This is a genomic window from Empedobacter stercoris, from assembly GCF_025244765.1.
Lineage (GTDB): Bacteria > Bacteroidota > Bacteroidia > Flavobacteriales > Weeksellaceae > Empedobacter > Empedobacter stercoris.
In genome coordinates this window covers 1672472-1730142 of record NZ_CP104209.1, presented here as the reverse complement: position 1 = coordinate 1730142, position 57671 = coordinate 1672472, and the positions used below count along the sequence as shown (strand labels likewise).

The following is a 57671-nucleotide window of genomic DNA, read 5'->3' as shown; positions in this document are numbered from 1 at the left end:
TTGCGTTTTTCATATTCATAACACCATTCCATGTAAATAACATACCGTTACGTGCATTACGCGTAGGCATTACACAGTCGAACATATCAACTCCAAGTGCAATACATTCGATAATATTCCAAGGCGTCCCAACTCCCATTAAATAACGAGGTTTGTCTTGAGGAAGAATTTCTGTTACGATATCTGTCATTTCGTACATAACAGGTTCTGGTTCACCAACAGATAAACCACCAATTGCATTTCCTTCTGCACCGAAATCGGCAATGTATTTTGCAGACTCTTGTCGCAACTCTTTGAAATCGTTTCCTTGTACAATTGGGAAAAGCGTTTGTTTGTGATCGTAATATTCAGGATTATTATTCAACCAAGTTCTACAACGCTCCAACCAACGATGTGTCACATGCATGGCACGTTTTGCATCGTGATATTTGGCAGGAATTCCTGTTAATTCATCAAAAGCCATAAAGATATCTGCACCGATGTAACGCTGGATTTCCATAGATTTTTCAGGTGTAAACATATGATAAGAACCATCAATATGCGATTTGAAACGTACACCTTCTTCGGATTTCTTACGACTTGTCGACAAAGAGTAGACTTGGAATCCTCCTGAATCTGTCAAAATTGGTTTTTGCCAATTCATAAATTGATGCAATCCGCCTGCTTTGTGTAAAATATCAGTTCCTGGTCGTAAATACAAATGATACGTATTTCCAAGAATGATTTGGGCTTTAATATCTTCTTCTAACTCACGTTGGTGAACAGATTTTACTGTACCAACTGTACCAACAGGCATGAAAATAGGTGTTTGAATTTTACCGTGATCGGTTTCTACAACTCCAGCTCTTGCCTTTGAAAATTCGTCTTTTTTATCGATTGAAAATTTCATAGTGTGCAAAGATATTAATTGTTTAGCTTGTTGCGAGTTGGTTTCGAAAAAAATAACAAAAAAATAAGGATAAAGTTTGCTTTACCCTTATGTAGAAATTTTATGAAATGATTATTTTGTAAAACGTAACGACATTTTGCGGTCAGAAGCTCTTTCTTCATCAGAAGCTGTTTCTGCCACTGTTGCAAACTCTTCTCCGTAACCTTCAGCAGAAACAACTTGCGCACCAACACCACGTTTAGCTAATTCAGCTTTTAAGTAATCAGCTCTTTTTTGAGAGATCTCTTTGTTTTTGGTATCATCACCAACTTTATCCGTGTAAGCACCAAGTTTTATTTTTGCGTTAGGATATTTTTTCAAAATAGCTGTAACATTATCTAATTGTACTTCCGAACCCGCTTCTAATTGATCAGTTTTGCCAAAAACAAAATTCACATTATCAAAGTTAAACCATTTATCTTTTAATTGATCTTCTGTTAAATTAGCAAATTCTGGCATTTTGATAAATTTGATAATTTGATCTTCTAAACCATTTGCATATCCTGATAAGGCAATTCCGTCTAAGTCGATTGTTGATAATTCTTTTGTAGTTTCAATACTGTCTGTACTAAAAATCGCACTATCCGTGATTACTTCTGTATCTGTTGTTACATTTTTATCTTCGTCTTTGCAATACTTCAACAAGAAAAATGCAGCTAAACCTAAAATAATTAGAGGGATTATCCATTTCCAAAATCCGCCACCGCTATTATTTTCGTTATGATTATGAGAAGAATGTATCGGTTCAACAAAAGGTTTTTCTTCTGGTTTAACCGTATCTTTAACTTCAGCAAAAGCATCTTTAATTTTTTCTTTGGCAGGCTCTACTGTTTCTGTAGCGGTTTCAGAAATATTGGGTTTATCGGTAAAGAAAGATCCTAAACCTAATGCACCAAGTCCTAATCCTGCAGGGATTAAACCTACTATTTTATCTTTCATTCCAGCTAATTGTGAGAAGAAATCACGTTCTGTCAAATTATTAAACTCAGCTTCTTTTCCTATTGAGCCGAATGTTGTTAAAGCGGTTAAGTCCAATAATTTTGATGAAGAAGCTGTTGAAATACCTGCAAACTCTGCCACTTTCGCAATAATAGGTTGTGTATTATTTCCTAAAAGAGTAGCGATTATACTAATTAAGTTATCTGGTGTTTCTTGTGTTGTTGAGATATTGGATAATCCTCGCGAAGCACCAAAAGATTTGATTGCATGAAATAATCCGTTGGTAGAACTACCTTTATCCACTAAGCTTCCTAACAAAATAGGCAAATAAGCACTCATTGCTTTTGAAATTCCAGTATCGCTTTCGCCTAATTCTGATGAAACTTTCGAGATTAAATTTGGGTTAATGTACCCTTTTACTAAATCAATAATGTTCATAGTTTTCGATTTTTTTAATTATAGTTTTTTTGTTGTTGTAATTAGTTATTTACCAATATTGTACCAATGTTCATGATGGTTAAAAATAGTTAAAAAAAGTGATAATTTTTATATTTTTTTGAAAAGATGTAAGATTGGAATTAATTTTATCAACTAATTTGACAATAAATAAGACAATGCAAGAAGAAGACAAAGTGGATAGTTTAAAAGATGTGATTGAAACGCCATTTAAAGATTTAGAATATATCACCAATATCTTAATCACAAAAGGTTCTGAAATAGGTTGGAGCTTGGTTTCTGCTATTTTAACTTTAACCATCGGTTTTTGGATATCAACAAAACTGAAAAACCTTATTGAAAAAAGAATGATAGCGCGTAATGTTGATTTGTCTATTCGTTCGTTCTTAGTACCAATCATTAATATCTTTTTTAAAGTTATCATCTTAATGTTCGTTGTAGATCGATTGGGACTAAATGCTTCGGGATTGATTGCTGCACTTGGTGGAGTTGGTTTGGCAGTTGGTTTAGCTTTACAAGGTTCTTTATCCAATTTTGCGGCAGGAATACTCATCATTATTTTCAAACCATTCAAAGTTGGAGATTATGTTGTTTCGCAAGGACATGAGGGAACAGTAGAATCGATTAATATATTGAATACCGTTTTAGCAACTGCAAAAGGTCAAATTATTACATTGCCAAATGGTAATTTATTTAATAATCCAATCATCAATTATTCGGTCAAAGAATACCGTCGGTTAGATGTAAATGTAGGTATTTCGTATGATGACGATTTTGACAAAGCTCGTCAAGTATTATTAGATGTTTTAGATAAAAATGAGTTGGTTGATGATGCACAATCAAAAACCGTAGAAATTTTAGAATTTGCTGATAGTAGCGTTAATTTAGCCATACGTTGTTATGTTAAAAATAGCGATTATTGGACCGCTTATTGGCAGTTGTATCGAGCAGTGAAATATGCTTTAGATGATCATCATATTTCAATTCCTTATCCTCATACGGAAATGGTTTTTAAAAATGAAGCCAATTCACCTACAAATCCATTAGAAAACAAAGAATAATGAAGTATTTTTTGATTATATTTTTAATTCTTTCTTCTGTGCAAATAAGTGCACAGAAGAAAGAATTAATTGATCAGCATCTTAACTCAGGTTTCTACTCGACTCAATTTACAGGATTCTATTTGTATGATCCAATAACAAAAGAAGAATTGTATAATTACAATGGGAACAAGTTTTTTATTCCTGCTTCTAACACCAAAATCTTCACCCTTTATACAGCGATGAAGATGTTGAATGATTCGATTCCTGCGTTCAAATATCAATTAATTAACGATGAATTACATGTACAAGGGACTGGAGATCCAACATTTTTGCACCCAAAATATAAAAATACACGAGCAGTAGACTTTTTGAAAAATAATGGATCTAAACTTATCTTTCATTGGAATAATTTTGATGAAGAATCTTTTTTACCAGGATGGACTTGGGATGATTTTAGAAAAAATTATTCACCAGAAAGAAGTCAGTTCCCGATTCATGAAAACTTAGTGTCTATTTCTAAAAACGGGAATTCCATCAAAACATTTCCTACTTATTTCGAAGAATTAACAGAAATTAGAGAGATGCCAGAACCAAGGAGTTTTTATGATAATAAATTTTATATCAGCAACAAAAAACGTTCAGCAAAAGTACCCTTTATTGTAAATGAAACGGTAATCGAAAAATCATTGTCGCAAATTTTGGGTAAACCAGTTGATATGGTCAAATCGCCAATGGCAAGAGAAGCAAAAGTTTTTTACAGTCAGAAGTCAGATGATGTTTACCGCGAAATGATGGAGAATAGTGATAATTTTTTGGCAGAACATTTATTGATTTTAGCTTCGAGTACATTACCAGGGAAATTAAGTGCTGCAGAAATTATAGCGTATGCAAAGCAAAACTTATTAAAAGAGTTGAAACAGCAACCCGAATGGTTTGATGGTTCTGGTTTGTCGCGTTACAATTTGTTTACACCGCAAAGTTTTTCACAAGTTTTAGAAAAAATGTATAACGAATTTCCAGAAGAACGTTTGTTTTCTATTTTCCCAATTGGAGGTAAAACTGGAACTATAAAAAATAGATACAGAGATACGATGCAACCCTATATTTACGCTAAAACAGGAACATTAAGTAATAATGTAACGTTGAGTGGTTATTTGAAAACTAAATCTGGTCGAACACTTATTTTTAGTTTAATGAATAATAATTCAGTTAAAAATTTATCGTGGATCAGAAATGAGAATGAAAAACTCTTAAGAATTGTGAGAGATCATTATTAAAAGTTTTCACAATAAAAAAGCCTTTCGTACTCGGAAGGCTTTTGATTTATTAGAAAGACATTTTTACGGTGTCGTTATTTCTTGTTAACATTTTTGTGTCTTTTTTGTTTTTAATATCAAACGTCACAATATTTTGTTGGTCACTAAAAACATCAGTTAACAAAGCTACTTTTAACTCTATTGTGTTAATGTCAGATATTTTGTCAAACTTAAAGAAAACTCGTGTCGATTTATCATTTACTTGATAACCGTAATACGAAGTCCCCAACGCTTTTCCATTTACTTTGACATCAACTTTACTGTTTACATAAGCTTTTAACTTATTTTCAAAGTTCGATTTATTCGAAACATCTGCACCAACAGCTTTTTCCAATTGATTGGTAAAAGTACGTGCGGTTATATTGAGCGTTCCTGTTTCTTGTTCGTAATCAACCTTGATATTCGCTGTGTGGAAATCCTGTGCGCTTAGGTTAAATGTGACAAAAACCAAAAGCAAAGAGAATAGATATTTTATATAGTTCATTTTATTACTTAGTTTGTACAAATCTCTTTCAAATCGAATGCCAAATATTCTTAAAATTGAAAAGTATATTTGCTCGACTTGTTTTATAACGGATTTAGAATAAAAAAATTATGAAATTTTTAAAAAATAAAAAGAGTACTAATTACTTAATACTCTTTTTATAAATTTATTCTAAACGATTAAGCAAACCAAACGTGGTAAGGAATTCTGCTTAAAATACAAACCAATCCGATGATAGCAAAAATTGCTACACTCATAGGTACGGTTGTCGAACGTTTTAATTTTGCATTTGCAATTGTCATAAAAACAACCCCAGCAATCATCATCATTGGGTGCTCTACGAATGTTAATCTTAAAGCAGAATCAGACATAATATTTGATGGTTCTAAGGCAGAAAACATCATAATATAATAGACTAGTCCTATTAACAATTGTACGTGAAATGTAATCGTCGTAAATAATCCGATTTTCTTGATTGTAGTGTTGGTGTCTTTTTTTGAAATCGCGTAAATTAATGTTGAAATCACAAAGATAACGCCCATCAAAATCACAAGATAAGCCCAACCACTATGAAATTGTTTGATAAAATCCATTTTTCTAATTTTAGTTTTTCGTTACAAAAATAACAAACCTTTTTACATAATTACTATTTGTTGAGATTTATGTGTTGTTAGAACAGTTTTTTAGATTAAGCAAAATCTCGTAATTTCGCGCAAAATATATCCGAAATGGGAAAAGATAAAATCAGAAGATTTAACGAAAATAAAACTTTTCAGAATGTTGTTCAACCAACACGAGAGGAAGCGATCAATAATTTTGCATTAAAAGGAAATTGGAACAAGGATTTTTTTAAAAATGATCATCCAATTGTTTTAGAACTTGGTTGTGGAAAAGGAGAATATACTGTTGCAATGGCGCGTCGTGACAAAGATCGTAATTTTATCGGAGTAGATATTAAAGGTTCAAGATTTTGGCGTGGAGCAAAAACATGTTTAGATGAAGGAATTGAAAACGCTGGATTTCTTAGAACACAAATCGAAATTATCGACCATCTTTTTGCTGAAAATGAAGTGAGCGAAATTTGGATTACTTTCCCAGATCCACAAATTAAATTCAGAAGAACAAAACATCGTTTAACTGATCCCGAGTTTTTGAGACGTTACAACAAGATTTTGAAACCAGATGGAACAGTTAATTTGAAAACAGATTCTGAGTTTTTACATGGTTACACACATGGTGTTATTCATATCGAAGGGCACGAAGTGATTCGTTCTACACACGATGTTTATCACCCAGACCATTCGGATATACCAGAAATAGTGACAGCTGTACAAACCTATTATGAATCGAAATTTTTGGAAGAAGGTAAAAAGATTACCTATATAAAGTTCCAATTAAAATATTAATGAAGAATCCATCGAAAGATGGATTTTTTTTTATTTATAAAAAAGGATAAATAATTATTCAACTATATTTGTCTACACACTAATATGATATTATGAAGAATAAACTTTTATTCCTTTCTCCTCTTTTGTTGAATGGATTTTTTTCCTTCGCACAAATCAAACCAGATTTTATTTATGCGACAATGGAAACAGAAAATGCGTCAATCTTACAAAGAAATCAACCAGATTCTATTCAGATTTTATCTTCAAAAGATAATCTTTCAGCAATTTATTTTCATCCAGCGATTACAGAAGATTTGAAAGAGAAATTTGCACATGGAAATGGTTATATTTTTCAATCTTCAAAAAAAGAAGCGTTGCAAGCAATTCAACCAATCGTTTTTCAAAAAAATGAACCATTTACTTATACCATAACTGAACAAGATTTTATAACTAAAGCATTAAATGATGTTGATGTAAAAGAAATTGAAAAGACGATTTTATTATTAGAAGGTTTCAAAACACGTTATCACATGCGTCAAGAAGCTAACGATGCCATTCTGAAAATAAAAGAAGTTTGGGAGCAAATGATTGCAGAAGCAGGTAGAACTGATGTTGTGGTGAAAATTGTGGATCATGTCAATACACCAATGAAATCATTGATATTAACCATTAATGGGAACGAAAAAAAAGACGAATATGTGATAATTGGTGGACATGCTGATTCGACTATAGGATGGAGTGGCGATCAATCTTTTGCGCCTGGAGCCGATGATAACGCATCGGGTATTGCTACGATTACAGAAGTTTTGCGTGTTTTGTTAAAAAACAACTTTAAGCCACAACGTACCACAGAAATCATGGCGTATGCAGCCGAAGAAATTGGTTTAGTAGGTTCGGGAGAAATCGCTAAGCAATATGCAACGGATCAAAAAAATGTAATTGGTTATGTACAGTTTGATATGACGAATTACAAAGGATCAGCAAAAGATATTGTATTAATGACAGATGCGTATTGTGATGCTAATCTGAACTCTTTTTTGATGCAATTGATGGACGAGTACAATCAATCAGGTATGCATCAATTTACGTATGATACGTCAAAATGTGGTTATGGATGTTCGGATCACGCAAGTTGGGCGAATAATGGTTATGCAGCAACATTGCCTTTTGAATCAAAAATGAATGAAGATAACCCTTATATTCATTCTATAAACGATACGTATGCATCAATGGGAAGTACATCTACACATGCTGCTAAGTTCACGAAATTAGGGATCGAATATATTGTAGAAGCGGCGAAACAAACGGGGAAATTAGGAACTGAAACGATAGAAAAAGAAACGTCTAAAATATATATCACAGATAAAACATTAAATTATCAAGTGAATTTTAAAGCAGCAATTTCGGTGAAAATTATTGATGCAACTGGACGAACTATAAAAATGATGAATGCTGAGCATTCGAAAGGAAGTGTAAATTTGTCTAATCTCTCAACAGGATTTTATATAGCTACAATTTCCGATAATCAAGGAAATTCTATTTCACATAAATTTGTATTGAAGTAAATTCAAAAAAATAAAAAACAAAAAGCAAGCTGAATTCAGCTTGCTTTCTATTTTTGAAATTTATTTAAATTTTAATCATTCAAACTTTGTAAGTAAGAAACCCAACCTAACGTTTGGTATTCTTTAGCAGCCGTTTTTACATCAGCAGCTTTGTAAATTCCACGACCAACAATCATAAAATCGGTATGGTAATTTTTGAAAACCAATTCTGGTGTATTGTATTGTTGTCCTTTGCTATCTCCAGTCGAAGAAATATTAACACCAGGTGTAAACAATAACAAATTATCTGGGATTTGACGTTGAGCAACTGCACCCAAAACATTACCCGATTGTTCTGAAACATTGATTGCTTTCGTGAAGTAATAATCATCTGTTAATGTTCCTTTCGAAGACATTTCTACAATTGTAATTACGCCAGTGTTTTCGAAAACTTTCAACGATTCTAAACCTCCAATAGGGTGAACAGTTACCAAATCTGCCCAATCAGAAATTTTATAAATCGATTTCTTGAATTGTAATTCTTGTGTATTTCCGATATCTCCAAATTTGCGGTCTTCAAATAATAAGAATTCTTTTTCGCGTGCGATTTTTTTCAATTCAACGATTAAGTTATCCGAAAAATCTTGAATAATATCTGAATGTAATTTTAAAGCAACAACATGATCACCAACTTTTCCTGCGAAATCAATAATTTCATCAGAAGTAATCAAATCAGCAGAAGCAATCAAGTTTGATTGTTTTTTAAGCGCTAATTCTACCAAACGTTTTCCAACAGGATGAACAATTTTTTTGTTCTCCAATGCAATACGTTGTTTTGCAGGTACCGCTTCAGCAGGTAAAGCTAAAAAGTCTTTGATTTTTTTCGCCTCATCATCTGTCAAGCGATGGTATTTATGTAAAATATCAATTACTTCGTGAATAGTGAATAATGTCTTCACATTGTAACCTTGTTCTTTTAATTTTTCAGAACCACCTTGTGCTCGATCCAAAACAACAACCAAATCTTTTACACGTAAACCTTCACGTTCAACTTGATCAATTGTTTCTAATAAAGATTGTCCAGATGTAATTACATCTTCTACTAAAAGACAAGATTGTCCTTCGGAAAAAACACCTTCTACCATACGTTTAGTTCCATATCCTTTATTCTCTTTACGTTTGATAATCAAAGGAATATTCGATGTTAAACTCATTGTAGTCGCCATTGGCAATGCTGCGTAAGGCACACCACAAATCAAATCGTAGTCAACATCTTCTACTAAATCTAATAAGTTGTTTGCTAAAGTTTTTAATAATTGTGGACTTGAAGCCAAAGGTCTTAAATCGACATAGAAAGGAGATTCTATACCACTTTTTAAAGTGAAATTTCCAAATTTTATAATTCCCAGCTCGTAAGCTTTCAATAAAAAATCTTCTCTTGGTTGCATTTGTGTAATGTTTGAGCAAAGTTAATAGCTTTTTGAGTGATTTATTGCATTTTAAGCCAAATTAATTTTTAGATGTATAAAAATTGAATATTTATACTGATTTGATTTATAATTTGTTCTAAAAGTGAAAAATTATAAATTTTAAAGAAAATTAGTAATTAACCTTTTGAAATTTTTCTAACGTATTTCTATATCGATTTTATCATCTCATCAATTTTAGTTCGTCAGTTTGAGTGTTTAAAATGATGAATCATCTTTTTTAACGTTTCGATAACTTGACGAATTGCTTTAATACCTCTTTCTCCATACAATTTTCTTTTCTATCGAAACTAAAATCACTCGAGGTGATGTATTGTCATTTTTAACTTTCTTCATCTTTCAACCAAATCTTCATAAAATAACTTTATTTTTGAGTTTTATAAACAAACACAAAGTGAAAAAATATATCCTTGCAAGTTTTGCATTAGTCAGTGCATTAGCATCAGCACAAGAAAGTCCATTCAAATTCAAAGAGTTGGTTAATAATTCGGCACTTCCAGTTATTTCGCAAGGAAAAACAGGAACATGTTGGTCATTTTCTACGGTCTCTTTTTTAGAGTCGGAAGTGAAACGTATAACGGGTAAAAAAGTCGATTTATCAGAGATGTACAATGTTCGTTTTACGTATCCAGTAAAAGCGTATAATTATGTTTATCGCCAAGGGAAAGCTCAATTTAGTGAAGGTGGATTATCACATGATGTATTGAACTCTGTTCGCAAAAATGGTTTAGTTCCAAACGAAGTATACGCAGGTTTTACAGTTGGCACAGAAACTAAACATAACCATGAATTACTGGTAAAAGAATTAAAAACAGATTTAGATTCGATTGTAAAGAATCCAAAAAAATACTTAACAACTGATTGGAAAAATAATTTCGATCAAAAATTAAATCAAAAATTAGGTGTTCCTCCAACAGTATTTAAATTCGAAGGAAAAGAATATACACCACAGGAATTTGCGAAATTCTTAAAAATTAATCCAGACGATTATGTTACACTTACATCGTTTCAACAAGCACCGTATTATTCTCAATTTATTTTACAAGTGCCAGATAATTTCTCGAATGGTTCGTACTACAATTTGCCATTAGATGAATACATGAAAGTGTTAGATGAAGCGTTATACAATGGATTTACTGCTGCATTTGATACAGATGTTTCAGAAAAAACGTTTTCTAAAAAGTATGGTTTAGCCGTTTGGCCTTCAGAAGGTTTAGAATCTGATTATTTTGTGGAAATTTTGCCAGAAAAATGGGTTTCTGCAGAAGAACGTCAAGCAGCTTTCGAGGATTTGTCAACACAAGATGACCATTTGATGCATATCACAGGAATTTTAAGAGATCAATTAGGAAATCAATATTATGATGTGAAAAATTCTTGGGGAACAGAAAATTTAGGAAATAATGGACATATTTACATGTCTAAACCTTTTTTTAGAATGAAATCAATTGCTTTTACAGTACACAAAGATGCTTTGTCAGAAAAGGTAAAGAAGCAATTAGGAATAAAATAATTATACACAAAACGATAAAATGAAGACATTAGAACAAGCGATAGAAAAGTTAGAGCATAAGGGTTATTTGGATATAGAAATTCCGAAAGGAACCGATTTAGTTGCAGAGATTAATAAATTACGCAAAGAAAAAAATGCAGTAATTTTAGCGCATTATTATCAATCGGGTGAAATTCAGGATTTAGCAGATTATTTAGGCGATTCGTTGCAATTAGCTCGAGCAGCAGCTAAAACAGAAGCTGATATGATTGTTTTTTGTGGTGTTCATTTTATGGCAGAAGCTGCGAAGATTCTTAATCCTTCAAAAAAAGTTGTTCTTCCAGATACAAAAGCAGGTTGTTCGTTGGCAGATTCTTGTTCGGCAGAAGGTTTGCGTGGCTTGCGAGAGCAACATCCAAATGCGATTGTGGTAAGTTATATCAATTGTGATGCAGGTGTTAAAGCGGAATCAGATATTATTGTGACTTCTTCTAATGCAGAAGCGATTATCAATTCGTTGCCAGAAGATCAAGAGATTATTTTTGCACCAGACCGTAATTTAGGGCGTTATTTAAATCAGGTTTGTAAGCGTAACATGATTTTATGGGATGGCGCTTGTATCGTTCATGAGGCTTTTTCGTTGGAAAGAATTGCGCAACAAATGGCAGAAAATCCAAATGCAAAATTAATTGCTCATCCAGAAGCGCAAGAAGATTTATTGAAATTTGCTCATTTTATTGGTTCAACTTCTCGTTTGTTGGATTATGTGGTAGAAAATGAAGCGACAGAATTTATCGTAGCGACAGAAGAAGGAATTTTACATGAGATGCAAAAATTAGCACCTAATAAGAAGTTGATTCCAGCTTTGGTTCAAGATGAATCGTGTAATTGTTCTGAGTGTTTTTATATGAAATTATCAACGTTAGAAAAGTTGTATTTGTGTATGAAATATGAACTACCAGAAATACAAATTGAAGAAAGTTTGCGTATAAAAGCATTGGCTTCGATTAATCGTATGTTAGAGTTATCAGAAAAAATCAAATAATGGCTATACAAGATGTTTTAGTTATTGGTTCTGGAATTGCAGGATTATCGTATGCACTAAAAATTGCAATCAAATATCCTGATGCCAAAATTACCATTGTAACCAAAGCAAATAAAGACGAAACCAATACAAAATATGCGCAGGGAGGCGTGGCTGTTGTCAGCGATTTCGAGAATGATAGTTTCGAGAAACATATTCAGGATACGCTTCGTGCAGGTGATGGACTTTGCAAATTAGAAGCGGTTGAGGTAGTTGTAAAAGAGGCACCAGACCGCATTAACGAAATTATTGATTGGGGCGTTCGATTTGATAAAAACAAGGAAGGTATTTATGATTTAGGTCGCGAAGGAGGACACACCGAAAACCGAATTGTACACCACAAAGATGTAACAGGTTGGGAAATTGAACGTGCGATGTTAGAAGCAATCAAAGAATATCCAAATATTCAAATTCTTACCCACCATTTTGTAGTTGATTTGATAACAGAACATCACTTGAATCGAGATTTAGCAGACCAAACAACATGTTTTGGAGCTTATATTTTAGATTTAAATACAGATAAAGTCGAACGTCATTTAGCCAAAGTAACCTTATTAGCAACAGGTGGAGTAGGGCATGTTTATAAAAACACCACGAATCCTATTATCGCAACTGGGGATGGAATTGGTTTGGCTCGTCGCGCGAAAGCAACCGTCTCAGGGATGCAATTTAATCAGTTTCATCCAACAGCTTTTTACAGCGAATTTGACGGACAATTGTTTTTAATTTCGGAAGCGGTACGTGGATTTGGAGCGAAATTACGCACAAAAGATGGCGAATTATTTATGCATAAATACGATGAACGAGAAGAATTAGCTTCGCGTGATATCGTTGCTCGCGCAATCGATAATGAAATGAAATTACGCGGAGACGACTATGTTTACATTGATTGCCGTCATTTAAATAGAGAAAAATTCTTGGAACATTTCCCTAATATTTACGAAAAATGTAAATCCGAAGGTTATGATATGTTTACAGAATTAGTTCCTGTGGTTCCGGCTTCGCATTATTTATGCGGCGGAATTGATGTCGATTTAGATGGTAAAACATCAATAGAGAATTTGTTTGCGGTTGGCGAATGTTCAAATACAGGATTGCATGGCGCAAATCGTTTGGCTTCAAATTCGTTGTTAGAAGCAATGGTTTTTGGACATCGTGCAGCGTTGAATACTATCGAAAAACTAAACCAAAATAATTTCTCTATTCAGAATTTTAACTTTCCGGAATGGAACGAAGAAGGAATGAAAGTACAAGAGGAGTTGGTGTTGATTTCGTATCTGCGCAAACAACTACAAGCGATGATGAGCGAGTTGGTTGGAATAGTTCGTAGCGATGCACGTCTTAAAATTGCTCAAAGTCGTATTTTAGAAATTGAAAAAATGGTCAAAGAAATTTATTATTTCACGATTATTTCGCCTAAATTATTAGAACTTCGAAATTTGGTTGATGTGGCATATTTAATTATCGAACAAAGTACCAATCAAAAAGAAAATCGAGGAACTTTTTATAACAAAAATTTTAATTAAATGAAGAACTTTTGGTTGATAATTCCGCTTCTATTTTCAAGTTTAGTATTCTCTCAAACAAAAAAGAAGGATAACGAAAAGCCAAATTTAACAGTTGTTGATGCGAATACGATACCTGTTTATTTTGGTTGCGAAAATCTCAAAGAAAAAAGTGAGTTACAAGCTTGTTTGAGTAAAAATTTGAGTGAAGATATACAAGCTCAAATCGCTTACTTTTCGAATATCGCAGATTATTTACATATCGAATCTGTGCAATCTAAAATTGGATTTATCATCAATGAAGAAGGTCGGTTCTCTGAGGTAAATATAGATGGAGCTAATCCGATTTTTAACAGTGTTGCACATGCAAGTTTGGTTTTACTAAACAATAAAATGGATCGAAATAATCTAAAAATAGAACCTGCTCGTGATCATAAAAATAAAGCTGTTCGGATGAGGTATAATTTGCCTTTACGCTTTATGTTGGAAGAACAGAATAACGAGTTTGAGAAATTCCCTTCAGCGAATCGCGTGTTGTTTACTTTAAAAACCTCAGAAGAAGAAATTGAAGTTCGTATTGATAAAGATTTTAATTTGAAGACGTATGGAAAAGCTGGGAATCGTGAATATTATTTGGGACGATTCTCTAATTTATTCGAAATGGCTGCGGTAGATCCTTATGCAACAGCTTTTGATGCGGCTTTTAAATCTGGCGTAATTGATATTACAAAAGGTATAATTGAAGACAAGGAATACAAACTTCAAATCAAAAACTTTTTTGATAATGATCCTTCCGCACAAGTGTTGATTACGGTTGTACGTGAAGAAAACGGAACTTGGGCCGAATATTATGAGTATAAAACCAAGAAAGATTTTAATCAATCAAAATTTGCATCCTTAACTTATAGATAATGAATTTACCTACATATATTACAAACGAAAAATTACAAACATTTATTCGTCAGGCTTTTTTAGAAGACGTTGGCGATGGTGATCATTCAACTTTAGCATGTGTTCCCTACGATTCTATGCAAGAAGCAGAATTGAAAGTGAAAGACAACGGGATAATTGCTGGAATAGAATTAGCGAAAATTATTTTTGCCACATTTGATCCTTCATTGAAAATCGAATTTTACAAAAATGACGGAGATAGCGTAAGCTTTGGAGATGTAGCGTTTAAGGTGAAAGGTTCTTCGCAATCAATCTTAACGTGTGAAAGATTGGTGTTAAATTGCATGCAGCGTATGTCAGGAATAGCAACTTATGCACACGAAATGATGGAGTTGGTGAAAGGAACAAATGCGAAAATTTTGGACACAAGAAAAACAACACCTAATTTCCGAATGATTGAAAAATGGGCCGTTAAAATTGGAGGTGCAGAAAATCACCGTTTTGGATTGTATGATATGGTGATGTTAAAAGATAATCATGTTGATTTTTGTGGAACAATTACAAAAGCGGTTGCCCAAACAAAAGATTATTTAGCTAAACATCATTTGCATCTAAAAATAGAAGTAGAAACGCGCAACATGGATGAGGTGAAAGAAGCTTTAGAAGCGAATGTTGATTTTATCATGTTAGACAATTTTGACCTCGAAACTTTGAAAGAAGCTGTTATCTATATAAATGGAAAAACGAAAACAGAAGCTTCTGGAGGAATTACAAAAGACTCTGTGCGTGCTATTGCAGAAACTGGAGTAGATTTTATCTCGTCTGGTGCAATTATTCATTCAGCTCCAAATTTTGATTTGAGTTTGAAAGCAATTAAGTAATGAATTTTTTACCATCACGTCACACCAATCTTATGTTTATTGTAAAGTGATAACAGAAAAATTTAACAATTTCAAGATTTGTTTTAATATAATTTTAAAAGAAGTGTTTTTTCAGATAAAACTGAATAGGGTTAAGTGAATAAAATTCATTTATAATAAAAATAACGATGGCATCTATTTAAATGATAAAGTTTTAAAATTAACAAACGTTATCAATACTGGTTCTAAATAAGGAATTTTGTATTGTTTTTTGAAGCTGATTTATGAAAAATAATGTAAAAATTGGCGATTTAAATGTTAAAAATTAACATTTTACTTATGTTAATTTTTAATTAAATATCTAAAAAAAATTAATTATTTATAAAATTACTTTGTTTAAACTAAATAGATTTTTATTTATAAGCAATTTGTGTTATTAAATTGATAATTAACATAAAGGTTAGTCAAGAATAATTTAAAAATTTACCATAATTTAACAATAATCTCATTAAAAGTGCAGAACTTTGCAAAAGTAAACTTTTAAACTATTTCAAAAGATGAGGTTAAACTCAACTAAGCTTTTACTTGTAGGAGCTTTTGCCTTAATGGCATCATTATCTTTCGCCCAAGTTGTTGAACCAACAGATTCTACAAAGGTTGAACAGGACGAAAACGTATCTTTAGGAGAGACATTAATTATTGGTAAAGGAGTAATCGATATCGTTGAAGATCGTAAAACTCCGGTAGCTGTTTCTACAATTAGTAAAGCTTCAATTGAAGATAAAGCGGTAGGAAATGTAGATTTTCCAGAAATCTTTGCTACAACACCATCAGTTTATGTTTCTGGACAAGCAGGAGGGTTTGGTGATTCTCAAATGTTTTTACGAGGATTTAGTAGTCAAAATACGGCTTATTTATTAAACGGACAGCCTATTAACGGGATGGAAGATGGTAACTTGTATTGGTCTAATTGGTCTGCAATGACTGAGGTGGCAAATGCAGTTCAAATTCAACGTGGTTTAGGATCTTCTAAATTAGCTATTTCTTCTGTTGGTGGTACTGTAAATATGGTTACCAGAGCGACAGATAAAAAACAAGGTGGTTTTGTAAGATTTAATACGGGTAACGATAGTTACATGAGTGCGACAATTTCTTATAACACAGGAATGAAAGGTAAATGGGGAGCATCGTTCTTATTTAACCAAACATCTATGCATAGATCTTGGGCGCAAGGGACAAGTGCTAATTCGCAAGCCTATTTTGTTTCTGTAGGTTATAAACCAAATGATCGTCATAACATTAACTTTATGATTTTTGGTGCGCCACAAGAACATGGTCAAAACTATTCAACAAAAAGTGAAAAGCAGTGGGCTGAAGCTGAAAAGTACGGCTATGGCAAAAAGTATAATACAACTTATGGCTATTTAAACGGTAAAGGAGAAAATCTAAGAACTAACTTTTACCACAAGCCAGTAGCTAACTTAAACTGGGACTGGACAATTAATGAGAATATGAACTTATCTACAGTACTTTATGCTTCAACAGGTACAGGAGGAGGAACTTCTGGTGTTGGTAGAGCTTCAAGTACGTTAAAAAATGGATTAGTTGATTTTGATTTAATTCAAGGTAACAATATGTTAGATCCAGATGGAATTGGAAATAACGGAGGTAAAGATATTAACGGAGTTAACAATGTATCAAATGGTGCAATTCGTACTTCGGTAAATAACCATTTTTGGTATGGAGGAGTAACAAATTTAAACTTTGATACTAAAACCGGGTGGAACTTCAACTTAGGTGCTGACGTTCGTTTTTACCATGGAAATCACTTCCAACAAATGAGTAACTTATTTGGACTAAAAGGATGGTCAGAAGTTAACAAATCAAATGGTCAAACAGTTGTTGTAACAGAAACTTTTGGAACTAATCCTTGGTCAGCATTATTCAAATCAGCTAAAAAAGGACAAAGAATATCAAGAGATTATTCTGAGGATATTAACTACCAAGGAGCTTTTGGACAAGTTGAATATTCTAATGAGATCTTTACAGTATTCGGTCAAGGAGCAATCTCTAACCAATTCTACCAAAAATTTGATACTTGGAATTATGGAGGTGTAGAAGAAGCTTCTAAAAAAGTAAACAAAACAGGGTGGAATGTTAAAGGAGGTTTGTCTGTTAACATTAACGATGAAAATACTGTTTTTGCAAACGCAGGACGTTACTCTCGTCAACCATTCTTAGATAATGTATTCGAATATAATAAAGTTGATTTACGTGAGCCAAATGTAGAGAACGAGGAAATTACAGGTTTCGAAGTTGGTTACAAGTATGAAACAAGAAACTTAAGAGTAAACATTAACGCTTACCATACAAAATGGGGGAACCGTTTCTTAGGTATGTCTGGATCAATAATGCAACCAGATAATACAACTAGACCAATTTATACAGCTTATACTGATATTGCTCAAATACATAAAGGTATTGAAATTGATTTTGATGCTAAAGTTTCTCAAGCATTCAGCTTATATGGATTCGCATCTTACGGTGATTGGAAATATGACGGAGAAACTCCATTCGAATCTATGTACACAGATGATGATACAATTTTCGAGAAAGGGAATGTTGATTTAACAGGAACATATATCGGAGAGGCAGCTCAATTTACATTTGGTATGGGAACAAAAGTTAACTTCACAAGAAACTTATATTGGGATGTAGATTTTATGTACAATGCTCGTGCATATGGACAAGTGAATCCAGAAGATGTTGTTAAAAGCGCATTAAAAGGAGAAGTTTATCAAGCAGAAAAAATCTCACCTTTTGCTCGTGTTAACACTGGAGTAGCTTATGAGTTTAAATTTGGTAAGCAAAAAATCAAATTTAGAGGAAATGTACGTAACTTATTCAATGATCAATATGTAAGTAGAATTGATAGAAATGGATACGGATATGCAGTAGGTAGAACTTGGAATGCAGGTGTTACTTATAGCTTCTAATAAGAATTAATATTTCTTAACATATTCAAGCGGACTTAGTTTTAAGTCCGCTTTTTTATTGATATTTGATAATTAGACGGTTGACTTAAAAAGATAAAATAAATAAATATTTATTTAAAACAATTCTAAATAAATATTTTTTAAGAATAATTATTCATTTAATAATGAATTAATATGTGTTTGAAACTTTTTAACTATTATTGATAAAATATGTAACGTTACACTATTTTAATTAATATATAATTTTTAATAAAATTAATGGTGTGTAATTATTATATTGATAAAATAGTTAAGTTTTAAATGAGTTATAAGAAAAAAAGGATTTTATCTTATAATTATTCTTAATTAACATAAGGTTTATAACCATTTTAACATATATACACCTCAACTTTGCAAAAGTAAACTTTTAAACTATTTCAAAAGATGAGGTTAAACTCAATGAAGCTTTTATTCGTAGGAGCTTTTGCCTTTACGGCATCGTTATCTTTCGCTCAAGTTGTAGAACCAACAGATTCTACTGTGGTTGAACAAGAGGAAAACGTATCTTTAAATGAAACATTAATCATTGGTAAAGGTGTAATCGACTTACAAGAAGACCGAAAAACACCTATCGCAGCAACTACAATTACAAAAGAAGTAATTGAACAGAAAGTAGGTGCTAATGATATTACACAAGCATTCGTTAATACGCCGTCTGTATATGTTGCAGGACAAGGTGGTGGTTTCGGAGATTCACGTATTATAACACGCGGTTTTGATCAGTCAAATACAGCTTTCTTATTGAATGGGCAACCAATCAATGGAATGGAAGATGGTAAAGTATATTGGTCTAACTGGGCTGGAATGTCTGATATTGCTAATGCAGTTCAAATTCAACGTGGTTTAGGATCTTCAAAATTAGCTATTTCATCTGTAGGAGGTACTTATAACTTTGTTACAAGAGCAACAGACAAAAAACAAGGAGGTTTTTTTAGTGCAGGTTTAGGTAACGACAACTATTTCAAATCTACTTTAGGTTATAATACAGGTTTAATCAATGATAAATTTGGTGTATCTGTAATGTTGACTCACTGGCAAGGTAATGGATACAACGAAATGTCTGAAGGTCAAGGTCAAAACTACTTTGTTTCTTTCGGGTACAAACCAGCAGAAAATCATACATTAAATTTGTTACTAACTGGTGCTCCACAATGGCATGACCAAAATTCAAGAAACAAAATTTCTGAATTCTTGAAATATGGAAAAAAATACAACAGTAACTGGGGTAATTTAAATGGAGAGAAATTTAATGAAAGAAGAAATTATTACCACAAGCCAGTAACTAACTTAAACTGGGATTGGGATATTAATGGTAAAACATCTTTATCTACAGTTGTCTATGCTTCTTGGGGTAGAGGTGGAGGATCTTCTTCTGCAGGTACTAAAATTGGTGAAGATGGACAAAGAAACTTACAAGAAGTTTTCGATAAACAATCACTAGAGGGGGGTGAAGCTTCTGCACGTATTTTATCATCTGTTAACAATCACCAATGGTACGGAATGGTTTCTAACTTAAACCGTAAATTGACAGAAAACTTAAGCTTAAATGTAGGTTTTGATTTAAGAACATATAAAGGAGAGCACTTCCGTCAATTAAACAATACTTTAGGAGCTGATTATTATACAGAAAAATACAATAAACAACACCCAGGATCTTACCAAGTAAATAAAACTTATTCAAGAAATCCATGGAAAGCGTTAAATGATTTTGCTGATAATTACTCTCAAAAATTAGGTTGGGATTACAGCGAAAGAATTAACTACGGCGGATTATTTGCTCAAATAGAATATGCCAAAGATAATTTAACTGCATTCTTTCAAGGGTCTGTTTCTAACCAAGGAAATCAACGTTGGGACTACTTCAATTACGAAGAAGGAAAAGAAAAATCAGAAAAAGTTACAAACTGGGGGTACAACTTAAAAGGAGGTTTAGGTTATACAATTGCTGATAATCACCAAGTATTTGCTAATGCAGGATACTATTCTCGTCAGCCTTATAATGATAACTTATTCATGAATTACAAAAATGATATTAACCCATTTGCTGAAAACGAAAAAATCTTAGGTTTAGAATTAGGATATAAATTTAAAGCAAGAAATTTCTGGGCTAATTTCAATGCATATTATACAACTTGGGAAAACAGAATCACTTCATCTAGTAAATTTATCGATGAAAACGGTGATGCTAATTATCCAGGAATTGCAAATGCATATGTTTATACTGTAAACCAAGGAGTGAAACAAGAGCACAAAGGTGTTGAGTTAGAATTGAATTATAAACCAGTTCGCGAATTAACTTTAACAGGTTTCGCATCTTTAGGAGATTGGAAATATAAAGGTCAAGCAACTACAACTGATTATGATGAAAATCAAAATGTTCTTGGAGCTGCAAGAAAAGAAAACTGGGACGGTTTAAAAGTTGGAGATGCAGCGCATACTCAATTTGGATTAGGTGCAAAATATGAATTCTTAAAAGGATTCTCTGTAGACGCAGATTATCGTTACAACGGAGATTTATATTCTTCTAAAGTAACTGAAAAAGATGGTAACTTAGAATTACCTTCTTATAATATAATGGATGCTGGTATTACATGGACTCAAAAATTGACTCCAAAAAATAGATTATCATTACGTTTTAACGTTAATAATGTATTTAATCACATTTATATTTCAGAATCGAGCACTAATATTCAACAAGCAGATGGTGTTGATAACTACAAAGGAATTAACGTAAACAACCAAGTTTACTTCGGTTACGGAAGAACATGGAATGCTTCGGTTAAATTCACTTTCTAAGAAATATAACATTTCATTATCATAACAAAAAGACGAACGCATGAAGTTCGTCTTTTTTTTGTGTTTACCTTTACTAAAATTTTATAGAAAAATGATTCAACCCGATTTTCTAAAAGAAGGTGATAAAATAGCAATCGTTGCGCCTGCAAAACGTATGTTGCAAGGCGAATTAGACGAAGCAATAGAGTTAATTAAATCTTGGAAGTTAGTTCCAGTTCTTGGAAAAAATATCTATACTGAATATGATTTTGGCTACAAATATGCTGGAACAGATGAATTAAGAACCGAAGATTTTCAGTGGGCATTAGATGATGTTGAGATCAAAGCAATTTGGTGTGCTCGTGGTGGATATGGTTCTGTAAAAATTATTGATGAATTAGATTTAACGAACTTTAAAAAACATCCAAAATGGATTATAGGTTATTCAGATATTACTGTTTTTCATAATCATTTTAATCGTTTAGGATTTCAGACATTACATGGTGTTACAGCGAAGAAATTAGCTAATACTACTTATCATCCTACATCTTATCAAAGTGTTTATGAAGCATTGTTTGGACATGAAATTAATTATGAAATTCAATCACATTCATCTAATAATTTAGGCGAAGTAAATGGAGAATTAATTGGAGGGAATTTGTCTATTGTTTATTCTCTTTTAGGAAGTGAATCTGCAATTTCAAATCCTTCTGAAAAAATTTTATTTTTGGAAGATTGGTTCGAGAATTGGTATGCTGTTGATCGTATGTTAATGAATTTGAAACGAAATGGAATCTTAAATCAAGTAAAAGGAATTATTCTTGGAAGTTTTACACATATGGATACCGAAGAAGAAAATGCCGAAAACTATAATCTTCCTTTTGATCCTAAAACGTATGAAGTGATTCATAGTTTTACAAAAAATCTTAATGTTCCTGTAGTTTATGGCTTTCCAGCTGGACATACAGGTCATAATGTAGCATTAAAAATGGGTGCAAAAGTTCATCTAAATGTTACCTCAAATAATGTAAATTTGTATTTTATAGATTAAATATATGAAACAAGATAGTTTAACAGTGATAAGTCACCCATTAGTAAAAGCTAAAATTACGCAAATGCGTGACAAGAACACGACAACAAAAGAGTTTGGTGAATTAGTTGACGAAATTTCTGGCTTGATGTGTTACGAAATTACACGTAACATAGAGCTTGAAGAAGTTGAAGTGGAGACGCCAATTACCAAAACAATCGGTTACAAATTAAAAGGAAATGATATGGCGATTGTTCCTATTTTGCGTGCTGGGCTGGGAATGGTAAAAGGAATTCATCAATTAATTCCTACTGCAAAAGTAGGTCATATTGGTCTTTATCGTGATCATGATACACTACAACCAGTTGAGTATTTATGTAAACTTCCGTCAGATTTAAGTTCGCGCGATGTTATTTTGGTTGATCCAATGTTAGCAACAGGAGGTTCTGCAATCAAAGCAATCGAAATTTTAAAAGATAAAGGTGCAAAGTCTGTCCGTTTAGCTTGTTTAGTTGGTTGTCCAGAAGGTGTAGAGGCTGTTCAGAATGTATATCCAGAAGTGCCTATTTTCTTAGCAGCATTAGATGAAAAGTTGAACGATAATGGTTACATCGTTCCTGGTTTGGGAGATGCTGGAGATCGTTTGTACGGAACAATGTAAAAAACTTTGATGAGTAATAGTTACGATTTCGGAAAAGAAGCAGAAGATTTTGGAGTGAAGTATTTAACCGAAAAAGGGTATAAAATTTTAGCAAAAAACTACTTTTTTAGAAAAGCTGAAATCGATATTATTGCACAAACTGAAAATGAAATTATTATTGTAGAAGTAAAAGCGAGAACGTCAAATTACATTTCAGAACCTGAAACTGCAGTTAATGCAAAGAAAAAGAAGTTGTTAATTCTTGCTGCAGATGATTTTATTCAGAAAAATAATTTTATTTGTGAAGTTAGATTTGATATTTTAGCACTTTTAAAAATACAACAATCTTGGAGCGTTAATCATATCCAAAATGCATTCGACGCTTCAGAAATATAATCAACTTATATGGAGGTAATTATGAGTCTTTTTGACTTTATTATGCATATCGACCAGCATTTAGCAGAGTTTGCGAATGAATATGGTTTATGGCTTTATGCAATTTTATTTTTAATCATTTTTGTAGAAACAGGTGTGGTTGTAATGCCATTTTTACCTGGTGATTCGTTGTTGTTTGCGGCAGGTATGTTAGCGGCACAAGAAACAAATGATATGAATGTCTGGATAATGATTGCGATTCTATTGGTGGCTGCGATACTCGGCGATACCTTGAATTATACAATCGGAAAGACAGTTGGATACAAAGCAACTAAAGTGAAAATTTTTGGCAAAAATTTCATTCAAGAAGAACATATTAATAAGACGCATGAATTTTACGAAAAATATGGCTCTAAAACAATTGTAATTGCTCGTTTTGTTCCAATCGTAAGAACTTTAGCGCCTTTCGTTGCAGGAATTGGTCGAATGGGGTATTCTATTTTCTTAACTTATAATGTAATTGGAGCTATCCTATGGGTTGTAGGATTAGCACTTATAGGTTACTTCTTAGGAAATATAGAATGGATTCAAAATAATTTCTCAAAAGTAATTTTGGGAATTACAATCGTTTCTGTTCTTCCAATCTTTATAGAAATTATAAAAGAAAAGTTCGGTAAAAAAACACTATCAGAACAAAAATAAAAATGAACATATAACTCGACTTCGGTCGAGTTTTTTTATACATTTAATCCATGGAAATTTTAGATTATTTACTGCATATCGATCAATACTTAGAAGCTATTCTAAACGATTATCAAAATTGGTTTTACTTAATCCTGTTCTTATTAATCTTCATCGAAACTGGTGTAGTGATTATGCCATTTTTACCAGGCGATTCGTTGTTATTTGCGGCAGGAATGTTAGCAGCAGCTTTCCCAGAACAATTGAATATTTATATTGTATTAGGCTTACTTTGGGTTGCGGCAATAGCGGGTGATACGATTAACTATACGATCGGAAAAACTTTGGGGACGAAGTTAGTAACAGCAAAAGTATTTGGTAAACGAATTGTAAAAGATTCAGCCATTCAAAAGACAGAAGATTTTTTCACCAAGTACGGTTCAAAAACTATCGTAATTGCACGTTTTGTTCCGATTGTACGAACGTTAGCTCCTTTTGTTGCGGGGGTTTCTAAAATGCATTACGGCACATTTATCAAGTATAATGTTGTAGGAGGAAGTGTTTGGGTTTTTGGAATTACCTTGGCTGGTTATTTTTTAGGAACAATTCCTTTTATCAAAAACAATTTTGAGATTGTTGTAATGTTGATTATTGTGTTCTCATTATTTCCTATCATAATTGAATTTTTAAAAGAAAAAAGTAAGAAATAAATTTGTATCTTAATTCTTCCAATAATAAACACAAATTTATGAAAAACGTTTTCACTCTTTTTTATTTCTTTATTTCAGTTGTTCTATTTGCGCAAGAGGGCTATCCTACGCCTCCAAAATCGGTAAACAGATTGTTTTATATTCAGCACAACGATAATAAGAATACGTTTGTATACGATGCATCTTTTTCTGCTAAAGGGTTATTAAATGAGAATGAACCTGTCGATATTTATCGAATTTTATACGCAGAAAATGGAGAAAAAAAACCTTTAACTTCTATTCAAAAAAAATTAGCTTACGGATTAGAGATCATAAAAAAGGAAAAGAATGTTTATCAGTTAAGTTTAGTGTCATATCCAATTCAAAAATTAATCTTAAAGCTTGATAATGAAAATAAACCAATTGTTCAAACAACTGTTAATAACAAGTTGATAACCTTAAATAGAGTTTTCTTGAAACAGAAAAAAGGAACAGCTGGTCTTTCAGTTAAATTAGAATATATCTTGTTTTATGGAAAAGATAAAAACGGAAAATCTATACAAGAGAAAATTGTTCTCTAAAAAAATCTTCATAAATTAGGTTTTCAAAGACAATTTAACATCAGTATGATTGAAATAAAAGAGGTGAAATCACGAAAAGAAATGAAAAAATTTGTCGATTTACCTTTTGAAGTGTATAAAGGAAATCCGTATTGGGTTCCAACTTTAAAGAAAGATGAATTAGCCAGTTTTGATCCAGCTAATACTATCTTCAAAACTGTAGAAGCGAAGTTTTTCTTGGCTTATAAAGGTGAAGAAGTTGTAGGTCGAATTGTTTCGATTATTAATTGGACAGAAGTGAAAGAGTTACAAAAGGCAAAGATTCGTTTCGGCTGGTTAGTTTTTAAAGATGATATTAACATTTTGAAAGCGTTGTTAACAACTGTTGAAAACATAGCGAAGGAAAAGGAATTGACTTATATAGAGGGTCCTATGGGATTTTCGAATATGGATAAAGCAGGTTTATTAACAGAAGGTTTTGATAAAATCGCAACATTAATAGGTCTTTATAATTACGAATATTATCCCAACTATTTGCAACAATTAGGTTATCAACCAAAAGCAGAATGGTTAGAATATTCGATTAATATTGCAAATTTGGCCTCAGTAAAAAAGATGGATAAGCTATGCGAAATGCTCAAAAAGAGATATGAAATAGATACATACCAATTCAACTCTATTGATGAAATGTTGCCTTATGTAGACGAAATGTTCGATTTGTTGAATGTAACCTATGCAGAATTACAAAGTTTTGTTCCAATCGAAAAATACCAAGTTGAACATTATAAAAAGAAATATTTGAAGTTTATTCATCCCGATTTTATTTCTTGTGTCAAAGATAAAAATAACAAAATGATTGCGTTTGCGATTACAATGCCATCTTTTTCAAAAGCTTTTCAGAAAACGAAAGGAAAATTATTTCCGTTTGGTTGGTGGCATTTGATGCAAGCTCAAAAAAAGAATGATCATGTCGAATTTTATTTAATTGGAATTGATCCTCATTATCAAAATAAAGGTGTAAATGCATTGATTTTTAAAGAACTTTATGACCGCTTTATAGCAAGAGGAATTAAGACTTTAGAAACAAACCCTCTGCTTGAAGAAAACATAAAAGTGCAGCAATTATGGAAGAATTTTGATCCAATTGTTCACAAACGTAGAAAAACGTTTTACAAAAATATAGAAGCATAACTTAATGGTTGGAATTTAAATTCTAACCATTTTTAATTACAACACATTGCCCTGTTATTATCAGTATATTTTTTAAAATACAGCAAAGTAAATCAATACGATAATAATGATGACGACTATAATAAATTCAAAAATAGGGATTGTTCTAACCTCCAGATTTTAAATTTCTTTTTCTTTTCGAATACATACCAAACCAACTTATAACCAAATAATGAGCTAAATTTAAGAAATTTATCACAAATGATGATAAAACAATAAACCATTAAAAAAGACTTTAAACAATTTGTTTAAAGTCTTTTAAGTTGTACGGGCGGAGAGACTCGAACTCTCACACCTTGCGGCACTAGATCCTAAGTCTAGCGTGTCTACCAATTCCACCACGCCCGCTTAAATCTCACTGATTTGGATTGCAAATATACACAAGTTTTCTTTCTAACAAAATTTAGAAATAAAATTTTTTTAATCTTTTTTTACATTCTAAATTTGTACAAAGCTTTTACAAAAATGGAAATTACAGGAAGAATTAAAAAAGTATTTGAAACTCAAAATATTACTGCAAGTTTCAAGAAAAGAGAATTCGTTGTTACAACGCAAGAACAATATCCACAAGATATTATAATTGAGTTTACACAAGATAAGACAGATGTATTGAATGCTTACAAACCTGGTGATGAAGTGAAAGTTTCTATCAACATTCGTGGTCGTGAGTGGATTAATCCAGAAGGTGTAGCAAGATATTTCAATACAATCCAAGCATGGAGAATTGAAAATATGGCAAATGTTGCTCCTCAAACTCCTCAGGGATACGATAATTTTCCACCAGCTCCTCCAGTAGAAACTTTTTCTAACGGAGATGACGATGATTTACCATTCTAAGGAAAATAAAACATCAATTCATACTAAACGTGTTCTTTATTGGGCACGTTTTTTTAATTTTAAATAAATTTTAGACAAAACAATATGTATTGGTTAAGCACTGATTTAATCTTTCCTGATTACGACGAAGTAAATGCCGAAGGAATTATAGCTATTGGAGGAGATCTTTCACCAGAACGTCTAATTTTGGCTTATCAGAAAGGAATATTCCCTTGGTTCAATGAAGATGATCCAATTATTTGGTGGTTTCCGCATGATCGGTTTGTGTTGTTTCCCGAAAATTTACATGTTTCGAAATCAATGAAGAAAGTTTTTCGGGATCAAACCTTTACGTATACAGAAAATAAAGCTTTCAGAGAAGTGATTACAAATTGTTCTGAAGCTTATAGAAAAGGGCAAGATGGTACGTGGATTACAACTGAAATGATTGAAGCGTATTGTAAATTACACGAAATGGGAATCGCAAAAAGTATAGAAGTTTGGCAAAATGATGAATTAGTGGGAGGTTTCTATGGAATAGAGATGGGTAACGTTTTTTGTGGAGAAAGTATGTTTGCAAAAGTTAGTAATGCATCTAAAGCTGGATTTATACAATTTGTTGCTAAATATCACAAGAAATATGAGTTGATCGATTGCCAAGTGTACACCCAACATTTGGCAAGTTTGGGAGCGATGGAAATTCCGAGCGATGTTTTTTTAGAATATTTAGAACCATAAAAAAATCCGACAAATGAATTAATAGTCGGATTTTTTTAGGTGATGAATCTATTTATTTCGTGAAATAGATGGGATATTTTAAGTTTTTGAAATCATTTAGATCTGCATTTAAAGATCCAACTAATAATCCCGCTCTAATTTTTAGTGGAACTAAGTTGTTATCATCAGAAATCCACATCGTAACCGATTCAGATTCTTTAAAGATTCGTCCCGATTGTACATAAGGTCGAATTTTGATGGCAGATATTTTACCGAATTTTGTTTTTAAGGTTTCGCGTCCCAAAACTTTCAATCTAAATTTTAATGTTTCGTCACCAAGAAAGATATTTTCGTTCAAATAATCGCCTGTTTTTAATTTAGAATGATCTGCATTACGCAAGCTATAAAAAGCCGATAATAAATCTTGTGCGTCGTACGGAATTGTTTCGGTTGTTATTTTCCCGTCGCGTTTATTTTCTACTTTCGCTTTTCTATTGGCATGGTCAAAATAATAGATTTGATGACGTTTGTAACTTCCTTCTACAATGTTGCGAACAAATTTAGTTGGTTTCAGGTTGCTTTTATCAATATAGGATTCGTAATTGTCATCAACTTTAAAGAAAGCACGTACTGCACCAGTAGAATTTCCTTTTCCTACTATGTGATAATGACTTCTTCCGTTTAGTGTAGCTTCTTTGACATCAATTGTTGCAAAACCTGCATTTAATCCAGAGTAATGAACTCTAAATTTTAGGCTTTCGCCAACTTTATAATTGTCTTGTGCAAGTAGTGGCAATGAGAATGAAAGGAGAATAAAAGTAAAAAATAAAATATATTTTTTCATTTTTGATTTTTTCGTTTTGTGGTTAAGTTTCAAATTGTTTGCCAAAAATAATAAAACGCCCTTATAAATTGATATAAAGGCGTTTTAAATTTATTTTGAAGAATCTTGTAGTCTAATTCTTTTCTTTAAGAGTTGAGATATGATCAGCTTCAGCAGGAGTTTCAAAATCTGAAACATTGATAACCGAAACGATTTCTGGAACATATTTTTTAATAGTCATTTCAACACCAGACTTTAATGTCATTTGGTTGACAGAACATGCAATACATGCACCTGTAAGGCGAACTTTTACAATATTATCTTCAACAGATACTAATTCGATATCGCCTCCATCTGAATTTAAGAATGGTCTAATTTCAGTTAAGGCCTTTTCAACTTCTGAATATTTTTCTTCTGGAGTCATGATCTTTCTTTTTTAATTTTTTGCTGAACAACCTGCCATTGTTGTAATACGTACAGCTTCCGTAGGAGGCAATGTATTGTTACGTTCTACTAAACTTTGTACAGTGTTACGTGCAATTGATTTATAAACTTCAGCTACAACTGTATCTTCTTGCATTGCAGCAGGACGTCCTACATCAGCAGCTTCACGAATTGATTGTACAATCGGAATTTCACCTAAGAAAGGAACACCAATTTGCTCTGCTAAATCTTTTGCACCATTTTGTCCAAAGATATAGTATTTATTGTTTGGCAATTCTTTAGGAGTAAAATACGCCATATTTTCTACAATTCCTAATACTGGAACATTGATGGCTTCCATTTGGAACATTCCAACTCCTTTTTTAGCATCAGCTAACGCAATGTTTTGAGGTGTAGAAACCACAACTGCTCCTGTAATTGGAACTTGCTGAACAATAGATAAGTGAATGTCACCTGTTCCTGGAGGTAAATCGATTAATAAGAAATCTAAATCTCCCCAATGTGCATCACGAATCATTTGGTTCAATGCTTTTGCAGCCATTGGTCCTCTCCAAACAATTGCTTGATCGGTATCTGCAAAGAAACCAATTGATAAAATTTTGATTCCGTAAGATTCTACAGGTTTTATTTTTGTTTTTCCGTTTACTTCAACAGAATATGGGCGTGCATCTTGACAATCGAACATAATCGGCATAGAAGGTCCATAGATATCTGCATCTAATAACCCAACTTTGAATCCCATGTTGGCCAAACTAATTGCTAAGTTTGATGAAACAGTAGATTTTCCAACACCTCCTTTTCCAGATGCAACTGCGATAATATTTTTAACTCCTGGTAATTCTGAACCTTTGATTTCGTTCGGATTTTTTTCTTCTACTTCAACAGAAATGTTAAGTTTAAGATTTGCTTCAGGTAAATTTTCTTTAAATGCATTTTTCAAAGCAATTTCCAAACGCTTGCGTTCGTGCATTGCAGGCGAAGGAGAAACAATATCCAAAATAATATCATTTCCCATCACTTGAGCATTACGCATCCAATTGCGAATACCCAATTCTTCTAATACTTGATATATTTGATCTCTTGTGTAAGCCATCTTTTAAATTTATTTAGACAAAATTACAAAGAATCAAAGACTTTTAAGAATCTAAAAACGTGATTTTAATTGTTTTGCTTTATAATTTGATAAATAGTCTTAATTTAATGTATATTTAACTTTTAAATCTGACTATGGAAGAGCATATTATTTATCTGACGAATATACGTAAACAGATTATTGATGAGCTTGAACAACACTCTCTAAAACAATTACTTTATATACCGGTTGGTTACAAGAATAATTTGTTTTGGAATGCGGCTCATGTTTTGGCTACACAACAATTAATTCATTATTATTTAACCGATAATAGAATGTTGGTCGATATTCAGTTTATACAAAAATACAAAAAAGGAACAATAGGAAATATCGAAGTTACAGCAGATGATGTACAAGAGTTGAAAGAAATGCTTGAAAGTACACCGATGCAATTGTTTAAAGACTACCGTTCAGAAAAATTATCCTATTATCGTTCGTATAAAACAAGTTTCGGAATGACGTTAGAGTCTATTGAAGATGCGATTTTATACAATAATATTCACGAAGCAATGCATTTAGGCTATATGATGGCCATGAAAAAGAATATTCCTTTTTAGAGTATAAAAATTAATTTTAACACTATATGAAAATTCTGAAAAAATTCCTTTTATTTATTGTTGGAGTATTGTTTATTCTAACAATTCTAATGTTTGCTTTGGGGAAACACTATCATTTCGAAACATCAACAGTGATTAATGCACCAATAGAAAAGGTGTATGAACAAGCGAGTGCGTCAAAGAAATTTAATGAATGGAATCCTTGGATGAAATTAGATCCAAATCTGAAATTATCATATTCAGGAAATCAAGGTGAAGTGGGTGACGAATATTGTTGGGAAGGAAACGATGATGTAGGAAAAGGATGTCATATTATAACAGCTTTAGAGCCAAATAAAAAAGTGGCCACAAAAATGATGTTCAAAAAACCATTCGAAAGTGATGCAACTTCAGATATTGTTTTGACAAAAGAAGGGAATACAACAAAAGTCACTTGGAGCATGGACTGCGAGTTAGATTATCCGATGAATTTGATGAAACTAATGATGGATGCGCAAATGGAAAAATCATACGGTGATGGTTTAACAAAATTAAAAGAATTAAGCGAAAAATAAATTACATAAAAAAACGCTACTTTTTGAGTAGCGTTTTTTTATTGAATATTTTAATACTCTAAAAATCGTACTTTATTTTCGATTGGTTGACGAACTCCTTCAGGAGTTTCTTCATTATATTTTCCCATATAGAAAACTCCCACACATTTTTCTCCTTCTTCCATCGTAGTAAACTCATCTACATTCGCAATTACATTCGCAGGTGAAGACCAATAAGCACCAATATTTAATGCGCTTGCCATTAACCACATGTTTTGAACAGCCATGGAAGTTGCAGCTAATTCTTCCCATTCAGGATTTTTATCTGTATCAATAAAATTGATCAAAACAATTTTATTCGATTTGTCACATTTTTCAATTAACGCATTAATTTTTCTGTCACTTAACTGATCTGGAGGAGTACCTTGTACATAAACACGTTTCACATATTCGCGAAAACGATCTTTTACCGCACCTTCTAAAACGATAAAACGCCAAGGTTCTGTTTTTTTATGAGATGGTGCCCAGTTGGCAGCCTCAAAAATTTGATTTAATTCTTCGCGCGTAATTTCTTCTTGCGTGTATTGTGGAGGAAATATAGAGCGTCTATTTTTTATGATTGATAATAAATCGTTTGCATTCATTTTGTAACAATTCTTAATTTTATTCTACTGATTAGGCAAATTTACATTTTTTAAATCCAAAAAATTCATAAAACGATGAATAGAACATTAGATCAAGTAAAAGTAAGTCGTGCAACACAAAATAAATTTGATTTTAGATTAGGTGATTATATTAATCAGTCGTTTAAAATCTTTGGTGATAATTGGCTGCAATTTGCATTATTTACTTTGGTTTCGGCTATTATTTCAATACTTTCTGTTGTGACGATTATCGGTCCTTATTTGGTAATGTTTCCGTTGCAAATGGGATACGGACATGTGGTTGATAAGATAGAAAATGGTGAATCATTTGAATTTAATGATTTTTTTAAAGGTTTTGAAAAATGGACACGATTCATTCCGTTCTTTTTATTAATGTTAGGTTTCAGTTTGTTGTTAATGATTCCATTTGTACTTTTAATGGGTGGTTTTGGATTATTAGTTAATGAAAACGAATCGTTTGCACCTCTTTTTAGTTTGTCCATATTTGCGATTTTACCACTTTTTATAATCATAGGAATTCTACTTTCAGTGGTTACTTTTTTCACTCCTTACATTATTTATTACGGGAATTATGGTGTCATAGACAGTATTAAGTTATCGTATAAAATTGGAATGAAAAATTTTTGGTACATATTGTTAACCGTATTATTATACAGTATTTTATCTCAAATAGGCGCTTATATTTGTTTCGTCGGAATTTTGGCAACATTTCCTATTGCTCAAATTATGGCCTATTTATTAGTGAAAGATTTTTTATTAATAGATGATCAAAAAACAGAAATTGATCTACTTGGTACAAATCAAGAATAATATTAATTTTATCGAATGTTAGCAAAGCATTCGATTTTTACGAAAATGAATGAATTGGGAGCTGCAAAAGTTCCCTTTTTTTTTATGATTGATTTTTTAAAAGAAAATGGAGAAATTGTTCCGTTGAATAAATTATCAGAAGAGATTAAATTTGAAATCAACTGTACTCAAAAAAAAACTTTTGAAAAGGCTTTCGAATTTAAAAAATTTCCAATTACCTTCGATGAATATCTGCCAAAATTTAAACATGTGCACGATAATCTTTTGTTTGGAAATTCATATTTGACGAATTTAACGCTTCCTACAAAAATCGAAACAGACTTATCATTAGACGAAATTTATACTTTTTCGGATGCGAAATATAAACTGAAATATAAAAATGATTTTGTTTGCTTTTCACCCGAACGTTTTGTGAAAATAGAACATCAAAAAATTTTTTCAAATCCAATGAAAGGAACAATTGATGCGTCAATTCCACACGCTAAACAATTGATTTTAGATGATGAAAAAGAAGCTGCCGAACATGCTACAATTGTGGATTTAATCCGAAATGATTTGAGTTTGGTTTCCGAAAATGTTGAGGTGACAGATTATCGCTACATAGAAGAATTGAAAACAAATGATAAAACATTGTTACAAGTAAGCTCTGAAATAAAAGGAGACTTGAAGGAAGATTATTACCAGAATTTGGGAACAATTTTCGATCAACTATTGCCCGCAGGCTCTATTTGTGGGGCGCCTAAAAAGAAAACCGTTGAAATTATTTTAGAAGCTGAAAAGTACGAACGTAATTTTTATACAGGAGTTTTTGGTGTTTTCGATGGCGAAAATTTAGATAGTGCAGTGATGATTCGTTTTATAGAAAATAATCAAAACGATTTCATTTTCAAGAGTGGAGGAGGAATCACAGCAAAAAGTAAAGCGAAAGCAGAATATGAAGAATTAATCCAAAAAGTATATGTTCCAATTTATTGAATCCATTTGTTGTGAAAACAAACAATTACGCCATTTAGAATATCATCAAGCGAGATTTGATCGTACTCGAACTGATAATTTTACTGAAATTAATCCGATAGTATTAGAAGAAATTATTCAACTACCTGAAGATTTAACAGATGAAAAATATAAAGTTAGAATAGTGTATGACCGCGAAATTCAATCAGTAGAATTTCTACCGTATCAAATCAAACCAATTGAAACCATTCAACTTTTTGAAATTGAAAATAAAATAAATTATACCTACAAATACTTGGACCGCTGGTTTTTCGATGAGTATGTAAAGGAATCAAAAACAGATGATTTGGTATTAGTTAAATCAAATTATATTACCGATTGTATTTATTCGAATATCGTTTTTTATGATGGATCGCAATGGGTAACGCCTCGTTCTTGTTTATTGAAAGGTACAATGCGAGAGGCTTTGTTGCAAACAGGAGAAATTATGGAGAAAAATATAAAAGTAAGAGATTTAGAAAATTTCACCTCATTCAAACGAATCAACGCGATGATGAATCTCGAAGAAAGTCAAGAATTGGATATTTCTCATTTGATTAAATAACTCTATAAAGTTAATAGAGTTTTGTTTGCAAATTTGTTTTTTAACATTACCTTTGCATAACTTATCAAGAAAGGCGGAGGGATTGGCCCGATGAAACCTTAGCAACCAGATGACTTATAATCTAAGGTGCTAAATCCAACCTATCAAAGGGAAAGATGAGTAAAAGTATTTCACTTTTATCTGTTGGTTTCTTGAAAGTTTTATGAAAAATTGAAAATGAAAAGAAACAAATTTTTACTTGCTTCATTCGCATTTATTTGCGCATCAACTCTTTTTGCACAAGAAGTAGAAAAAGAAGAAACAAATCTTAACGAGGTTATTTTAATCGGAGGTCGTGCTTCTGAAAGAACAGTTGTTAATTCATCGGTTCCAGTCGACATCATTGATGTTGAAAAATTAAAAACGTCTTCGCCTCAGTTGAGTGTAAATGATATCTTAAACGTCGTTATACCATCTTTCAATTCGGTTCGACAGTCTTCTGCAGACGGAACAGAGCACGTTGATCCTGTGACTTTACGTGGAATGGGACCAGATCAAGTATTGGTGTTGGTGAATGGAAAAAGACGTCATACCACATCGTTGGTTAATTATCAAAACACGGTTGGGAATGGTTCTGTTGGAACAGATTTAGGTGCAATTCCAATTTCTGCTATCGACAAGATTGAAGTTTTACGAGATGGTGCAGCTGCGCAATATGGTTCTGATGCAATTGCTGGTGTTGTGAATATAGTGCTGAAATCTAAACCTGGAGGTGATGCGTCGTTGACTTACGGACAAACTTCGCGTAACGATGGTGAAACGTATAATTTTAATGGTAGTTTCGGCACAAAATTAGGTCAGTCTGGTTCGATTGTGCTTTCTGCGGTTGTAAGTGAACGTAAAAAAACGAATCGTTCGAAAGATCATAATTTAGATATTTTTGGAGATAATTTTGCATATGATTTCGCTGATGATCCAGATGCGGCACGAGCTGCGGATGATGCGAAGATAGCCGCTTTAGGATTATCAAGAAAAGATTTTAGATTTCAAATTGGTGATGCGGCAATCAAGAATCAACAATTTTTTGTGAATGCTGAAACAGCAATTAATGATCGATTGGATTTTTATTCTTTCGGAGGTGTTTCGTTGCGACAAGGAGAAGGTTTTGGATTTAGAAGATTACCAAGCGAATTGTCTGATGATGCGTTGAAAATTTATCCAACAGGATTTCAAGCGACATTAAAATCAAATGTGAATGATTATTCAAATTCGACAGGATTACGTTATTCGTACGATGGATGGAAAATCGACTTGAGCAATTCATTTGGGTTAAATTCATTTAAATATGATTTAGAAAATTCAATCAACCAATCATTAGGACTTGATTCACCAACCGATTTTTATGCTGGTAAACATCAATTTTTACAAAATACGGTAAACTTAGATTTCTCAAAACGAATCAATCAAAACATTAGTTTAGCTTTTGGAGGAGAGTACCGTTTTGAACAATATAAAATCGAAGCTGGAGATGAAGCATCTTATTCTGGTTCTGGATCAGAATCTTTTGTAGGATTTTCACCTTTGAATGCAGTAAAAGGAGATCGACATTCTGTTGCCGCTTATGTGGATGGAGAATTAAAATTCGGAAATTTCACTGCTGATTTAGCAGGTCGTTTTGAGAATTATTCAGATTTCGGTAGTACAATTAATGGAAAATTAGCCTTAAGATATGAATATGCAAAAGGATATTCGGTTCGTGGAGCTGTTTCTACAGGATTTAAAGCGCCATCGTTACAACAAAAATATTTCAGTAATTCGTACACAGATTTGTTCTTAAATGATAACGGAGATCAAGTTTTAGTTACAAAAGGAATTATTCGAAATGAATCTGATCTTTCGAGAGAAATTGGATTAGACCAATTAAAAGAAGAGAAATCAATCAATGCAAGTTTAGGGTTAACTTTTCGTCCGACTTCAAAATTGTTCATTACTTTAGATGGATATTTTATCCGAGTTGATGATCGTATTGTCTTGACTTCTGATATCACAGATCCTATTTTAGAAAAGTACAATGTTGCAACAGCACGTATTTTTACGAATGCGATTGACACAGAAACAAAGGGATTGGATTTAGTGATTTCGTATGATACGCGTTTGGGTAGAGGAAAATTAAATACAAGTTTATCTGCAAATATTAACGAGACAAAAATTGTGGGATACCATTTCCCTGAAGCTTTAACAATTCCGACTGAAGAGTTTTTTGGACCAGATCAAGTGAATATTATTGAATCGTTGAGTCCAAAAGCTAAAGCAACTTTAGGATTGAATTATTCGATTTCAGGTTTCAATTTTATGGTGCGTAACACCTATTTCGGTAAAGTGACAAAGGATGGATATCCATGGGGAAGTGTGCAAGAACATACAGGAAAAGTAGTGACAGATGCATCGATTGGATTTGATATCACGAAGAATTTTAACTTTACAATTGGAGCAAATAATCTTTTTGATGTTTTCCCAGACAAGCAAGTATACGAGAATTCTTATTATGGTGTTTTTCCACACGCACCAGTACAAATGGGAATGACAGGAGCGTATTATTTTGCACGTGCAAGTTTTAAATTTTAATCAATAATAATATATTTAAAGTGTCAATTTTAATGTAAATTCAACATTTCAATTGACACTTTTTTTGTGTATGGCACATTCTAAAATTGGTTGGAAAACCGCAGCAGCATTAGTGATTTCGAATATGATTGGAACTGGTGTGTTTACGAGTTTAGGTTATCAAATTTCGGATCTTAAAAATACGACTTCCATATTATTGCTTTGGTCAATTGGAGGGATTTTAGCTTTGATGGGCGCATTTATTTATTCGGAATTAGCTTCAAAATTCAAACAATCTGGAGGAGATTATATTTATTTATCTCGGACATTTCATCCACTTTTTGGTTATTTATCAAGTTGGATTTCTTTGTTCGTTGGTTTCTCGGCTCCAATTTCTTTAGCTGCTTTGGCAATGGGAAAATACCTTAATATTTTTGGATTTGACCTCGGAAAAGAATTTGCCATTGCAATGATTTTAATTGTAGCAATATTTCAATCATTTAGCTTAAATCTAAGTAGTAAGTTTCAAAATATATTTACAATTCTGAAAGTTGTATTCATCATCTTTTTAATTGCGATTGGTTTTTATTATACTCCTGCAGTACAACCAAATGCAATACTTTTTGACTCGAGTTGGAAAGGAGAGTTGTTACTTCCTGCGTTTGCCACATCTTTGGTGTATGTTACTTTTGCTTATACAGGTTGGAATTCGGCTTCTTACATTGTGGAAGAAATTAATCAACCAAAGAAAAATTTACCAAAAGCATTGTTTATAGGCGTTGTTTTTGTGACGATTTCTTACGTTTTATTAAATTATGTTTTTTTAAAACATGCTTCAGCAGCAGCATTGTCGGGGCAAGAAAATGTAGCAAATATCTCGTTTGCAAATCTACTTGGAAATAATGTAAAATGGGTAAGTTGTTTTATCGCGTTACAATTGATCGCAACTATTAGTGGTTATTTGTGGATTGGATCTCGATTGACACAAGCAACAGCACGCGAAAATAAATTGTGGAGTTTTATGGCAAAAGAGAACAAAAATAGAATCCCCGTGCGTGCGATATGGGTGCATACTGCAATTAGTATTTTACTGATTTTTTCAGGAGATTTTGAAGTAATATTCACTTACACATCTTTCGTTTTACAAATCTTAGCAACGTTGGCTGTTTGTACAGCTTTTTTCATTAAACAGGATGAATTAACGATTATAAAAAGTAAATTCTTTTACGTTTTACCCGCTCTTTTTTTAGCATTTAGTTTGTACATCTGTTATTTTGTATTGATGCAAAAACCAAAAGAAAGCTTATTCGGTTTAGGAATTATTGCACTCGGAATAATCTTATTCTATTTTGATAAACGAATCGAAAATAAAGATATTAAATAACAAAAAGCGAGATTAATTCTCGCTTTTTAGTTTCAGTAATTTTATCCATTGTTTTAGATTATATCTTCTAAAAATTCCGAAATAACGTTGATTAAAAGAGTTCACCCAAATCGAATTGTCTTCACAATAAATCACAACTGTTTCGATATAATCTCTTCTTCGGTAATTGTATTTATAAAAAATATTTCGTTCCGAATATTCAAAAAGAAACAAACCTTCTTCGTCCAATGATTGCGTAAAATTATGTTGACGCTGCGCTAATTTTTTGATTAAATTAATATTCTCACTCAACGATTTTGATGTTTTAATTTCTACAAAAAATCTGTCTTTAATTGTCGTTATTATTCGAATTCCAAAAATTACAATCAATGAAATAAAAATAATATTGATTTCACTTGATGCATAAATAAAGAATAAAACAAGTGCAAACATCAGCCCAAAATCTAAATAATTCCAAATTTCGAAAGGCAGAAAATATTTTTCACCAACCTTTTTGAGTTTTGTTTTATGATGAAATGTGGAAAGATTATTTGTATTCATAAGTTATTAGATTTCTCTCAAAAATAAGAAATATTATCGAATTGAAACAATCTTAAATGAATAATAATTAACTCTTTTTATTAAAACAAGAAATTTTAATTATAAAACAAAAACATTCGAATCATTTTTGTAATTTTGCACCTCAAAAATTAAGTAATAAATACAATTCAATAAAATGGCAAACATTACATTTACAATGATTAAGCCTGATGCAGTTGCAAAAGGACACATCGGAGATATTTTAAAAGACATCACTGACGCTGGTTTCAAAATCAAAGCGGCTAAAATGACTCAATTAGCAAAACAAGATGCTGAAGCATTTTACGCTATCCACGCAGAGCGCCCTTTCTTTAAGGATTTAGTTGAGTTCATGACTTCTGGACCAATCGTTGCTGCAGTTTTAGAAAAAGATAACGCTGTTGCTGATTTCCGTACGTTAATCGGTGCTACTAACCCAGCTGAGGCTGCAGAAGGTACTATCCGTGCTAAATACGCTGAATCTATCGATGCTAACGCTGTTCATGGTTCTGATTCTGACGAAAATGCTGCTATCGAAGCTGCTTTCCACTTCGCAGCGAAAGAAATTTTCTAATCGAATAAGATTATAAAACATCATATAAATCCTTCTGAAAATATTCGGAAGGATTTTTTTTGGTTAAAATTTACTTACCTTTAACTTAAATTCTAAAAGATGAAAAAAATATTTTTAGCCACATTTACAATCGCAGCTTTCGTTGTGTCAAGTTGTAAAAACGAAACAGAGTCGGTGAATAAAGAAGTAGAAAATGCAAATGATTCCTTGAAAATGGATACTTTATCAATGGAAAATTCGATTCAATTTGATGGAATTTATAAAGGGACTTTACCTTGTTTTGAAAAAGATTGTAAAGAGGTTGAAATGGAGATTAAATTATTGCCAAATAATGGTTATGTGTATGCGACTAAACGTTTAGGAATAGATAATTATGCAGTGATGACAACTGGGGTTTTTCAATTGAAAGAAGATGGAAAAACAATTGTTTTACCAGAAATCGCAAATGTTCCGAATGCTTTTTTGGTTGAAGAAGGAAAGATAAGACAATTGGATAAAAATCAAAAGAAGATTGAAACGGCAGATTCTATTCAGTTTGTTTTGATAAAAGAATAAATTAAAAAAGGTTTCGATTGAAACCTTTTTATTGTTATAATTCTGTTTAATAAAAATATGTTATTTCAACTCTAATTGACAAACAAAGTTTATTTTCTCTTGATTGACAATTTTAAACTGAATCAACTTCTCTGTTTCTAATTTCTGAATTTCGATTTCGTCATCTAAACTTAATTCTTTCAAGAAATTCATATCAATCGCTTTAATGCGATGTTCTAACATTATATTCGTATCGATTGTATTGAGACACCATTCCAAATATTTGGTATTATTGGCATGTTTTACAATATCTAAATCCGAGAATTGAACTTTATAATGTATAATTTCTGTAGCTTCAAAATTGCTGGTCAAAACATTGTTTTCCAATTTTGTAGGTTTCAAATCAGGAAATCGTTCAATATGAGATGAATCAATTTGAAGAAGATCAGGGCGGCGTTTTACAGTATTAAAAACTGCCCATAAACTTGATGCTCCAATCAACTTTTTACCATTTTTCTCGATTGTAAAATCACGAATAGATTTAGCTCCTTTCAACACTTCAATCCATGTTTTTACTTCAACAAAATCTGTCCAAGAAGGCAATTCATCAATTTCAATTCGAAGTCGATTCATTACCCAAGATTGATTGTACTGTTGCAAATCGAAAAAGCCTAAACCACCTTTAATGGCATGTTCAGAAGCTGTTAACTGAAAAAGATTTGCCATTTCTGTCAATTTCATTTTTCCAGTCGGATCACATTGAGAGAAATAAATTTCCCAATTCTTTATAAAAATAGATTGAAAATCTTCTGCAATTGGCATTGAAAAAGTTTTAGATATAAAAGAGATTATTTACCTAATTTCTTTTTCATATCGGCCATCATAACAGCTGCAACACCTGCTTCTATACCTTTATTTCCATGTTTTCCTCCAGAACGATCAATTGATTGTTGTTCATTTTCGTCGGTTAATACACAAAAAATAATTGGCATATCGTGTTTAATATTTAAGTCTTTCACACCTTGTGTTACACCTTGACAAACATAATCAAAATGCGCTGTTGCACCACGAATAACACATCCTACAACAATGATTCCGTCTAAATCTGGATGCGTTTGTGCGACTTTATCTGCACCATAAATCAACTCGAAACTACCTGGAACTTGGTACAACGTAACATCATTAGGGTTAGCACCTAAATCGATCAACGTATCTTTTGCACCATCACGCAGATTAAATGTAATATGATTATTCCATTCCGATGTAATGATTGCAAATTTAGATCCCGCTACATTTGGTAATTCTGCTTTATTATATTGAGATAAATTTTTATTTTCTGTTGCCATTTTGTTTCTAATTTGAAGGGTAAAAATACAAAAATGATTTAGGATAAACTTTGATTTGTATCAATAAAAAAAGCCGAACAAATTGTTCGGCTTGTACTTATTTTGAAAGTGAATTATTTCGCAGATTCAGAGGCGTATTTTAAACGCTCAATAAACTTCGCTGTTTCACCATTGTTTGCATTTGGATATTTACCCTCCAAAGCTTGGAAATATTTTAATGCATCAGCATTTTTACCTAACTCCATTGCAATTTCACCTGCTTTTGTGTAATATGTCGATTGTAAAGTTTCAACTTCTGTTGCTTCAGCAGCTTTTACATAGTAAGGTAAACCTTCCTCTAATTTGTTAGAAGCGACTAATGCATTACCTAACATACCATATTTTTGCGCTAACATTACGTTGTCATCTGTATCAAATTCTTCTAATAATTTAACAGCAGATGCATAATCTCCTAATTTATAATATGAACTTGCCGCTTTAAAACGAGCCAAATTACCCGCATCTGTATTTCCGTATTCATCAACTATTTGTTGTAAACCTTGAAAACTTCCAGCGCTACCATTTAATGCTACATTAATAGAATCTTGATCAAAAAGACGTTCTGCTTGAACCATTTCTTTGAAAGCATCTTCTGATTTAGGTTCTACGACTAATTTTAAGTAAGCAAAATAACCTAAAACAGCTACAATAATTACTCCTAAACCAATACCAATTGCTTTAGCATATTTTTCAACAAAGAACTCTACGTTGAAAGCTGTTCTGTCTAATTTTTCTACGAATTGCTCTGTCGCGAATTCTTCTTTTTTATTATTTTTTGCCATTTTAATAATTTACGAGGTTGCAAAAATACAATTTGGGACAAATATATCCAATAAATTTATTTACAAACAACCTTTTAGAATAAATATGCCACTGTTAAGTTTAACATTTGTGGACGATTTTCAGTATTGAATTCTCTATTGTTACCATTTACGATTTCTGAACCAACTTTTCCTAAACCAAATTCGTAACGTAAATTGAATAATAATTTAGAAACTTCTACGCCAGCACCAATTTGCATTCCGACATTAAATTCGTCTTGTTTTGCAGTTGTAAATTCTTTTACAGATAATTTATCATCAAAGTAATAAGAAAATACTGGACCTGCTTGCACATGAGCGATTCCTAAAAATCTTTTTCCAACGTTTACAGGAATATCCATACGTTTTTTTGTAATACCAATATCTTGAGGTTTATCATTTTTATCTAATACATTATATTCATTTTTGAATTGTGTGTACAATAATTCTGGTTGGATGTAAATACCAGCCAAAGAAACACGAGCTAAAGCACCAGCTTGAAATCCTGTAGCAGCTTTACCATCTTTTTTGAAAATATTTCCTGCATCGCTCCAAACTTCTCCTTTGTCTGTGTTGAAAACAGCACCTGCTTTTAAACCAAAATTAATATTTTGAGCTGTTGCAAAATTGGCAGCTAAACCAACAATTACTGTTAAAATTAATTTTTTCATAGAATTTTTATTTTAATTGATTTTATTGTTCTTTTAATAGAGCTTCTCTCAGTTTCTTAAAGAGATTTGACGAATATACAAAATCAATCACATTTGGATTATCTGCGACTAAAATTTCGTCTTTTGTTCCTTCCCATTCTAAGAAACCATTTTTTAAGAAAACAATATGATCGCCGATTTCCATTACCGAGTTCATATCATGTGTATTGACAACTGTTGTTGTGTTGTATTCCTTCGTAATATCATAAATTAATTGATCGATAACCAAAGCTGTTTTGGGATCTAAACCCGAATTAGGTTCATCGGCAAATAAATACTTTGGATTATTTACAATAGCGCGTGCAATAGCAACGCGTTTTTGCATACCTCCAGAAATTTCTGAAGGATACTTTTTCAATGCTGTTCGTGCTATCTCAACACGATCTAATACTTCTCTTGCACGTTTTTCTGCATCTGCATTCGACATATCCGAAAACATCTGTAAAGGAAACTTTACATTTTCGACGATATTCATCGTGTCATATAAAGCTGAACCTTGGAAAACGACACCAATTTCTGAGCGTAAACGTTGTTTTTCTTTGTAATCGAACTCGATCATATTTTCGCCTTCATACAAAATTTGACCAGAAGTTGGTGAAAATAAACCAATTAAATTTTTAAGAAAAACGGTCTTTCCAGAACCACTTTGACCAATGATTAAACTTACTTTTCCTTTTTCGAATGTAACCGAAAAACCTTTTAAAACTTCGATCGCATCAAAAGATTTTCTGATTTCTTTTATCTCAATCATTAGCTCAAAATTGTTTGTGTTAATACTAAGTTGATCACAATAATTGTGATAGATGTCCAAACAACTGCTGTTGTTGCAGAACGTCCAACTTCTAAAGATCCTCCTTTTACATTATACCCATAATATGCAGGAATTGTTGCGATAACAAACGCGAATACCATCGTTTTGACAAATGTATATACAAACAATTTTGTTGCCATATTCATTTGTAAACCAGTGATAAAGTCGGCTGCAGACCATAGTTTAGTAAAAACACCAATGTAATAACCTCCTAATAACCCGAATCCAATTGAAATCATGACCAATAAAGGATTAAAAAATACACAAGCAATAATTTTAGGTAGAATCAAGAAGTTTGCCGAATTGATTCCCATTACATCTAATGCATCAATTTGTTCGGTAACACGCATTGTTCCAATACTCGAAGCGATATACGAACCAACTTTACCAACTAAAATCAACGACATAATTGTTGGAGCAAATTCTAAGACCAACACTACTTTGGTTGCATAACCAATGTAAGCGTCTGGAACAGGAATAGCAGCTCCTTGAAAGTTTTGAGCCATTTGTATTGCTACAACAGCTCCCATAAATGTAGAGATGAAGGTTACAATTCCGACAGAATTTACACCTAAATCATATATTTCTCTAACGGTCAATTTCCAGAAAACACTCAATTTTTGAGGTTTGCTAAATACTTTACCCATAAGCATAAAGTATGACCCTAAATTTTCGATTAGTTTCATTACGACAAAATTAATATTTTTATTGGAAAGGCATTTTATTTATCTTGCACAATGTGAATTTAGAACATTTAACTTCTTATCTCCCTCATAATGCAGACTTGTACGTGAAAAAATGGTTAGAAAATCACTTCATCACACTTAAAATTACAAGACGAAGAGAAACAAAGTTGGGAGATTATCGCAGATTGCTCGAAAATAACCGTCATCAAATTACGGTAAATGGTGATCTCAATCCTTATGCTTTCTTTTTTGTGTTTACACATGAAGTCGCACATTTCAAAACATTTGTTCAGTTTGATTCTCGAAAAATAAATCCGCATGGAAAAGAATGGAAAACCATTTTTGGACATTTATTATTAGAATCACTTCATGTTTATCCCGAAGAATTGCGACCTTACATTATACATCATGCGAAGCATCCAAAAGCAAGTTTAGGTGCAGATATTAATGTATCAAAATATATTATAGATGATAAAAATCCTACTCAAGTCTATTTAGAAGATTTAGAGGATGGCACAATTTTTTCAATAGGAAAAAGGATCTTTAAAAAAGAATCCAAAAGAAAATTAAGGTATCTTTGTTTAGAGCTGAAAACCAATAGAAGGTATTTGATTAATGCAACTGCTACCGTAAACAAATTTAAAAACAATCATGAATAACAAAGATAATTATGCTGTTATCCTTGCCAGTGGTACAGGAGTTAGATTATGGCCGTTGAGCACAATAAAAAAACCAAAACAATTTCATGATTTATTAGGAATTGGAAAAACATTTATTCAACTCACCTATGATCGTTTGAAAAAAGTTGTTCCTCAAGAAAATATTTTCATTGTTACCATTCAAGATTACAAAGAAATTGTAGAAGAACAATTACCTGAATTTAATGAAGCTAACTTTATTATTGAACCAAGAGTAATGAATACTGCTGCGTGTAATTTATTAGCAGCAATGACGATTCAACAAATTAATCCCAATGGTAAATTGATTATTTCCCCTTCGGATCATTTTATATTTAATGAAGAAGAATTTTCTAAAAAAGTGAAAATTGCTTTCGAGGATGCTGATAATAATCGATTAATCACTTTAGGGGTAGCACCTACAAGACCAGATGTTAATTATAGTTATATTCAATTTATAGAAAATCTCACGCCTATAAAAAAAGTGAAATCTTATATTGATAAACCTGATTTAGAATTTGCTGAATCATTTATTACAAGTGGCGAATTTATTTGGAACACAGGTATTCTTATTTGGTCAGTAGAAAGTATTGTGTATGCTTTTCAACAACATTTACCTTCTATGTACGAAACATTGAACAAGTATTTTGAACTTGATCAATCGTTACAAAATACAGAAACGCTAAAACCTATTTACACAACATTGGATGTCACATCAATCAACAAAGGTATTTTAGAGCAAGCAGATAATGTTTATGTTATTCCTACTACATTTGGTTGGAGTGATATTGGGACTTGGTCTGCAATTAATGAAAAATATAAATACACAGGAGAAGATCAAGACGATAATCAAAATACATTATTGTGCAAACACTTTTCTGGATATGATGCCAAGAATAATTTTATTTATTCAACAGAAGACAAGGCGATTATTGTCGACGGATTAGATAGCTATGTCGTGATTAATTCGGATAAAGGTTTATTAATTTGTCCACGCAGTAATGTGCAAAATATCAAATCCTATGTTAGTGATTTGAAACTTCAAAAAAATGGCGAAAAATATTGTTAAATAAAAAGAAGCCGTCTCAATATTAAAATTTGAGGCGGTTTTTTTTATTTGAATTAATTTCCAATAAAATTTCATCATTTTAGAAAAGGGTAAAATTGCCCTTATGCAGCAATTTTCTTTCTTAAGTTGTGTGCTAAAGCCATTAATCCGAATTCTAACTCGGTTTTTTGGATTCCTTTTAACGAAAATCTTCTAAAATTGTTGTTGTGTTTCATTTGGGCAAATACAGGCTCTACATCGGCAGAGCGTTGTTTCCTTTTTTGTATTCCCGTTTGACTTGTGAGTAATTCCCTGATTTTTTCTTTATGTCTTTCAAGGTTATGATTGCGTTCTATACTTCGGTTTCCCTTGGCTTTAAAGCAGACTCCCCGCAGCGGACATCCTTCGCAATTTTGAGCCTGATAATGCGATAATTGCTGTATATATCCGGCTTGGGTTGTTTTTGTGCTTTCATGGGTTTTGTGCATTTTCTGACCAATCGGACACACATAATAATCTTCTTCTTGGTTGTAATAAAGGTTTTCTTTCCTAAAGGTTTTGTGCTTTTTTTGGTAATTTTTATCTTGTTCTTTTTCAAAAGTATTGTACTTCACATAAGCGGTCAGCTCTTCTTTTTCAAGGTAATCGTAGTTCTCTTCGCTACCATAGCCTGCATCGGCTGTAATGTTTTCTATTTTTTTAAAGATTTCTGCCCCATAAGTTTCTTTAAGATTTTCTAAGTGTGGCTTTAAAGTTTTGGTATCTGTAGGGTTTTGATGTAAAGTGTAATTAATAATGATTTGGTTTTCTGTTGATATTTGGGCGTTGTAACCGGGTTTTAACTGTCCGTTTTGCATATGGTCTTCTTTCATACGCATAAAAGTTGCATCAGGATCGGTTTTACTGTATGAGTTTCTTCCGCCTAAAATAGCTTCCTGTTCTTCATATTTCCGAAGATTTTTTTCAAAGTTCTGTTTGATGTAACGCAATTTTGCTTTAGATTTCTTGGAAGCTTTTTCATTACCCGATAATTTGGTATCTATCTGTTCAACGGTTTTTTGGATAACTTCCTGACTGATTTCCTTGAACTGAGGTGGCTCGGTATCAGGATCGTCATCATTAGATATACTTTGAGCATAATTCCACAATTCTTCTAACTGAGTAAGCATTTTAGCTTTGTTGGTTTTAATGCTTTTACCCCAAATAAAAGTGTATCTGCCTGCCTGAGCTTCTATTTTTGTGCCATCGGTATAAATTTGTTTCATTGAAATCAATCCTTCCTCTGCCAGCATCATGACCACTTGTTTAAAGATTTCTTTAAAACTATCTTTTAATTTATCACTTCTAAATCGGTTAATGGTATTGTGATCCACAGTGCTCATTCCCGTAAGCCACATAAAGTTGATGTTTTCTCTGATAGCCAACTCTATTTTTCGTGAAGAATAAACATTACTCATATAAGCATAAATCATCACCTTTAATAACATTTTTGGATGATAACCCGGATTACCTTCTTTACTGTAGGCTTTTAATAGTGGTTGGATATTAATGGACTCTACAACTTGATCAACTACCCGAACAGGATGTTTTTCTGAAATTAAGTCGTCAAACGAATAAGGAAAAAGTGCGGTTTGACGCTGATTGTAATGCTTGAAATTCATAGAGAAATAGATGGAATTCTTACATTAAATTTACAAAAAATACAGTAAAAATCCAACTATAAAAGAACATATATATTCTAAAAAGCAAAAAAAAGAAGCTGTCTAGTTTTGAGACAGCTTCTTTTATTCTTTTATTTTAACGTAATCACATTTTGACCAACTTTATATCCATTTTGGTAAATGTCTATTTTATATTCTCCTTTCGGGAAATCGTAATCAACCCAATCAAACGTTACTCTAGAACCTGACATATTGTTGTAATTTACTTTTACACGATCAGAGTAATCAATAGATGCACCAGAACGTAAAGTCGTTTCACCAGAATCAGCTCCTTTAAATTTTCCAACTTCACCATTTGGTTTATAGATGGTAACAAAAAGCTCTTTCGTTTCCGATGTTGCGTTCAAGTTTTTGTCCAAATCAAAAGAAACTCTTACTTTATCAATTCTACTTGCTCTTGTTGTTTCAACTTCTTTTCCACTCGATTTTACGCGCACACCTTTGATAGTATAATTAGAAACCGATAAGGTTGAATTTGTTTCTTTGATTAAGTTTTGGTGATTTTCTTTCTCTTCATCCAAGTTCGACTCAACTACTTTTTTCTGTTCGTTTAAGTTCGAATTCTCAGAAGCTAATTCTGTATTTTTATTTGTTAAGACTTTATTTTCATCTTTCAATCGGGCGATCTCTTCTTTATAAACTTTGATATCAGTTTGCAAAGATAAAATTAGACGTTTCGCTCGAGATAATTCATTATTTGTAATTTCTTCTTTATTAAGAATTGCTTGAATTTCTTTTTGCTTTTCTAAGATCAATCGATCCTGATAGTTTAATGATGAATCTTTTTTGACAACGCGAGTTTTTGCTTCGTCAAAATCTGCTCTAACAATACGTAATTCTTGTTTTAAAATTTCTCTTGAACGTTCTAAATCATTGATGTCTGTTTGCATCTCTATAGAAGACTTTGCATTAGCTTCTTTGGAATATACAATATATCCAATTGCTAACAACAAGGCGACAAGTAAAGCTGCTATAATTATATTTTTAATGAATTCTTTCTTATGCTTAGTATTAGTAGAAGGTTCGAGATCTTTATATTCAGTCATTTTTATTAAATTCAGAGGGAAATTATGAATACAAAAACTAAACCATTTTCATTTATTTTAGAGAATGGTCGAAAATTTAACATTTAATCACTAAAATTATACACCAAAAATACTTGATGCAATTAGTTAGATTCTTTTTTTATATCACTTGAAATTTGATCCAATTTATTTTCAGCTTCCGTTTTCAATTCTTCTGCTTTTTCTTCTAATTCTGTTTTTTCTTCTTTAAAAGTGCTTTTCAAATCCGAAACTTTTTCTTTCACAAAATCACTTGTTTGCTTCATTTGCTTTTCGGCAATATCTTTCACTTCTTCGTAATCTTGTTTTGATCTTTCTTTGAAATCTTTCGCCGCTTCTTTCGATTGCTCTTTCAAATCACCTGAAGCATCTTTCAAATTATGAATTGTTTTACGTGCAAAATCTGATGCATCATCCGCAATCAATGTTCCTGTTTTTTTTACCGTTGTCGAAACATCGTCAAATTTATCGCCCGCTACATCTATTGCAGTTTCAGTTTTTCCTAAAATTCTTTTCAAAAAATTTCTAAGTCCCATAATAATTTATTTTCTTGATTATTTTCACTTTAAATTTACAGCTTCATTCAATAACTTTGAATGAATTCAAATTAATTTTTATTAAAAATATGATTTTTAACTATTTTAAACGATTCTATCTTGGAGTTTTCGTACTGAGTTTACTAACTATTTTTAGTTGTAATCCAGAAAAAAAACAGCCCGAATCGAATCATACTACATCATCCGAAGTTATATCCTTCAAATATTCGACCAAAAATAAAAATTATGTAAGTGCTCATCGTGGTGGTAGTGGAATTCATGGTTTTCCAGAGAATTGTATTGAGACCTTAGAGCATCTTTATCAAAACGGTATTCAAATTTTTGAGATAGACGTGGCTGAAACAAAAGATGAACAACTTATTTTAATGCACGATAATTCTCTACAACGGACAAGTACAGGGCGACAAGATGTCAATCAAGTTGATCTAAAAACGATAAAGGAATACTTTTTGGTAGATGATTTCGGGCAACAAACGTCTTATAAAATTCCAACTTTTGCAGAAGCATTAAATTGGGGAAAAAATAAACCAATTTATTTTATGGTAGACATCAAAAAAGGTGTTGATTATCGGGCTATAGTTTCGACAATAAAACAAGCGAACCTACAAAAACAAGTGGTTTTGGTAACTTATACAATCGGACAAGCCAAAAAGTTACATCAACTTGCACCAGAAATGTTATTGTCTGTTTCGATGCGAAACGAAAGAGAATTGAATGAAATGCTAAATAGCGGAATTCCAACTGATAAAATGGTTGCATTTACTGGAACCCGTCGCAATGATCAATCATTTTTAGATAAAATTCATGACAAAGATATAGTCGTCATTTTTGGTACGTTAGGTAACTTAGACAAAAGTTCTGCTGCAAGAAATGGTCAACTTTATCGCGATTTAGAAAAAGATGGTGTCGATATTTTTGCAACAGATAGAGCAATAGATGTTCATCAAACGATTAATAAAAATTAAATGGAAACAATATCACTTAAAGATTCAAATTATTTTTCAAAATTGATGCTCAATTACATCAATCAAGATGAAAGTTTGAACGACTTCTACAACCTATTTCCAACCAAAGAAAATTATAGTAAACAAGCTAAGAATAAACTTGAAAATTATAAAAACAGAGCAATTCTTGTTGAACAAATCTCGAAGCAATTAAATCATTTAGAGCTTTCGGAAAAACAACAAAAAAATCTCAAAAAATTAGCTAAAAAAAATACGGTAACCATTACAACTGGTCATCAATTAAATTTGTTCACAGGGCCGATTTTCTTTTTTTATAAAATATTACAAGTCATTAAAGCGTGTGAAGAATTAAATGCAGAACAAAAAGAAGTCAATTTTGTTCCCATGTTTTGGATGGCCACTGAAGATCACGACTTCGAAGAAATCAATCATTTCAAATATGGTGATCGAATTATTCATTGGGAAAAAGATTTTGGAGGTCCCGTTGGTCGATTATCAACAGAAGGTTTACAAGAAGTTTTCAACTCTTTTTTGAAACTTTTGCCAAATGGGAAAAAGAAAACAGATTTACACAATTTGATTGAAGCATCTTATTTGTCAAATGATAATTTAACCGAAGCAACTCGAAAATTAGTTCATTTATTATTCAAAGATCTTGGATTGTTGATGATTGACGGTGATGACAAAGAATTGAAAAAAATAATGATTCCTTCTTTTGAGCAAGAGTTAATTCAATCTACATCCTTTAAAAAAGTAATTCCTCAGAATGAAAAATTAGAACAATTAGGTTATTCGATTCAAGTAAATCCACGCGAAATAAATTTATTTTATATTAATCAAAATAACTCTCGCGAAAGAATTGTTGAACAAAATGGAACGTATTTTGTCAATAATACTTCAATCAAATTTTCAAAAGAAGAAATGATTAGCGATTTACATCAAAATCCAGAAAAATTTAGCCCAAATGTGATTTTGAGACCATTGTACCAAGAAACAATTTTACCGAATGTTGCGTATATTGGTGGAGGTGGTGAAATGGCTTATTGGTTGCAATTAAAGGAAATGTTTAACGAATTTGAAGTTGATTTTCCTCTTTTGGTGTTGAGAAATTCATTATTAATTAGAACTGAAAAGCAGTATGAAAAGCAACAAAAATTAAATCTATCGAACGAAGATTTATTTTCAAACAGTTTAGCTATTGCGAAAAAACAAGCGATTAATTCATCAGAAATAGCACCTAAACTTCCTGAATTGGAAGAGGAATTAAAAAATATTTTTGAGCGTTTAGAACAGTTGAGTTCGTTAACCGAGTCTTCTTTTTCAGATATGATACAAGCGCAGCGCACAAAACAATTGAAAGGTTTTGAGAAAATAAAAAAACGTTTGGTACATGCAGAAGTTAAAAAGAACGAAGATTTATTGAAAAGAATAGAACAATTATTAAATGATCTTTCTCAACAAAATGGTTTGCAAGAACGAGTGAAAAATTTTGCTGATTTTGACTATGTTAACATCAAGTATTTCATTGATTTTATTGAAGATAGTCTTCAGCCTTTCGAGTTTGAGTTTATTATAAATACATTAAACGAAGAACGCTAACCAAAACATAATTTGTATATTTGAAACGAAAATTCATCTAAATGAAAAAAATATTAGCTTTATTGTTATTTGTTGGTGCATCAGCACTTTATGCTCAACAAAAAACGCATACAGTTCAAGCCAAAGAAACCGTTTACGGAATTTCGAAACAATATGGTGTTTCGCAAGAAGAATTGTATAAAGCCAACCCTAAAATTGAAAAAAATGGGATTCATCCAGGTGATTTGATTGTAATTCCAACCAAAGGGACTGCAACAAACCAACCAACAGAAACCAATAATCCTACTCAACATGTAACTACTTCTGACGATAATTATCAATACATTACGATAGAGCCGAAAGAAACCGTTTACAACTTGACTAAAAAATATTCTATTTCGGAAGAAACATTGTATTCTTTAAATCCTCAAATCAAAGAAAGAGGTTTAGAAATTGGAGATGTGATTAAACTTCCGAAAGTGGTAACGAACAAAGTTTTTTCTGTACCGAAAGGAACTCACTTGATCAAAAAAGGGGAAACGTTATATACATTAGCCAAACAATATAATGTAAGTGTTGACGATTTTTATGCTGAAAATCCAGCATTACAAACTGGAGTAAAAGAAGGCATGGTCATTTCTATCCCTAAAAAATCGGGGTCAGTTACTATTGAAGAAAACTCGATCAATTATGTTGTTCAGAACGGTGATTCTGCTTACGGAATATTAGAGAGATACAATACGAATTTAGATGAGTTATTGCGTTTAAATCCTGAATTAATTAATGGGTTAAAAGCTGGAATGACTCTTAAAATTCCATTGCAAAAAAATGCAAAAATCATCAAATATGGAACTGCAGGGAAATTGAAACGTGCAAATGACAACGAAATTAATGTTGCCATCTTGTTGCCTTTTGATGTAGCTAATAATCCACAATTGAAAAACTCGCAAGCGATGCAATTTTTTACCGGAACTAAATTAGCCTTAACACGTTTAGCAAAAAAAGGTAAAAATGTCAATGTAAAAGTCGTCGATACAAAAGACGGAAATCTACAAGATATCCTATCGACAACCGATTTCAGTAAAACAGATGCAGTTATTGGTCCCTTAAATACTTCTGATGTAACCGAAGTCGCAAACTTTTTTAGTAATTCTGGAATTGCTGTGATTTCGCCTTATGCGAATGATGATTCATTGAATTCTTTTAATGATTTATTGATTTCTAATCCAAAAGATGAAGTTATCGCGGATCAAATCATCGATGAAATTGGGAAAAATTTTGCTGGAGAACAAGTTTATTTATTGACAAATCGTGATGATCAAGAATTAGCAAATTACACAAAGAAACAATTAGAAAAACAATTGAAAGCTAATGTGGTTATCGTAGATAGTGCTTCTAAAATTGTACAACCGCACGATAAAGTAAATGGTGAAGATTATTATACACCAATTATTACGGTTTTAGTTGGAGATGATGATGCATTAGGAAAGCAATATTTAGAAAAATTAAAAACATTTCACAAAGACAACATCAAAGCTTACGGAATAAAAGCTGTTTCGGTTTATGATGTGTATAATCCAGAAAATGCGAAAAATATTGATGCTTTCCGCGAATTTGGGTTTGTCTTTAGTACCGCACGCTTAATCAATACAAGAGATACAGAAGTACAAAGTGTTTTGAAAGATTTTAAAGATGTTTATTGCGAATTCCCTACACGTTACGAGCAAATTGGATACGATGTAACATATGATATTGTAGATAGAATGAACAATAAAGGAGATGTTACGAATAATATTACAACAGAATATACACGTGTGGCTTCTAAATTTGCTTACAAAAAAGCAAGTGGAAGTAAAGCATTTACAAACGATGCGAGTCGTATAGTACGTTTACCAAAAAAATAAATACTTCTAAAAATTATACCTAAAAGCGATACTAAATCATAGTATCGCTTTTTCTTTTTTATGAATTAGAATTAAAATCTTCAGAATGAAAGTATTTTTTCTAAATTTGGATATGCACAAACTTAAAGACAATTTACTCGTAAAAGTGATCCTTGCCATTGTGCTTGGAATTGCACTTGGCGGAATTATACCAGAAGCTATTGGTCGTATATTTATGACTTTTAATGACTTTTTTAGCGAATTACTCAACTTTTTAATACCGTTAATTATTGTCGGATTAATTGTTCCATCAATTGGGAGACTGGGACAAACTGCTGGAAAATTATTGTTTACGACAGTATTGATCGCTTATGGTTCCTCTATATTATCAGGACTATTAGGTTATTCTGTAAGCATGTCTGTATTTCCTACTCTATTAGAAAATCAAACAGGACAAATAAATTTAGCAGAAAAAGCGAAAGAATTTGCACCTTATTTTTCAATCGAATTTCCTCCTTTATTTGGTGTAATGCCAGCCTTAATCTTTTCATTCCTTTTCGGAATTGGATTATCAAGATTAAAAAATTCTACTTTTGGAAATTTTGCAGATGATTTTGAAACGATTATAACCTATTTAATTAAAAACTTAATTATTCCACTTTTACCAATTTTCATTTTCGGAATTTTCTTGAATATGTCTTATTCTGGACAAGTATTTACGATTATGAATGTATTTTTAAAAATAATTGGCGTCATCTTCGTTCTACATATTTTGTTGTTACTTGTTCAATTTATTATTGCTGGATCAATTGCAAAGAAAAATCCATTGACGATGTTAAAATTGATGATGCCGGCATATTTTACAGCCTTAGGAACGCAATCATCTGCTGCAACAATTCCGGTTACAATTGCGCAAGTAAAGAAAATTGGAGTTCGAGAAGAAATTGCAAATTTTGCAGTGCCTTTGTGCGCAACGATTCATTTATCTGGTTCGATGTTAAAAATCGTTTGTTGTTGTTTAGCATTAATGCTAATTCAAGGAATGGAAATCGATTTTATTCAATTTTTTGGATTTATGATGATGCTTGGTGTCGCAATGGTCGCAGCGCCTGGAGTACCTGGTGGAGCAATTATGGCAGCAATAGGAATTATCGCTTCGATGTTAGGATTTGATGCAGAAAATCAAGCATTAATGATTGCACTTTATATTGCAATGGACAGCTTTGGTACTGCAGGTAATGTAACGGGAGACGGTGCAATTGCCGTAACCTTAAATAAGTTATTTAAGAAAGAAGTTCAATAAATAAACTATTAATGATATAAAAGAAGCGTTCTAAAATTAATTTAGAACGCTTTTTTAGTTATAAAAATATATAAATGAGGAATGTACTTGTTGATTAGAACCCTACTCCACCACCTTGATTTTCTGTTTTATTTCTCTGAGCTTCTGCACGAGAACGCACTTTTCCACCGAAATTATACGTAAAACCAATATTTAATGTTTGAGCTTCCCAACGGAAATTGCCGTAACCTCTTGCAGGATCGTACATTTCTAAACGTCCGTAAAATGTTCTGAAAATATCACTTACACGAGCACTTAAAGCAGCTTTACCACCCATAAATGTGTAACGTGCACCTAAATCCATACGCCACATATCTTGCATTTCTCCTTGTACAAAACGGTATTTACCTGAGTACATAAAGAAATGTTGTAAACTAATTGATTTCGTTACTTTGAATGTGTTGTTCATACGAGCTGTCAAACGATTAGCGTCTATTTCTGCTGTGTATGGATTTTTAAATTCATCCATTCTGGCAACAACCATTGTATTGTGTGTAAAATCTCCACTAATATTTGATGACCACCATTTTGTTGGAACAAGATTAAACGCTAATTCGAAACCATATGCATTTACTTTATCGTAGTTTTCATATAATTGGATGAATTTTTCTGAATTTGTATCATCAACCAATACACTACGGAAAATATTATCTTGTACATGTCTGTAAAATACATTAGCCGAAATAGAATTTTTACCAATTCGTTGTAAATATCCAACTTCAAAATTATCTGTGTATTCAGGTTTTAATTCTGGATTTCCAATGCTTGACATTAATGGAGTTGACCATTCTGCTACTGGAGATAATTGTCTGATTCCTGGACGATCTATTCGACGGCTATAATTCAACGAAACTTGTCCTTTTTCTGATACATCGTATGTTAAGAATGCAGATGGAAAGAAATCTAATTTATCTTTATCAATATTCTTCGTTTCTTGATTGTAAAAATAATTTCCTTTGTCTTTATATTGTTCTGCTCGTAATCCTAATTGCATACCAAATTTCCCGAATTTTTGACCATAATTTACATATGCAGAAAGGAAATCTCTCGTGAAATCAAAATCTGTACTAGGGTCAATTAAGGTGTTTTCGATATCAATTCGTCTATCAGTTAGCAACGTATTGTTATTTTTTTCGCGACGAAATTGCAATCCTGCTTCTATTTTTCCGCCATCTTTTATTTGATTTGTATAATCTAAATTTACACGAACATTATCCGTTTTAGAATCACGATCTTCGTAATAATTTTCTGTTTCAGGATAAGTATTGTGCATATTTCGCCAATCCGTATTTGTCGCTTGAGAGAAAAATGCATCTAAAACAATGTTGTGGTCTTTTTTATCGAAATCACGTTTAAAGTTTAAACTATAGTCTTGACTTTTCCAATCTCCATCAAAATTAGAATTATTTGGGTGAAGAGTATTGACATCTGTTTTTATAATGTCCGAACCAATTTCACCATGTCCTTCTCCAAACCATTGATTGGTATAAACTGTTAAAGCTGTTTTATCATCAATAAACCAGTCAAATCCGAATTTAGCTGCTTGACTTTCATCTTTATTCAAAATATCAATCGCTTGCCAACGTTTAGAATCATAATTATCTAAGTATCCATGAAATTCGTTTGGACGTTTGTTGTAGCTATAATTTCCAAAAAAGTTAAATGAACCTATATTTACATTTGCAGTTAATGAATTATTGAAACGACTTTTTTTACCTTGTTCATAACCTGTATTTAACGTAACATTATATCCTTTTTTCTGACCTTTTATCATGACAATATTAATGATTCCAGATTTCCCGTCTGCTTCATATTTTGCAGAAGGATTGGTTATAATTTCTACACTTTTTATTTGATTAGAAGGAATTTGTTTTAATACTTCCGAAGCTGATAAAGAAGAAGGTTTACCGTCGATATAAATTTTTACATTTTCGTTTCCTCTTAGAGATAACTCACCTGTTTGTTGATCCACATTAACAGACGGAATGTTATTAAGAACAGCAGCTGCGTTCGCTCCAGCAGACACTAAATCATTTCCTACTTCTACAACACGTTTGTCAATTTCGTTGCGATATTGCGAAACTTCTGCACGTACAAAAGCACCTTTTAATTCTACTGTCTCAGTAGATGAAGCTTGTAAAACAATATTTCCTAAATTTAATTCACCTCCTTTTACTTCTGCTGTTGTCACAGATTGTTGGTAGCCAAATTCTGTAATTACCAAACGATAATTTCCGTCTTCTAAATCTGGAATTTCAAATGTTCCATCTTCATTAGCATAAACTTCATCAAATAATTCTTTTGAATCAGCTTTAAAAATCTGA

55 protein-coding genes, 1 tRNA gene and 1 riboswitch (2 of these 57 running past the window's edge) are annotated in these 57671 nt (G+C 32.0%); of the genes, 35 read left to right on the top strand and 21 right to left on the bottom strand.

Annotation, left to right across the window (positions count from 1 at the left end):
* Positions 1 to 889, bottom strand: partial view of a tRNA guanosine(34) transglycosylase Tgt gene (gene tgt, locus NZD85_RS08205; protein WP_171622607.1) — the 5' portion only. The gene continues 242 nt to the left of window position 1, outside the view; 889 of the gene's 1131 nt are visible here — the first part of the coding sequence; its start codon is at positions 887 to 889; the stop codon falls past the left edge of the window.
* 111 nt (positions 890 to 1000) lie between these two features.
* On the bottom strand, positions 1001 to 2305 hold the full coding sequence (locus NZD85_RS08200) for an OmpA family protein (protein ID WP_225538878.1): 1305 nt from the start codon (positions 2303 to 2305) through the stop codon (positions 1001 to 1003).
* A 134-nt stretch (positions 2306 to 2439) separates the two neighbouring features.
* Between NZD85_RS08200 and NZD85_RS08195 the strand changes: the two genes are divergently transcribed.
* Positions 2440 to 3384: a mechanosensitive ion channel family protein gene (locus NZD85_RS08195; RefSeq protein ID WP_225532374.1), complete on the top strand. Its 945-nt coding sequence runs from the start codon at positions 2440 to 2442 to the stop codon at positions 3382 to 3384.
* Complete coding sequence (locus NZD85_RS08190) at positions 3384 to 4643, top strand: D-alanyl-D-alanine carboxypeptidase/D-alanyl-D-alanine-endopeptidase (protein WP_171622605.1); 1260 nt, start codon at positions 3384 to 3386, stop codon at positions 4641 to 4643. The genes NZD85_RS08195 and NZD85_RS08190 overlap by 1 nt, the downstream gene beginning before the upstream one ends.
* Before the next feature lie 49 nt (positions 4644 to 4692).
* On the opposite strand, the gene NZD85_RS08185 is transcribed toward NZD85_RS08190, so the two are convergent.
* Both NZD85_RS08185 and NZD85_RS08180 read right to left on the bottom strand, forming a co-directional pair.
* Positions 4693 to 5166, bottom strand: coding sequence for a DUF6702 family protein (locus NZD85_RS08185; RefSeq protein WP_225538880.1), 474 nt, complete (start codon positions 5164 to 5166; stop codon positions 4693 to 4695).
* A 179-nt stretch (positions 5167 to 5345) separates the two neighbouring features.
* Entirely contained in the window at positions 5346 to 5759 is a 414-nt protein-coding gene (locus NZD85_RS08180) for a hypothetical protein (protein ID WP_260541370.1), read from the bottom strand.
* Positions 5760 to 5894: 135 nt separating this feature from the next.
* Between NZD85_RS08180 and trmB the strand changes: the two genes are divergently transcribed.
* Positions 5895 to 6572: a tRNA (guanosine(46)-N7)-methyltransferase TrmB gene (gene trmB, locus NZD85_RS08175; protein ID WP_171622602.1), complete on the top strand. Its 678-nt coding sequence runs from the start codon at positions 5895 to 5897 to the stop codon at positions 6570 to 6572.
* Between the two features lie 92 nt (positions 6573 to 6664).
* A complete protein-coding gene (locus NZD85_RS08170; RefSeq protein WP_260541369.1) occupies positions 6665 to 8119 on the top strand; it encodes a M20/M25/M40 family metallo-hydrolase in 1455 nt (484 codons plus the stop codon).
* Between the two features lie 71 nt (positions 8120 to 8190).
* On the opposite strand, the gene NZD85_RS08165 is transcribed toward NZD85_RS08170, so the two are convergent.
* Positions 8191 to 9546: an orotate phosphoribosyltransferase gene (locus tag NZD85_RS08165; RefSeq protein WP_171622600.1), complete on the bottom strand. Its 1356-nt coding sequence runs from the start codon at positions 9544 to 9546 to the stop codon at positions 8191 to 8193.
* A gap of 433 nt (positions 9547 to 9979) precedes the next feature.
* Here NZD85_RS08165 and NZD85_RS08160 point away from each other — a divergent pair, with 433 nt between their 5' ends.
* The 14 genes from NZD85_RS08160 to NZD85_RS08095 all read left to right on the top strand — a co-directional run bounded on the left by NZD85_RS08160 (position 9980) and on the right by NZD85_RS08095 (position 26393).
* The gene (locus NZD85_RS08160) at positions 9980 to 11098 is read left to right on the top strand and encodes a C1 family peptidase (RefSeq protein ID WP_171622599.1); all 1119 of its coding nucleotides are present in this window, start codon (positions 9980 to 9982) and stop codon (positions 11096 to 11098) included.
* Positions 11099 to 11117: 19 nt separating this feature from the next.
* Entirely contained in the window at positions 11118 to 12122 is a 1005-nt protein-coding gene (nadA, locus tag NZD85_RS08155) for a quinolinate synthase NadA (RefSeq protein WP_171622598.1), read from the top strand.
* Complete coding sequence (gene nadB, locus NZD85_RS08150; protein ID WP_260541366.1) at positions 12122 to 13687, top strand: L-aspartate oxidase; 1566 nt, start codon at positions 12122 to 12124, stop codon at positions 13685 to 13687. Before nadA ends, nadB begins: the two co-directional genes overlap by 1 nt.
* A complete protein-coding gene (locus NZD85_RS08145) occupies positions 13688 to 14578 on the top strand; it encodes a hypothetical protein (protein ID WP_260541364.1) in 891 nt (296 codons plus the stop codon). It abuts the gene before it with no gap.
* Positions 14578 to 15438: a carboxylating nicotinate-nucleotide diphosphorylase gene (gene nadC, locus NZD85_RS08140; RefSeq protein WP_260541361.1), complete on the top strand. Its 861-nt coding sequence runs from the start codon at positions 14578 to 14580 to the stop codon at positions 15436 to 15438. Before NZD85_RS08145 ends, nadC begins: the two co-directional genes overlap by 1 nt.
* Before the next feature lie 536 nt (positions 15439 to 15974).
* Positions 15975 to 18413 carry a TonB-dependent receptor gene (locus NZD85_RS08135; protein WP_260541358.1) on the top strand — a complete coding sequence of 813 codons (2439 nt, stop codon included), beginning with the start codon at positions 15975 to 15977 and terminating at the stop codon, positions 18411 to 18413.
* Between the two features lie 438 nt (positions 18414 to 18851).
* On the top strand, positions 18852 to 21248 hold the full coding sequence (locus NZD85_RS08130; RefSeq protein ID WP_260541355.1) for a TonB-dependent receptor: 2397 nt from the start codon (positions 18852 to 18854) through the stop codon (positions 21246 to 21248).
* Between the two features lie 91 nt (positions 21249 to 21339).
* Positions 21340 to 22278 carry a S66 peptidase family protein gene (locus NZD85_RS08125; RefSeq protein WP_260541353.1) on the top strand — a complete coding sequence of 313 codons (939 nt, stop codon included), beginning with the start codon at positions 21340 to 21342 and terminating at the stop codon, positions 22276 to 22278.
* Positions 22279 to 22282: 4 nt separating this feature from the next.
* Entirely contained in the window at positions 22283 to 22918 is a 636-nt protein-coding gene (gene upp, locus NZD85_RS08120; RefSeq protein WP_260541351.1) for a uracil phosphoribosyltransferase, read from the top strand.
* A 9-nt stretch (positions 22919 to 22927) separates the two neighbouring features.
* Complete coding sequence (locus NZD85_RS08115; RefSeq protein ID WP_260541348.1) at positions 22928 to 23293, top strand: YraN family protein; 366 nt, start codon at positions 22928 to 22930, stop codon at positions 23291 to 23293.
* Between the two features lie 9 nt (positions 23294 to 23302).
* Positions 23303 to 23974, top strand: coding sequence for a DedA family protein (locus tag NZD85_RS08110; protein ID WP_260541346.1), 672 nt, complete (start codon positions 23303 to 23305; stop codon positions 23972 to 23974).
* A 50-nt stretch (positions 23975 to 24024) separates the two neighbouring features.
* Positions 24025 to 24663 (top strand): VTT domain-containing protein, encoded by a 639-nt coding sequence (locus NZD85_RS08105; protein ID WP_260541343.1) that lies wholly within the window; start codon positions 24025 to 24027, stop codon positions 24661 to 24663.
* 38 nt (positions 24664 to 24701) lie between these two features.
* Entirely contained in the window at positions 24702 to 25223 is a 522-nt protein-coding gene (locus tag NZD85_RS08100; protein WP_260541340.1) for a DUF4833 domain-containing protein, read from the top strand.
* Between the two features lie 45 nt (positions 25224 to 25268).
* Entirely contained in the window at positions 25269 to 26393 is a 1125-nt protein-coding gene (locus tag NZD85_RS08095) for an N-acetyltransferase (protein ID WP_260541337.1), read from the top strand.
* A gap of 305 nt (positions 26394 to 26698) precedes the next feature.
* Here the strand turns inward: NZD85_RS08095 and NZD85_RS08090 are convergent.
* A tRNA-Leu gene (locus NZD85_RS08090) sits at positions 26699 to 26780 on the bottom strand.
* 117 nt (positions 26781 to 26897) lie between these two features.
* Here NZD85_RS08090 and NZD85_RS08085 point away from each other — a divergent pair.
* Positions 26898 to 27269, top strand: coding sequence for a DUF3127 domain-containing protein (locus NZD85_RS08085; RefSeq protein ID WP_260541334.1), 372 nt, complete (start codon positions 26898 to 26900; stop codon positions 27267 to 27269).
* Between the two features lie 84 nt (positions 27270 to 27353).
* Positions 27354 to 27986 carry a leucyl/phenylalanyl-tRNA--protein transferase gene (aat, locus tag NZD85_RS08080; RefSeq protein ID WP_260541332.1) on the top strand — a complete coding sequence of 211 codons (633 nt, stop codon included), beginning with the start codon at positions 27354 to 27356 and terminating at the stop codon, positions 27984 to 27986.
* A gap of 52 nt (positions 27987 to 28038) precedes the next feature.
* Here the strand turns inward: aat and NZD85_RS08075 are convergent, their stop codons facing one another.
* From NZD85_RS08075 to NZD85_RS08065, 3 genes are all read right to left on the bottom strand, one after another.
* A complete protein-coding gene (locus tag NZD85_RS08075; RefSeq protein WP_260541329.1) occupies positions 28039 to 28809 on the bottom strand; it encodes a DUF3108 domain-containing protein in 771 nt (256 codons plus the stop codon).
* A 112-nt stretch (positions 28810 to 28921) separates the two neighbouring features.
* The gene (locus NZD85_RS08070; RefSeq protein ID WP_171622581.1) at positions 28922 to 29212 is read right to left on the bottom strand and encodes a NifU family protein; all 291 of its coding nucleotides are present in this window, start codon (positions 29210 to 29212) and stop codon (positions 28922 to 28924) included.
* A gap of 12 nt (positions 29213 to 29224) precedes the next feature.
* Positions 29225 to 30325 carry an Mrp/NBP35 family ATP-binding protein gene (locus tag NZD85_RS08065; RefSeq protein ID WP_260541327.1) on the bottom strand — a complete coding sequence of 367 codons (1101 nt, stop codon included), beginning with the start codon at positions 30323 to 30325 and terminating at the stop codon, positions 29225 to 29227.
* 134 nt (positions 30326 to 30459) lie between these two features.
* On the opposite strand from NZD85_RS08065, the gene NZD85_RS08060 reads away from it, so the two are divergent.
* Both NZD85_RS08060 and NZD85_RS08055 read left to right on the top strand, forming a co-directional pair.
* Positions 30460 to 30921: a DinB family protein gene (locus NZD85_RS08060; RefSeq protein ID WP_260541326.1), complete on the top strand. Its 462-nt coding sequence runs from the start codon at positions 30460 to 30462 to the stop codon at positions 30919 to 30921.
* Between the two features lie 26 nt (positions 30922 to 30947).
* Complete coding sequence (locus tag NZD85_RS08055; protein ID WP_260541325.1) at positions 30948 to 31475, top strand: SRPBCC family protein; 528 nt, start codon at positions 30948 to 30950, stop codon at positions 31473 to 31475.
* Positions 31476 to 31525: 50 nt separating this feature from the next.
* On the opposite strand, the gene NZD85_RS08050 is transcribed toward NZD85_RS08055, so the two are convergent.
* Positions 31526 to 32098, bottom strand: coding sequence for a nitroreductase family protein (locus tag NZD85_RS08050; RefSeq protein ID WP_260541324.1), 573 nt, complete (start codon positions 32096 to 32098; stop codon positions 31526 to 31528).
* A 75-nt stretch (positions 32099 to 32173) separates the two neighbouring features.
* Here NZD85_RS08050 and NZD85_RS08045 point away from each other — a divergent pair, with 75 nt between their 5' ends.
* The 5 genes from NZD85_RS08045 (at position 32174) to NZD85_RS08025 (ending at position 38454) form a co-directional block, all read left to right on the top strand.
* Complete coding sequence (locus NZD85_RS08045) at positions 32174 to 32929, top strand: hypothetical protein (protein WP_260541323.1); 756 nt, start codon at positions 32174 to 32176, stop codon at positions 32927 to 32929.
* Between the two features lie 15 nt (positions 32930 to 32944).
* Entirely contained in the window at positions 32945 to 33904 is a 960-nt protein-coding gene (locus tag NZD85_RS08040) for an aminodeoxychorismate synthase component I (protein ID WP_260541322.1), read from the top strand.
* Complete coding sequence (locus NZD85_RS08035) at positions 33888 to 34487, top strand: aminotransferase class IV (protein ID WP_171622573.1); 600 nt, start codon at positions 33888 to 33890, stop codon at positions 34485 to 34487. Before NZD85_RS08040 ends, NZD85_RS08035 begins: the two co-directional genes overlap by 17 nt.
* A gap of 58 nt (positions 34488 to 34545) precedes the next feature.
* Positions 34546 to 34649, top strand: a riboswitch (SAM riboswitch).
* Positions 34650 to 34703: 54 nt separating this feature from the next.
* A complete protein-coding gene (locus tag NZD85_RS08030) occupies positions 34704 to 37091 on the top strand; it encodes a TonB-dependent receptor plug domain-containing protein (protein WP_260541316.1) in 2388 nt (795 codons plus the stop codon).
* Positions 37092 to 37161: 70 nt separating this feature from the next.
* Complete coding sequence (locus NZD85_RS08025; protein WP_260541314.1) at positions 37162 to 38454, top strand: APC family permease; 1293 nt, start codon at positions 37162 to 37164, stop codon at positions 38452 to 38454.
* A 12-nt stretch (positions 38455 to 38466) separates the two neighbouring features.
* Here NZD85_RS08025 and NZD85_RS08020 read toward each other — a convergent pair whose 3' ends face one another.
* A complete protein-coding gene (locus NZD85_RS08020) occupies positions 38467 to 38994 on the bottom strand; it encodes a hypothetical protein (protein WP_260541312.1) in 528 nt (175 codons plus the stop codon).
* A gap of 175 nt (positions 38995 to 39169) precedes the next feature.
* On the opposite strand from NZD85_RS08020, the gene NZD85_RS08015 reads away from it, so the two are divergent.
* Positions 39170 to 39586: a nucleoside-diphosphate kinase gene (locus tag NZD85_RS08015; RefSeq protein WP_038330990.1), complete on the top strand. Its 417-nt coding sequence runs from the start codon at positions 39170 to 39172 to the stop codon at positions 39584 to 39586.
* Between the two features lie 99 nt (positions 39587 to 39685).
* Entirely contained in the window at positions 39686 to 40141 is a 456-nt protein-coding gene (locus NZD85_RS08010) for a copper resistance protein NlpE (RefSeq protein ID WP_260541310.1), read from the top strand.
* A 60-nt stretch (positions 40142 to 40201) separates the two neighbouring features.
* On the opposite strand, the gene NZD85_RS08005 is transcribed toward NZD85_RS08010, so the two are convergent.
* From NZD85_RS08005 to NZD85_RS07980, 6 genes are all read right to left on the bottom strand, one after another.
* Positions 40202 to 40942 carry an acyl-[acyl-carrier-protein] thioesterase gene (locus NZD85_RS08005; protein WP_260541309.1) on the bottom strand — a complete coding sequence of 247 codons (741 nt, stop codon included), beginning with the start codon at positions 40940 to 40942 and terminating at the stop codon, positions 40202 to 40204.
* 26 nt (positions 40943 to 40968) lie between these two features.
* Positions 40969 to 41466: a 6,7-dimethyl-8-ribityllumazine synthase gene (gene ribH, locus NZD85_RS08000; RefSeq protein ID WP_260541307.1), complete on the bottom strand. Its 498-nt coding sequence runs from the start codon at positions 41464 to 41466 to the stop codon at positions 40969 to 40971.
* Positions 41467 to 41579: 113 nt separating this feature from the next.
* The gene (locus NZD85_RS07995; protein WP_260541306.1) at positions 41580 to 42287 is read right to left on the bottom strand and encodes a tetratricopeptide repeat protein; all 708 of its coding nucleotides are present in this window, start codon (positions 42285 to 42287) and stop codon (positions 41580 to 41582) included.
* 74 nt (positions 42288 to 42361) lie between these two features.
* A complete protein-coding gene (locus tag NZD85_RS07990) occupies positions 42362 to 42976 on the bottom strand; it encodes a porin family protein (RefSeq protein ID WP_260541304.1) in 615 nt (204 codons plus the stop codon).
* Between the two features lie 22 nt (positions 42977 to 42998).
* Positions 42999 to 43766 (bottom strand): ABC transporter ATP-binding protein, encoded by a 768-nt coding sequence (locus tag NZD85_RS07985; protein WP_260541302.1) that lies wholly within the window; start codon positions 43764 to 43766, stop codon positions 42999 to 43001.
* Positions 43766 to 44512, bottom strand: coding sequence for an MlaE family ABC transporter permease (locus NZD85_RS07980; RefSeq protein ID WP_225541752.1), 747 nt, complete (start codon positions 44510 to 44512; stop codon positions 43766 to 43768). The genes NZD85_RS07985 and NZD85_RS07980 overlap by 1 nt, the downstream gene beginning before the upstream one ends.
* Before the next feature lie 53 nt (positions 44513 to 44565).
* On the opposite strand from NZD85_RS07980, the gene NZD85_RS07975 reads away from it, so the two are divergent.
* A complete protein-coding gene (locus tag NZD85_RS07975; RefSeq protein WP_260541300.1) occupies positions 44566 to 45171 on the top strand; it encodes a transcription elongation protein SprT in 606 nt (201 codons plus the stop codon).
* Entirely contained in the window at positions 45164 to 46258 is a 1095-nt protein-coding gene (locus NZD85_RS07970; RefSeq protein ID WP_260541298.1) for a mannose-1-phosphate guanylyltransferase, read from the top strand. The genes NZD85_RS07975 and NZD85_RS07970 overlap by 8 nt, the downstream gene beginning before the upstream one ends.
* A 101-nt stretch (positions 46259 to 46359) precedes the next feature.
* On the opposite strand, the gene NZD85_RS07965 is transcribed toward NZD85_RS07970, so the two are convergent.
* From NZD85_RS07965 to NZD85_RS07955, 3 genes are all read right to left on the bottom strand, one after another.
* Complete coding sequence (locus NZD85_RS07965; protein WP_260541296.1) at positions 46360 to 47898, bottom strand: IS1182 family transposase; 1539 nt, start codon at positions 47896 to 47898, stop codon at positions 46360 to 46362.
* A gap of 131 nt (positions 47899 to 48029) precedes the next feature.
* Positions 48030 to 49004, bottom strand: coding sequence for a hypothetical protein (locus NZD85_RS07960; protein ID WP_225541754.1), 975 nt, complete (start codon positions 49002 to 49004; stop codon positions 48030 to 48032).
* Between the two features lie 122 nt (positions 49005 to 49126).
* Positions 49127 to 49558 (bottom strand): hypothetical protein, encoded by a 432-nt coding sequence (locus tag NZD85_RS07955; protein ID WP_260541294.1) that lies wholly within the window; start codon positions 49556 to 49558, stop codon positions 49127 to 49129.
* A gap of 89 nt (positions 49559 to 49647) precedes the next feature.
* Here NZD85_RS07955 and NZD85_RS07950 point away from each other — a divergent pair, with 89 nt between their 5' ends.
* From NZD85_RS07950 to NZD85_RS07935, 4 genes are all read left to right on the top strand, one after another.
* On the top strand, positions 49648 to 50544 hold the full coding sequence (locus tag NZD85_RS07950; RefSeq protein WP_188319561.1) for a glycerophosphodiester phosphodiesterase family protein: 897 nt from the start codon (positions 49648 to 49650) through the stop codon (positions 50542 to 50544).
* Complete coding sequence (gene bshC, locus NZD85_RS07945; RefSeq protein WP_260541292.1) at positions 50545 to 52143, top strand: bacillithiol biosynthesis cysteine-adding enzyme BshC; 1599 nt, start codon at positions 50545 to 50547, stop codon at positions 52141 to 52143. It begins immediately after the preceding gene.
* Between the two features lie 41 nt (positions 52144 to 52184).
* Positions 52185 to 54026 (top strand): LysM peptidoglycan-binding domain-containing protein, encoded by a 1842-nt coding sequence (locus tag NZD85_RS07940; RefSeq protein WP_260541291.1) that lies wholly within the window; start codon positions 52185 to 52187, stop codon positions 54024 to 54026.
* Positions 54027 to 54138: 112 nt separating this feature from the next.
* The gene (locus tag NZD85_RS07935; RefSeq protein ID WP_396127095.1) at positions 54139 to 55308 is read left to right on the top strand and encodes a dicarboxylate/amino acid:cation symporter; all 1170 of its coding nucleotides are present in this window, start codon (positions 54139 to 54141) and stop codon (positions 55306 to 55308) included.
* Between the two features lie 94 nt (positions 55309 to 55402).
* On the opposite strand, the gene NZD85_RS07930 is transcribed toward NZD85_RS07935, so the two are convergent.
* Positions 55403 to 57671: the 3' portion of a TonB-dependent receptor gene (locus tag NZD85_RS07930; RefSeq protein ID WP_260541289.1), read on the bottom strand. It continues 131 nt past the right edge of the window; the window shows 2269 of its 2400 coding nt (coding positions 132-2400); its start codon lies off the right edge, out of view; the stop codon is at positions 55403 to 55405.

Coding starts and splice junctions, on each gene's coding strand:
- NZD85_RS08200 (WP_225538878.1), bottom strand. CDS start 2,305: ATGAACATTATTGATTTAGTAAAAGGGTACATTAACCCAAATTTAATC.
- NZD85_RS08190 (WP_171622605.1), top strand. CDS start 3,384: ATGAAGTATTTTTTGATTATATTTTTAATTCTTTCTTCTGTGCAAATA.
- NZD85_RS08185 (WP_225538880.1), bottom strand. CDS start 5,166: ATGAACTATATAAAATATCTATTCTCTTTGCTTTTGGTTTTTGTCACA.
- NZD85_RS08180 (WP_260541370.1), bottom strand. CDS start 5,759: ATGGATTTTATCAAACAATTTCATAGTGGTTGGGCTTATCTTGTGATT.
- trmB (WP_171622602.1), top strand. CDS start 5,895: ATGGGAAAAGATAAAATCAGAAGATTTAACGAAAATAAAACTTTTCAG.
- NZD85_RS08170 (WP_260541369.1), top strand. CDS start 6,665: ATGAAGAATAAACTTTTATTCCTTTCTCCTCTTTTGTTGAATGGATTT.
- NZD85_RS08165 (WP_171622600.1), bottom strand. CDS start 9,546: ATGCAACCAAGAGAAGATTTTTTATTGAAAGCTTACGAGCTGGGAATT.
- nadA (WP_171622598.1), top strand. CDS start 11,118: ATGAAGACATTAGAACAAGCGATAGAAAAGTTAGAGCATAAGGGTTAT.
- nadB (WP_260541366.1), top strand. CDS start 12,122: ATGGCTATACAAGATGTTTTAGTTATTGGTTCTGGAATTGCAGGATTA.
- NZD85_RS08145 (WP_260541364.1), top strand. CDS start 13,688: ATGAAGAACTTTTGGTTGATAATTCCGCTTCTATTTTCAAGTTTAGTA.
- nadC (WP_260541361.1), top strand. CDS start 14,578: ATGAATTTACCTACATATATTACAAACGAAAAATTACAAACATTTATT.
- NZD85_RS08135 (WP_260541358.1), top strand. CDS start 15,975: ATGAGGTTAAACTCAACTAAGCTTTTACTTGTAGGAGCTTTTGCCTTA.
- NZD85_RS08130 (WP_260541355.1), top strand. CDS start 18,852: ATGAAGCTTTTATTCGTAGGAGCTTTTGCCTTTACGGCATCGTTATCT.
- NZD85_RS08125 (WP_260541353.1), top strand. CDS start 21,340: ATGATTCAACCCGATTTTCTAAAAGAAGGTGATAAAATAGCAATCGTT.
- upp (WP_260541351.1), top strand. CDS start 22,283: ATGAAACAAGATAGTTTAACAGTGATAAGTCACCCATTAGTAAAAGCT.
- NZD85_RS08115 (WP_260541348.1), top strand. CDS start 22,928: ATGAGTAATAGTTACGATTTCGGAAAAGAAGCAGAAGATTTTGGAGTG.
- NZD85_RS08110 (WP_260541346.1), top strand. CDS start 23,303: ATGGAGGTAATTATGAGTCTTTTTGACTTTATTATGCATATCGACCAG.
- NZD85_RS08105 (WP_260541343.1), top strand. CDS start 24,025: ATGGAAATTTTAGATTATTTACTGCATATCGATCAATACTTAGAAGCT.
- NZD85_RS08100 (WP_260541340.1), top strand. CDS start 24,702: ATGAAAAACGTTTTCACTCTTTTTTATTTCTTTATTTCAGTTGTTCTA.
- NZD85_RS08095 (WP_260541337.1), top strand. CDS start 25,269: ATGATTGAAATAAAAGAGGTGAAATCACGAAAAGAAATGAAAAAATTT.
- NZD85_RS08085 (WP_260541334.1), top strand. CDS start 26,898: ATGGAAATTACAGGAAGAATTAAAAAAGTATTTGAAACTCAAAATATT.
- aat (WP_260541332.1), top strand. CDS start 27,354: ATGTATTGGTTAAGCACTGATTTAATCTTTCCTGATTACGACGAAGTA.
- NZD85_RS08075 (WP_260541329.1), bottom strand. CDS start 28,809: ATGAAAAAATATATTTTATTTTTTACTTTTATTCTCCTTTCATTCTCA.
- NZD85_RS08070 (WP_171622581.1), bottom strand. CDS start 29,212: ATGACTCCAGAAGAAAAATATTCAGAAGTTGAAAAGGCCTTAACTGAA.
- NZD85_RS08065 (WP_260541327.1), bottom strand. CDS start 30,325: ATGGCTTACACAAGAGATCAAATATATCAAGTATTAGAAGAATTGGGT.
- NZD85_RS08060 (WP_260541326.1), top strand. CDS start 30,460: ATGGAAGAGCATATTATTTATCTGACGAATATACGTAAACAGATTATT.
- NZD85_RS08055 (WP_260541325.1), top strand. CDS start 30,948: ATGAAAATTCTGAAAAAATTCCTTTTATTTATTGTTGGAGTATTGTTT.
- NZD85_RS08050 (WP_260541324.1), bottom strand. CDS start 32,098: ATGAATGCAAACGATTTATTATCAATCATAAAAAATAGACGCTCTATA.
- NZD85_RS08045 (WP_260541323.1), top strand. CDS start 32,174: ATGAATAGAACATTAGATCAAGTAAAAGTAAGTCGTGCAACACAAAAT.
- NZD85_RS08040 (WP_260541322.1), top strand. CDS start 32,945: ATGTTAGCAAAGCATTCGATTTTTACGAAAATGAATGAATTGGGAGCT.
- NZD85_RS08035 (WP_171622573.1), top strand. CDS start 33,888: ATGTTCCAATTTATTGAATCCATTTGTTGTGAAAACAAACAATTACGC.
- NZD85_RS08030 (WP_260541316.1), top strand. CDS start 34,704: ATGAAAAGAAACAAATTTTTACTTGCTTCATTCGCATTTATTTGCGCA.
- NZD85_RS08025 (WP_260541314.1), top strand. CDS start 37,162: ATGGCACATTCTAAAATTGGTTGGAAAACCGCAGCAGCATTAGTGATT.
- NZD85_RS08020 (WP_260541312.1), bottom strand. CDS start 38,994: ATGAATACAAATAATCTTTCCACATTTCATCATAAAACAAAACTCAAA.
- NZD85_RS08015 (WP_038330990.1), top strand. CDS start 39,170: ATGGCAAACATTACATTTACAATGATTAAGCCTGATGCAGTTGCAAAA.
- NZD85_RS08010 (WP_260541310.1), top strand. CDS start 39,686: ATGAAAAAAATATTTTTAGCCACATTTACAATCGCAGCTTTCGTTGTG.
- NZD85_RS08005 (WP_260541309.1), bottom strand. CDS start 40,942: ATGCCAATTGCAGAAGATTTTCAATCTATTTTTATAAAGAATTGGGAA.
- ribH (WP_260541307.1), bottom strand. CDS start 41,466: ATGGCAACAGAAAATAAAAATTTATCTCAATATAATAAAGCAGAATTA.
- NZD85_RS07995 (WP_260541306.1), bottom strand. CDS start 42,287: ATGGCAAAAAATAATAAAAAAGAAGAATTCGCGACAGAGCAATTCGTA.
- NZD85_RS07990 (WP_260541304.1), bottom strand. CDS start 42,976: ATGAAAAAATTAATTTTAACAGTAATTGTTGGTTTAGCTGCCAATTTT.
- NZD85_RS07985 (WP_260541302.1), bottom strand. CDS start 43,766: ATGATTGAGATAAAAGAAATCAGAAAATCTTTTGATGCGATCGAAGTT.
- NZD85_RS07980 (WP_225541752.1), bottom strand. CDS start 44,512: ATGAAACTAATCGAAAATTTAGGGTCATACTTTATGCTTATGGGTAAA.
- NZD85_RS07970 (WP_260541298.1), top strand. CDS start 45,164: ATGAATAACAAAGATAATTATGCTGTTATCCTTGCCAGTGGTACAGGA.
- NZD85_RS07965 (WP_260541296.1), bottom strand. CDS start 47,898: ATGAATTTCAAGCATTACAATCAGCGTCAAACCGCACTTTTTCCTTAT.
- NZD85_RS07960 (WP_225541754.1), bottom strand. CDS start 49,004: ATGACTGAATATAAAGATCTCGAACCTTCTACTAATACTAAGCATAAG.
- NZD85_RS07955 (WP_260541294.1), bottom strand. CDS start 49,558: ATGGGACTTAGAAATTTTTTGAAAAGAATTTTAGGAAAAACTGAAACT.
- NZD85_RS07950 (WP_188319561.1), top strand. CDS start 49,648: ATGATTTTTAACTATTTTAAACGATTCTATCTTGGAGTTTTCGTACTG.
- bshC (WP_260541292.1), top strand. CDS start 50,545: ATGGAAACAATATCACTTAAAGATTCAAATTATTTTTCAAAATTGATG.
- NZD85_RS07940 (WP_260541291.1), top strand. CDS start 52,185: ATGAAAAAAATATTAGCTTTATTGTTATTTGTTGGTGCATCAGCACTT.
- NZD85_RS07935 (WP_396127095.1), top strand. CDS start 54,139: ATGCACAAACTTAAAGACAATTTACTCGTAAAAGTGATCCTTGCCATT.